This window comes from Ruegeria sp. CG11, assembly GCF_056537245.1.
Map to the genome: position 1 here is coordinate 1 of NZ_JBQFRE010000003.1, position 54055 is coordinate 54055.

Sequence of the window (54055 nt, forward strand, 5' to 3'; positions counted from 1 at the left end):
AGGGCGGCTATGACGGGTTCCGTGCCTTTGTGCTGGAGTTCAATGACTCGCTGGGCATCCCGCGCAAACTGTCCGATCTGGGCGTGACCGAGGCGTCGATCCCCGAACTGGTCAAAGGCGCAATGATCGACCCGTCCTGTGGCGGCAACCCGATCGAATTGACCGAAGACAACCTCACCACGCTGTTCAAGGCTGCCCTGTAACAGGCTTGCCGAACGTATCCCTCACCTCTCATACTGATCTGAGGTGAGGGAGATTTTCATGACCAACGAGATTGTTTTGATCCACGGGGCCTTTGCCGGACCGTGGTGTATGGAAGATTATGCAGGCTTCTTCCGCGATCGCGGGTGGACGGTGCACACCCCGGCGCTGCGCTATCACGGCGGCGATCCCAAGGCCGAGCCCGATCCCGGCCTGACCGACACCAGCGTGATGGACTACGCCAATGACATCGCCGAGTTCGTGCAGGGGCTGGACACCAAACCCGTTCTGCTCGGTCACGCCATCGCGGGGGTGGTGGCGCAGCAGGTGGCCTCACGTGGGCTGGCCAGCGCCATCGTGCTGATCAACCCGAACGCGGCCTGGGGCACTTTGCCCGAAACCGACGACGAACGCGCCATTCCGCGTGCGTTGATGGAGGGTGGTGCGTTCTGGAAACAGCCCATGCGGGTGGAATTCGATCTGATGGCCCCCTTTGCGCTGAACAAGATGCCCGAGGCGCAGCAGCACGCCGTGTTCGACCGCCTCGGCGCCGAAAGCGGGCGGGTGATGTTCGAGATGTTCTTCTGGATGTTCGACGACCACCACGCGATGAAGGTGGATATTGACAAGGTCGACTGCCCGGTGCTGGTCGTCTCGGGCACCGAGGACCGGGCCGTGAACCCCAACACCTGCCGCGCGCTGGCCGATCTGTACGGAGACCGCGCGACCTTCATGCCCGTTGAAGATCACGCGCATTTCCTGTTCATGGAGCCCGGCTGGCAGAAACCCGCCGGACAGATCGCGGACTGGCTGGAGGGGAAGGTCGGCTAGGGCGCCCTCCCTAAGCGGTCAGTTGTTGGTCGAAAATGTGCTCTGCGGCTTCCATTTCAGGGTGCCGTCGCTTTCGCGGTGACAGCGCAGCAGGCGTTCCTGAATCGTGCGGACCGTCTCGGTGACAGTGTTGTCGCCGGTCAGCAGGACAAAGGCGTCCTGCGAATATGCCATGCCTTCGTAATAGCAGAACTTGGTCTCGGCCCCGTCGGGGATTGGGGATGCAAAGCTCAGCGTTTGCTGGGCGCTTGCCTGGCTGGCCAGCAGGGCCAGAGCTGCTCCTAGGGTCAGTGTTTTCATGTCGTCCTCCCGTTCGAATATCTGTTGGTCTTATTTGGTCTTGGACGCCCGGAACCTCAAATGTCGTTCTTGAATGACGGTTTGAGGGTAAGTGTGAACGAGATCAACGGGTTAGGCAAGGGGGTAGTGGGTGCCGGGCTGAAGCCCGGCCTACGGCTTGTGGAGGCACCGTGCATAGCGTCAGCATTGCTTGACACAAAAATTAATGCGCACGTCCGGCCCGTCTTCCTGCGTTGGCGCGAGGGCTCTGAAAAATACAATCTACTTCAGGCCGTAGTATTTCATTGCTGCTTCTGTAAGTACTTTGGTTGCGACAGATAATCCCGCTTGCCAAGTACCATCTGCGGCCCGTCCAATTTTATCTGCGATCCAAGATTTTGCCTTCTTTCCAAATGGCTCACTTGCGCTCTCTGGGTCTTCTGAGGCGATTATTGTCGCAATCTCCTCCGCGTCCGCTGCATCTATACCGTTATCAATGAGTGTCGTAAGAAGCTGTTCTTTGTTACCTTTGTCGATGGAGAGGTAAAGTGCGTTGCCATCGCCTTGACTAGTAATTGATGTGGCATTCCCGTGTATTACATACTGCGTAAGCTGAGTAATCCTATCCAAGTCTTGAGCACCGATCGCAGCGTTTACCTGTCCGAGGTTGATGTCAGCAGCTATCGGAACGTCTTTTTCCAACTGTATCGTTAGCTCGAGTATTCGGGAACGAACTACACTTTGGATTTCTACCATCGAAGCTTTTGAAATTTCACCGGTAACCGCTGCGATATTGTAATTGGGATATATTTTCCCTTGCAGAACCAATGCTAGGTTTGAGGCATTTATTATCAACGTTCCGCCGGCGTCATCCCCATGTAGCAGCGAACCTATCGATGTGACGCTTTGTCTAACCTGATATTCGGTCCAGTCGCTACCAGCATGTTCTTTAACGATAGCAGTCGGTACTGGCGCGTTTCGTACTCCCGACTGTAAAGGGCCAAATGCATCTAACTTATAATTCACACCGACAATTCTGTAGTCAGGTAGTTCTGCGTCGTTGGGATAGCCCTCGGACTCATGTCTGACCCAGTCCTCTAGGATATCCCCGCCTAGTCGAGAAGAAAGGTAACGCAGCTTCAATAAAATTGGACCAATGTCTTGATCTTGCTCCATCAGAGAAGCTTGAATTTCGCGTAGCAGGCTCATCGCAAAAAATAATCCGAAATAATGGGTTGCCGAACTGGCTTAGAAAGGTTGTCAAGGGGTTGGTGATGTTGAGTTACTCAAACATCCAACTCCTCCACAAACCGCGCGTTCTCCTGATTGTACTGGAATCGCAGTTCGGGTTTTTTGCCCATCACACGCTCGATCCATTATGGGTTTTCACGGTGCCGTCTTCCCTCATTGCCGCTGATTATTGATTTGATACAACGCATTATGAAGAGAGGCAAAGGCCTTTCCGCGGTCTGCAGGTGAGGCGTTGAACAGGATGACGACGGTCTCTCCATCAGAAAACCGCAATATGGCGGTGAAGATGCCTCTTAGGCCGCCCCAATGGGTCAGGTGTTGCCCATCTTCTCCCGTCCAAACATGCCATCCTGACGCGTAGAAATCATTGTTTTCACGCTGTGGCGCAATTGACTCAAAATAAGGCCGAGGGAGCGATGCAAAGGACCAGATCGCCTCGGCAGTGCCAATGGCACCCCCTGCGATACCCAACCCAGAAATCCACGCCTTTTCCGCCTCGGTATGCTGCACGCGGTTCCAGCCGTGGCCGTCAAATTCCCAGTTGGACCCGGAAGACCCATCCAGTCGGACATCGGCGACCTGCTGCAGGTCGTCTTCGAGTTCTTTACCCAGCTCGCCGGAAAACAGCCCACTCAACAGGCAGAATCCGGCATTCGAATATTCCGTAGTGGTGCCGGGGGCGTGGTCAAGCGACATAGTCTCCCACATTGTCAAGGCGACTTCGGCGCAACTGGCTGACCAATCGAGACCTAGCCGTTCTGGTGCAAAGATCGGATCAAAGCTGATTGTTTTATCGAGTCCGCCTGTATGCGCCAAAAGTTGCCGGGCTGTAACCTGCGTTGCGCGAGGGTCGTTAGGAGGGGGGAGCTCAGTCAGCTCGGCTATTGGGCGGTCCAGGTCAATCTGACCGCGTTCTTCCGCCTCAATCAAAGCCTGGGCCGCAATGGGTTTGGTAAGCGAGGCCAGCCAGAATTTCTGGTCCGGCGACATTGGCGTTTCCTCAATCGGGTCCGAAACACCGAATGTTACGATATTGGGGGCTTCATCCGGATACCCGTAGGCCAGTACGGCCCCGGGAATTTTGTGAACCTGGCGGAAGTAATCGACGACTTTCTCAACATTGGCAGGCTCGCGCCTTTGGTTGGCGAACACGAAAGTCACGCAGGTAACGGCAAGAATAACTGCCGTCCAGCGTAGCCTCGCCTTGCGTGATTTAACCATTCGGCTCTCGTGGTGATTGGAGATTTACAGTGTTGCCATCTTGATTGATCTTTTCCAGATTTTGAGCATTGCGTTAAGCTGTCTCAAACATCCAACTCCTCCACAAACCGCGCGTTCTCCTGAATGTACTGGAACCGCAGTTCGGGTTTTTTGCCCATCAGGCGCTCGACCAGATCGCCGGTCTCGCCGGGTTCGTCCTCGTCGATGGTGACCCGGATCAATTTCCGGGATTTGGGGTCCATCGTGGTCTCTTTCAGGTCCTTGGCGTCCATTTCGCCCAGACCCTTGAAGCGGGAGACGTCGATCTTGCCCTTGCCGCCCAGACCTTTCTCAAGCCATTCGTCACGCTCGGCCTCGTCCAGGCAATAGACGCGTTTGGCGCCTTGGGTCAGGCGATAGAGGGGCGGGCAGGCCAGATACAGGTGGCCCGCGTCGATCATCGGGCGCATCTGGGTAAAGAAGAACGTCATCAGCAGCGAGGCGATATGCGCCCCGTCCACATCCGCATCGGTCATGATGATGACCTTGTCATAGCGCAGGTCGTCGACGTTGAACTTGGTGCCAAGCCCCACACCCAGCGCCTGCGTCAGGTCGTTGATCTCGGCATTGGTGCCCAGTTTCGAACTGGCCGCACCCAGCACGTTCAGGATCTTGCCGCGCAGGGGCAGCAGCGCCTGCGTTTTGCGGTCACGGCCCATTTTTGCGGACCCGCCCGCAGAATCGCCCTCGACAATGAATAATTCCGTGCCGTCGCGTGTTGAACTAGAACAGTCCACCAACTTGCCGGGAAGACGAAGTTTCTTAGTGGCGGACTTGCGTTGTGTTTCCTTCTCGGCCCGTCGGCGCAGGCGTTCCTCGGCCCTCAGAATGAGGAAATCGAGGATCGCCCCGGCGGATTTCGTATCGGCCGCCAGCCAGTTGTCGAAATGGTCACGGACGGAGTTTTCGACCAGCCGTTGCGCCTCGACCGTTGCCAGACGATCTTTGGTCTGGCCGACGAATTCAGGCTCGCTGATAAAGCACGACACCAGCGCACAGCCTCCAGTGATCAGGTCATCGCGGGTAATCTGGCCGGCTTTCTTGTTGTTGATCAGCTCACCATAGGCCTTGATCCCCTTGAGAACCGCCGCCCAGAAACCGGCCACATGGGTGCCGCCTTCAGGGGTGGGGACGGTGTTACAGTAGGACTGGATGAACCCGTCGCGTGAAGGCGTCCAGTTGATCGCCCATTCGACCTTACCGGGGGTGCCGAACTTCGCCCGAAAGTCCACGGTGCCGGCAAAGGGTTGCTCGGCATAGGTGGACGAGCCGTTCATCGTCTCCTTGAGGTAATCAGACAGGCCGCCGGGAAAGTGAAAGCTGGCCTCGGTCGGGGTCTCGCCGTCGTCGATGGCGGATTTCCAGCGGATTTCAACGCCCGAGAACAGGTAGGCCTTGGAGCGGATGGATTTGAACAGGCGGGCGGGTTTGAAGCGGTGATGGCCGAAGATTTCCTCGTCCGCGTGGAAGGTGACAGTCGTGCCGCGCCGGTTGGGGGCCGCGCCGACCTTTTCCACCGGCCCCAGCGGGATACCGCGTGAGAACCGTTGTTCAAACAGTTGCTTGTCGCGCGCAACCTGCACAACCATGGAATCCGACAGGGCATTCACCACGGACGCACCCACGCCATGCAGACCGCCTGAGGTCTGATAGGCCTTGCCCGAGAATTTGCCGCCCGCGTGCAGGGTGCAGAGGATCACCTCCAGCGCCGATTTATCCGGGAACTTTGGGTGGGGATCGATCGGGATGCCGCGCCCGTTGTCGCGCACGGTCAGCGCGTAATCTGCGTGCAGCTCGACCTCGATCCGGTTGGCGTGGCCCGCGACCGCCTCGTCCATCGAGTTGTCGAGGATTTCGGCGACCATATGGTGCAGCGCGCGCTCATCGGTGCCGCCGATATACATACCGGGGCGTTTTCGGACCGGTTCCAGACCTTCTAGCACCTCGATCGAGGAGGCGTCATAGGTCGCGGTCGCGCTGGGTGTCAACAGATCGTCGGGCATCGGTGCTGCTCTTGTTTTTGGGTTGAGGTCCATTATGGCAGGTGATGTGGTCCGGGGGAAGAGGGGCGCGAGGTGTTGTAGGCGATTGACGGCAAGGATCGCTGAATAGTTTCGGCCCCGCGTTCAGAAAACCGGGGCGAAGTCGAATATCCGCGCGGGGTTATTGAGGTTTTTCAGCGGTCAGGCGCACACCTCCGATGCGGTGTTGCTGCACATCGCTGACGAATTTCGCATACATCTTCAGGAAATCATCCCCCTTGGAGGGGTTGCCCGCGCGTTCCGCCTCGGCATCCAGAGTCTGATACATACTGAGCCGCCGCGCCAGAATATCGCCCCAGGGTCCGGTGATATCGTCGGACGAGAGGATCTCGAACCCGGCTTGCCGAAGCTTGGATTCGTATTCGGGAATGCTCAGCAGAGAGTGGCAGGCAAAGCGTAGGCGGTATTGCTCCATCTCATCGTCGGGCAAAGGTGTGTGCATCACCCAGTCGGTAAAGGCAAAGCGGCCGCCGGGGCGCAGAACGCGAAACACCTCGTGCAGGGCTTTCGGTTTGTCTGGAATGTGCAGGAAGGATTCCTGACTGACGGCGGCGTCGAACTGTTCATCCTCGAAGGGCAGGTCCATCGCACTGGCCAGAATTGGGTGAATTTGGTCCTGAAGTCCGACCAACGTATTCAGCTCATGCGCGCCTTCGACACGGTTGGGGCTGATGTCGACACCAGTCACCTGAACGCCGCGCTCGGATACATACCAGCGCGCGGGTCCGCACAGCCCCGCACAGACATCCAGAACGCTGTCCCCGGCGTTCATATGGGCCTTGTCGGCCAGCCGGGCGTTCGCCTCGAGCCCGTCATAGTGATCCTGGTCATAGGGGTAGAGGTCCTGCGGGGCCAACCCCTCCAGCGACCCACGGAGGTTCTTCAACTTGGTCAGAATATGCGGTGCAGAAATCGGGTGACTGGCATACCAGTCCGCGACAGTTTTTTCCGCCATTTCCATTGGATACTCCCCCTTGCCTTCCGTCACCTTAGCCTGACATGGTTGGCCAATCCAGTTTCGTCTTGTCGATGGCAGAGGCGAAGCAGGAGTGGGGACGGCGCGATATTAGGAAGGGAAGCTGCATGAGCTGGATCAAGACTGTTCCATTCGACCAGGCCAGCGGCAAGCTGCGAAAGCTGTATGAACGGGTCACGGGGCCGGGCGACAACGTCGACAACATTATGATGGCGCATTCGCTGCGGCCGCATTCAATGGAAGGTCACATGGCGCTGTACAAGAACGTCTTGCACCATTCGGCCAACAAGGTGCCGAAGTGGTTTCTTGAGGTCATGGGCGTCTGGGTCAGTTCGCTGAATCAGTGCGGGTATTGTGTTGAGCACCATTTTAGCGGGCTGCAACGCTTGCTGAAAGATCCGGATCGGGGCAACGCCATCCGCGCAGCGATTGAGGCGGAAACGCTGAGCACCGCTCCGTTGGACGAGGCACAGGTCGCAGCGATGACCTATGCGCGCAAGCTGACCGAGTCTCCGGCGCAAATGGTCAAGGCGGATGTTCAGGCCCTGCGGGATGCTGGCTGGGATGACGGTGAAATCCTCGAGATCAATCAGGTTTGCGCTTACTTCGCTTATGCGAACCGGACGGTTCTTGGGTTGGGATGCTCGACCGAGGGCGACATTCTGGGCCTGTCACCGAACAACTCGGACGACCCCGAGGATTGGGGGCATACCTAAGCGGTCAGTCCGCGACCCATTCCAGAATGGCCTGTGCGACGGCCTTGGGTTTTTGGTGGTGTAGCCAGTGGTCGGTGCCGGGGAATTCGATGCGGGTCAAGTCAGATGCGAACTCGTCCAACCCCGTCGTGGCCTCAGGCAGCAGGGCCTTGTCATCTGGTCCCCACAACAGCAGGTGCGGACAACGGACCATCAGGCGCTCCAGCGGCAATTCAGGCAGGTCAGTGCGCGGCCCTCCGGGCTTGGCGACGACCAGAGGGGAGGCGCGGTACCAGTTCAACATCGCCTCAAGCCGGCCGGGGCGGGCCCATTCGGTGCGATAGTCCTGCATACGGTCTTCGGACAACCAGTCGACACCCATGCCAAAGCGAAAGAACTGTTCGAGCCTTGCGAAATTATCGGCCGAGAAGTGTGACGCAGCATCCGGCGCGCGCAGGGCAATGATGTATTGCGACGCCTCGGATTGCGCGCCCCCGGCGGCCATAGCGCGTTGAAATGGCACCGGGTGGACGCCATTTGCGATGATCAGGCGGCTGACCAGTTCAGGGCGGAACATGGCCAGACCATAAGCAACAGACGCGCCCCAGTCGTGCCCCAGCACGCAGATCGGGCCTCCAACCTGTTCGATCAGTGCCGCCATGTCCGAGACCAGCTGAGAGACTGTGTAATTCCCGACGCCCTTCGGGCACCAGCTTTGCCCATAGCCGCGCTGGTCCGGCGCGATGCAATGAAAATGGTTGGCCAGATGCGGGGCCAGATCGCTCCAGGCGCCACCAAACTCAGGGAAGCCGTGCAACATCAGCAGGGGTGGCAGGTCGGGCTTGCCCCAGCGCCGCAAAAAGAAGGACTGGCCGTTCAGGTCGATGATTTCTGTGTGCATTTCGACCTTCCTTCTTACCCTCAAATTGATGGGTTTTTCAGGCATCAAATTGACACCAATCAAAGCGAAAAACTGCGTCTTCTGCTAGCCGTGTCCACGGATAGTGAGAAAAGGAAAAACTGAATGGAAGCTGCGGTAAAAATAGAAGAAAAACAATCCCCCGTCAAAATTGTTCCGACCCCGAAACCCGAGCCTTCTCAGCCCAGCCCCGAAAGAATTCGGCAGGCCTTCGAGAGCGGAAAATACCCCTATGGCCGCAAGATGGCGCGCAGCGCTTACGAGGCGCAAAAGGCCCAGCTGCAGGCGGAATTGCTGAAGGTTCAGCTGTGGGCGCAAGAGACCGGTCAGCGGTTCGTTCTGTTGTTCGAAGGCCGTGATGCCGCAGGCAAGGGTGGCACGATCAAACGGTTCATGGAACACCTGAACCCCCGTCAGGCGCGCGTCGTGGCGTTGAACAAACCGACCTGGGAAGAGAAGGGCCAGTGGTATTACCAGCGCTATGTACAAGAGCTTCCGACGGTTGGGGAAATGGTGTTCTACGACCGGTCGTGGTACAACCGCGCAGGTGTTGAACGGGTCATGGGTTTTTGTTCGCCCAATGAATACCTTGAGTTCATGCGCCAGACGCCCGAACTGGAACGGATGCTGGTCCGCTCGGGCATTCAGCTTTACAAATACTGGTTCTCGGTGACGCAGACCGAACAGCAGCGCCGGTTCAAAAGCCGCGAGACCGACCCGCTGAAACAGTGGAAGTTGTCGCCGATCGACAAAGCCAGCCTCGACAAATGGGACGACTATACCGAGGCGAAAGAAGCGATGTTCTTCTACACCGACACAGCCGACGCGCCCTGGACCATCGTCAAGTCGAACGACAAGAAACGCGCTCGCCTGAACTGTATGCGCCATTTCCTGTCGACGCTGGACTATCCCGACAAGGATCACGATATCGTGGGGCAACCTGATCCTCTGATCGTGGGGCAGGCCCATCACGTGATCCACCGGTCCGAGCATATTCTGGGCAATACCTTGCACCCGGAAACGCAATGACTGGTTAAGCCAGCTGGCCGCATCCGGATAGTCTCAACCTGAAATTCCCTTTATCACCTCTTGTCCCGGCCTCTGGCCGGGCATAAGGCTGATGGGATGAACAAGGTGATGACATATCGCGGCCATTTTCGGGCCATTGCCGTGCTGGGCCTGCCGCTGATCGGCGGGCATCTGGCCCAATTTGCAATTGGGCTGACGGATACCGTCATGCTGGGGTGGTACGGCGTCGAAGCACTGGCCGCTGTGACGTTGGCCAGCAGTTATTTCTTTGTTTTGTTCCTCTTTGGGGCCGGCTTCGGACTGGCCGTCATGCCCATGGTGGCAACCGCTGCGGCCGAAGAGGACGAAACGAGTATTCGTAGATCAACTCGCATGGGGCTGTGGTTGTCGCTTATCTACGCAGCGCTGACGATGCCGATGCTGTGGTGGTCTCACCCCATTCTCATCGCGCTGAAACAGGACCCCCAGGTTGCTGAAACCGCGTCTCAATACCTCCGCGTCGCGGGGTGGGGCCTGTTTCCTGCGCTTTTGGTTATGGTTCTGAAGTCATATCTGGCCGCGTTGGAGCGGACACAGATTGTGCTTTGGATCACCGTCGCGGCTGCAATGGTCAACGCTGTCACCAACTATGCGCTGATTTTCGGCAACTGGGGCGCACCTGAACTGGGTGTGATGGGGGCGGCCATCGCCTCGGTCGTCACTCAGATCGTGTCTTTGGTCTTTGTGGTTATCTATGCCGTTCGCGTACTGCCCGAGCACAGCCTGTTCCAGCGGTTTTGGCGCCCAGACTGGGAGATGTTTTTGAGTGTCTTGCGCCTTGGCGTACCGATTGGCCTGACAACGCTGTCCGAGGTCAGCCTGTTCGCGATGTCTGCGATTATGATGGGCTGGCTGGGGCAAGTTCCATTGGCTGCGCACGGGATTGCGCTGAACCTGGCATCCGCAACATTCATGGTTCACCTGGGGCTGTCGAACGCGGCCACGATCCGGGCTGGGAACGCTCTGGGCCGCAAGGATCGGCCGCACCTTGAAAGGGGGGCGATTGCGGTGACAGGGATGTCGCTGGTGATCTCGGTCATGACGGTCATCCTTTTCCTGACCTGCGCTGAACCGTTGATATCGTTGTTCATGGAACCAGACGATCCGCAGCGTTCGGAGATTCTGGCAATCGGCACCGGCCTCTTGGCGATGGCAGCTTTGTTCCAGTTGGTGGACGGCGCTCAGGTGATCGCGCTGGGGTTGTTGCGTGGTTTGCAGGACGCGAAAATCCCGATGGTCATGGCTGCGCTCAGCTATTGGGGCGTGGGGATCACGTCCTCGTATTACTTTGGCTTCGTGCAAGGCATGGACGGGATCGGTATCTGGCTGGGCCTCGTGCTGGGCCTTGCCTGTGCCGCCGTTCTGTTGATGGCGCGGTTCTGGATGCGTTCGGTTCGCGCCGTCGGAGTACCGGCCGAATAACCGCCCGATCAGCCCTTGGTCACTCGATCCGCCTTTTTGCGCACCAGAACGGTGCGCAGATCGTGCATCGCCAGCAGTAACCGGTCGGTGACATCCTCTAGCTGCTCATCCGTCGCCTTGGATTGCGCCCATTGCGTTGTCAGGTTCATGTAATCGACCGCGCGGTGAATGTCGTCGATATCACGCTGCGCCAGTAGGGCTTTGCGGTCTTCCATCCAACGTGCAATCTCGGTCTGGTCGGCCTCGGTCAGGGTGCGTTGGCCTTGCGGTTTCACTTCGCCGTTACGGATGTTGATGACCGCGATTTGATCCATCTCGATCCGCTGCTGACGGTTTTCGGTGTCGATCCTGAAAACCGCCGCGCCGTTCTCGCGGATACGGAAATAGTACTCGGGAAGTTCTGCGGACATCAGAGGTCTCCGGCTCAGGTCAGGGACGCGCAGAAGCGCTGGATGCGGGTGCAGGCCTCGGACAGGGCCTCGTCCGAGGTCGCGTAGCTGACCCGAAAGTTCGGCGACAGGCCAAAGGCTGCGCCGAAGACGACCGCTACGTCCGCCTCTTCCAGCAGGGCGGTGGCAAATGCCTCATCCGAGTCGATCACTGTGCCCGCCGGGGTGGTCTTGCCGATCAGCCCTGCAATCGAGGGGTAGACATAGAACGCGCCTTCGGGAGTGGGGCAGGTGATGTCGTCGATCTCGTTCAGCATGTTCACTACCAGATCGCGGCGACGTTTGAAGGTTTCGTTGTTCGGGGCTAGAAACGCCTGAGTGCCGTTCAGCGCCTCAACCGCGGCCCATTGGCTGACCGAGCAGGGGTTCGAGGTCGACTGCGATTGGATCTTGCGCATCGCGGCGATGATCTCGACCGGGCCTGCGGCATATCCTATCCGCCAGCCGGTCATGGCATAGGCCTTGGAGACACCATTGCAGGTCAGCGTGCGGTCATAGAGGCCAGGTTCGACTTCGGCGGGAGTACAGAACTCGAACCCGTCATAGGCCAGGTGCTCATACATGTCGTCGGACATGATCCAGACATGCGGGTGACGCATCAGCACATCCGTCAGCGCCTTCAACTCGTCGCGGCTATAGCCCGCTCCGGTCGGGTTCGACGGAGAGTTGAAGATGAACCATTTGGTCTTTGGCGTGATCGCGCACTCAAGCTGATCTGCGGTCAGCTTGAAATTGTTCTCCAGCGTTGTCTCGACAACAACTGGCGTGCCACCTGCCAGCAGCACCATGTCCGGGTAGCTGACCCAGTAGGGCGCGGGGATGATGACCTCATCACCGTCGTTCATCGTCGCCATCAGTGCGTTGTACAGCGTCTGCTTGCCACCGGTCCCCACCGAGATCTGCGCGGGCGTGTAGTCCAGCCCGTGATCGCGTTTCATCTTGGCGCAAGCGGCCTGTTTCAGCTCGGGGATGCCGTCGGGCGCGGTGTATTTTGTCTTGCCAGCCGCGATGGCCGCAACGGCGGCATCCTTGATGTTTTGCGGTGTGTCGAAATCAGGCTCACCCGCGCTCAGACCGATCACGTCGCGACCGGCGGCTTTCAGCTCAGCCGCTTTTGCTGTCATCGCAATGGTCGGAGAGGGTTTTACGCGTGACAGTGTCGCAGACAGGAAACTCATGGTCGACCTCGGTTTGTATGTTCAACCTGACTGTCATAGGGTGCGCCCGAATGACGATCAAGCCGTATGAAAATTTGAATTAGGAGACCCCGATGAGCGACGAAACTGACTGGTATGGAGCAGACGCAGCAACATTCGGGGACAGGCTGGCAGGCGCGCGTGAGGCGGCAGGGATGACACAGTCCCAGCTGGCCCGGCGTCTGGGGGTCAAAAAGGCGACAATTGCGGCTTGGGAAAATGATCTGTCCGAGCCGCGCGCCAACCGGCTGTCGATGATGGCGGGTATGATCAACGTCTCGATCATGTGGCTGCTGACAGGCGAAGGCGAAGGTATGGATGCCCCTGCCGAAGAAGGCGAGAGCGATCTGGAGCTGGCGGACGCGGTTGCGGAGCTGCGTGCCATCCGCGGCGAGATGCGCGCAAGCGCCGAACGGGCCGCGCGCCTTGAAAAGCGGTTGCGGTTGATGTTGGAGCAGGCCCAGTGACGGAAACAAGAGAGGTTCGCATCAAGCGTATGCAGATGCGGTCAATGCGGCGCGGGATCAAAGAGATGGACTTGATCCTGTCTGCCTATGCCGCGCGCAACCTTGAACAGATGGATGCGGCCGGTCTGGATCTGTACGACGCCATGCTGCGGGAAAACGATCAGGACCTCTATCAATGGGTCACTGGTCAGGTTCAACCGCCCGGTGTTTTTGCCGACCTCATCGCGGATATCGCGCAGACCTTTCAAAAATAAAGAAAATCCGGCTTAACCGATTTTTCGGGATTTCGATTCATGCTGCCTGAAACAGCGCGACTGAATCGGAGGATCGGATGAGTATGGAAATGCAGGTCTCCGCGCCGGAAACCAAGGGGTTTATGACCAGCTATCTCGAGGCGCTCGCTTTGGTCGAGCGGCTGCACCGTCTGCTGCTGGACGTTATCAAGGATGAGTTCGAGCGTGTCGGGGTGTTGGAGATCAACGCTGTTCAGGCCCTGCTGCTGTTCAATATCGGCGACCATGAGGTCACTGCCGGAGAGCTGAAAAGCCGCGGCTACTATCAGGGCAGCAATGTCAGCTACAACCTCAAGAAGCTGGTTGAAATGGGCTATATGCACCACCAGCGATGTGAGATCGACAGACGCTCGGTCCGGGTGCGATTGACGCCGCGTGGGCGTGAGGTTCGCGATATCGTATCCACGCTGTTCCTGCGCCATGCTGAAGGGTTACAGACCCGTGGCGTGTTGGGGCTGGAGGGGATTGACGACATCACCACCTCACTGCGCCGGGTCGAGCGGTACTGGACCGACCAAATCCGGTATATCTACTGATCAGGGGCGCGGGGAGTTGGGCACGGCTATGATCGGCTCGCTTGCGGCGGTATCCTGCAGCGCGCCGATTTGCAACCCCGTCAACTCCCGCTCCAGTTTGCGCCGCATCGCACGCTCGAAATCTTCGAACCCCTGCGCGATTTCGAGAAAGGCGCCGGGCCCGTGCAGGACGTTGTTCTGGAAAAAGGGGATCAGGTACAGCTCGCCCTCGAAATCAGCGGCATTGATGACCAGCCCGTTGACCACCGTATTCTGAAAAGGAAAGTGCCGATAGGCCGAAGCAGGTTGGTAACCGTCGTTGTTTGTGCCGTCCCCGGACAGGTCAATGGTCTGAAACAAACAAGGCGGGGCCTGCTGCATTAGGGTTGCACCGAAGGCCAACGCATACCCCATCGCTGTGGCCGAATTGCTGTCGGACCGGACCGACTGCTGCACGGTCGCCGCCGCTGCCAGAAGGTCGGCCTGCGTGTTGATCATCGTCCAGTTCAGAATGACGCGCTGCGTGGATCGACCGCTCCATTCGTATACGGCCAGCGCCACCGGCATGGGCGACGAAAAGAACGCCTCGGTCACCTCGGGCGCGACCAGCGCGGCAGCCAGCCCCTGTCTCTGCAGGGCATCCTCGGTTGCGTCCACCGAGCTTGAGATATCCATGGCCAAAGCCAGGGCCAGACGGCAGGTTTCGGCCCGAAGCGGGCTGGCCAATGCGGCCAGCGCCAATGCCGTCAGCCAGCGGATCACCAGTGGCCTGTGCTTTCCATGCTGGCCCAAGGCTCGGCCGGTTCCAGCGCGTCGCCGTTTTGCAGCAATTCGACCGAGATATTGTCGGGGGACCGAACAAATGCCATGCGGCCATCGCGCGGCGGGCGGTTGATCACGATGCCATTGTCCTGCAGGTGCTGGCAGGTTTCGTAGATGTTATCGACGCCGTATGCCAGATGACCGAAATGGCGGCTGTCGCTGGGCAGTGCATCGTCGCCGTCCCAGTTATAGGTCAACTCGATCGGCCGATCCTCTTGTCCCGGAGGTGCCATGAAGATCAGCGAAAACCTTCCGGATTCGCTGTCATAACGGCGGGTTTCCTTCAGACCCAGCAGCTCATAAAACGCCATCGACTTCTCCAGATCCTTCACGCGGATCATGGTGTGAAGATATCTCAGCCCCATGTGTGGCTTCCTTTCTGTTCAGGTGATGCGCAGCAGCTTAGCGCGCGGGTGAAGCAAGTCGAGGGGCAGCAGGGACACAATTTGGAAATTGCGGAAATGGGCGCATATATCGCGGTTCCGGTCGGAGAGCTGCCGAGATATAGTGGTGGGCGACTCATTGCTGGAAAGGAACTTTCATGCCGCTGTCCTCTGACCAACTGGCCGAGATCGAAGCGCAACGGGCGCAATCGCATCAAACTCGCCGCGTTGTGGCTGCGGGTATGGAAGAGCATCTGTATACCGCGCATCAGGTGCTGGACCACGGCTTTGTCCGTGTGATCGACTATATGGGCGATGACGCGGCAATCTGCCAGGCAGCGCGGGTGTCCTACGGCAAAGGCACCAAGTCGGTGCAGAACGATGAAGGTCTGATCCGCTATCTTATGCGCCACTGGCATTCGACCCCGTTCGAAATGTGCGAGATCAAGCTGCACGTCAAACTGCCCGTATTCGTGGCCCGGCAATGGATTCGCCACCGTACGGCAAATGTGAACGAATACTCCGCACGCTATTCGATCCTGGACCGTGAGTTCTATATCCCCGCGCCCGACCACGTCGCCGCGCAGTCCGAGGTGAACAATCAAGGCCGGGGCGATGCCCTGCAAGGCGAAGAGGCCGCGCGCGTTCTTGAAATGCTCAAGGCCGACAGCGCGCGCTGCTATGACAATTACGAGGCGATGATCAGCCAGGATGGTCAGCAGGGGCTGGCCCGCGAACTGGCGCGGATGAACTTGCCCGCGAACATCTATACGCAGTGGTACTGGAAGGTTGATCTGCACAACCTGTTCCATTTCTTGCGCCTGCGCGCCGATCCGCATGCTCAATACGAAATCCGGGTCTATGCCGACACCATGTGCAAGATCGTCGCTGACTGGGTGCCTTTCGCCTACAAAGCATTCGAGGATTACCGCTTGGGCGCGGTGAACCTGTCGGCGCAGATGGTCGACAGCCTGCGTCGGATGCTGGCGGGTGAGACGGTCACGCAAGAGAACTCGGGCATGACCGCGCGGGAATGGCGCGAGTTCGAGGCCGTCATCCGCGAAGGCTGATCGCGCATAGCGTTTGTCTATACAGTGCGTCATGAAGTTGTTACATTCAATTCATGACGCTTTCTGCCTTAATCCGAACCACTTGCCTGTGCCTTGTGCTGGCACCGGCCGCGCAGGCTAAATCTCCGATTGCCGAGGTGATTTGCGAGCCGACAGACCGGATGCACGAAAAGCTTGAACGTCAGTTCGGCGCGGAACGTGCGGCGACCGGCATTCGCGGGCCAGAGCAACTGATTGAGGTCTGGACCAGCAAATCCGGTGACTGGACGATGGTGGTTACCTATGCGACCGGGACGTCCTGCATCGTTGCGATGGGCGAAAACTGGTACACTCATGCCAAGGTTGACCCGGCGCGAGGGTAAGGTTCTCTAACCTTTGAAAAATGGTCAACGGCCGGTAATTGGCCGTTGGCCTGTTTTGATAACCCGCTGAACGCGGTTGTTTTACAGTGGCTTCAAATCAGCTGCCATTTGGCGGCCGTCGCGTCCGTCTTGCAGCTCGTACGAGACTTTCTGATTGTCAGCGAGCCCGGTCAGACCGGACCGTTCAACGGCCGAGATATGAACAAATACGTCCTTGCCGCCTTCATCGGGGGCAATAAACCCGTAGCCTTTCGTGGTATTAAACCATTTCACGGTGCCAGTTGGCATTTCCCGTGTCTCCTTCTACTTTCACGTTGTCCCACAAAATTGGTGGGGGCAGTGGTTGACGCCGCCGCAACACGTCACTGTATCGCCCACACGATACAGCCCGGATTGCGTGTTTCGTCTTTTTCAACATTGCATGGTGAAGTAAAAAATCAAGAATTACCGAAACAATCAGGCAAAATTGCTGAAATATGAACCAAATACAGGAGACCCCTGCAGATGCACCTCTATGGCCTGAAAACCTGTGATACATGCCGCAAGGCATTGAAATCACTGCCGGATGCCGAATTTATCGACGTTCGGGCCGACGGTGTGCCGGTTTCGGTGCTTGCGCGGGCTTTTGACACCTTCGGCGAGGCTTTGCTCAACACCCGCTCGACAACCTGGCGTGGATTGGATGATGCAGAACGCGCGCGGCCACCGCTGGAGTTGCTCGCGGACAATCCGACTCTGATGAAAAGACCTCTGATCGAGCAAAACGGCACGCTGTATCTGGGCTGGAGTGCAGAAACGAAACAGGGGCTTGGCGTTGCGTGACCGGGTAACTATGTGAATTGACGCAAGTTAGAGGGTTTTGAATGCGCAACGCAGCTATGATTCTGGGCGTCATTGCCGGCCTGATCGGGATGATCGTGGGTTTTGTCGGCTATGGCTATGTCGAACTGATCGACACCTATGGTGAGATCGAGGGTGTGGCCGAACAGGTGGACAACGCGCAGGTCGTACAAATGGCCTCGATCATCGCGCCTTTGCTGGCCATTGCTGGTGGTGCGATGGCCCATGCGCGGGCCCTGGTCGGGGGCGTGTTGCTGCTGATCTCAGCCGCTGGGATGTACTACGCCTTTGGTTTCAATGTATTCACGATGTTCCCGGTGGCGTTTGCAGCCGTGGCAGGCCTGCTTGGGCTGGCCGCGGGTAAACCGGACGAGCCCAAGGCACATTTCTAGATCACTTGATGCGCAGGATGCGGTCCAGCGACAGCGGGCCTGCGCCGTTGATCACGATCACTAGGAACAAGAATGACCACATCACGCGCTGGTCCATTAGCGTGATTGCATTGTCGAACAAACTACCCAGCTTTACGCCGTGGCCGGTGACGTCGGTTGCTGTTTGCACCCAGATGAATCCGATCATCCCGACAGCGGCCAGCCGCGTGAACAGACCTACAAGCAGCAGCGCAGGCAGAACGAATTCGGCAACGGTGCCAAAGAAAATTACGATGCGCTGGAACAAAGTCATTTGCGTCACGTCATACAAAACCGCTTCGGCCGCTTTCGGAAAGATCTGACCAAATGCGCCCGCCGAAGGCGAAAAAATCGAACCGTCGATTTTTGTCATCGCCGAATTCCAGAAGTAAAACAGCAGGACCGCGATAAAAACAACGCGCGCCAATGTTGGCGTCAACCAGCCAGCGGTCAATTCCAACCGTCCCAGGGTGTTGTTGTGCAATGAGATCAGGGCAGTCATGTCGCCAGCCTTTCGATAGTCACAGAAGTTATTGCGCCGCCCTGCAAAAGCAGCGCCAGAGTGGCCCCAAGGTCAAATTCGGGGAATTTGGCCGCTGTTTCTTCAAACGCGTCACCAATGGTTTGCCCGGCCTGCAGGCCCGCGATCCAATGCGCGCCGCCCGAGGGCAGCACACGCGGGATCGGGTCATAGTCGGGCCGGGTGATCAGGACAGCCTCGGGGCCGGGCGCGGGCTTGGGCGCGTCCTCTTCGGTGTTGAAGCGCCAGATCGAGAAAACCGGCCAGTCCGAGGCCAGAACCTGCATCGACGGGGCAAAGCCCAGCCGGGCCCGCATGATATCTTCCGGAGGCACGGCCAGCGCATCCGCAGGAGCGGGCGTGCTGTCCGCCGCATGGTAAGATCGACGCAATGCCAGTTCCAGCCGTGCGACGTCGGGCAAGTAGCCCAGATGGGAAAGCTGCTCCATTCCGGTCAGGAAATCCGGGAACGCTTCGCCATAGAACATCATCATGGGCGAAGAGGGCGGGTGTTTGCGCAGGAATATACCTGCCAAACCATCCATGTTCTGCGGTCCCAAAAGCTTGGTGATCACCGGAAAGGCCTGATGCATCGCCTCGGTCAGGGATACGGCCACGTTGTTGCGGTACACGCTGAACCGGCGCCCGGCGGGTTGTGCGGCGGCGTCCAGCAACCCTTCGGGCATGGTTGCCGACGGGTCTAGCAGCGCAGCGTGGAAGGTTGCTTGCGAGACACTCATGCCGGAATGCGGTCCAGGGCCGCCTGTGCACGCTCTGCCTCGGCCCGCAGAACGGGCCAGTCGGGGACATCCGTGTCCCATTCGATCAGCACCGGTTTCGGGCCCGAGCGTTCCAGAACGTAATCCAGCAAGGTCCAGACCGGATCGACCACTTCGCGGCCGTGGCTGTCGATCAGTAGTGGGTGGCCGTGGTCGTCTTGGTCCTCATCATGTCCGCCGAGGTGAATTTCACCCACCTTGTCCAGCGGATAGGCGTCGATATAGCCCTGCGGTGAGAAATCCAGATTGGTGGCCGAGACAAAGACGTTGTTCACGTCTAGCAGCAGGCCGCAGCCCGTGCGACGCGCAATCTCGCGCAGAAAGTCCGGCTCGGACCATGTGCTTTCCTCGAACGTCAGATAGCTGGAGGGGTTTTCCAGCAGCATCTGCCGCCCAACGGTTTCCTGCACCTGATCGATATGGTCACAGACGCGGGCCAGGGTGGCATCGGTGTAGGGCAGGGGCAGCAGGTCGTTCAGGAAATGGCTGTCATGGGTGGACCAGGCCAGATGTTCGGAAAAGCTGGCAGGGTTGAGCCAGCCGACCAGATGTTTCAGACGGGCCAGATGATCTGCATCCAGTGATCCCTCGCCGCCGATCGACAAGCCGACGCCATGGACGGAAATCGGGAATTGCTCGGACAGGTGGCGCAGCTGTGCAATTGGACGGCCACCGTCACCCATGTAATTCTCGGCGTGAATCTCAAGCCAGGCAACGGGATTTGCGTGATCCAGAATCTGCGCAAAGTGCTGGGGTTTGTAGCCAACGCCCGGTGCCGCGGGTAGCTTGTTCGGTCTGGTCGAATTGTCCAACATGTGCGTGCTCTCCGATCACGAAAAAGAGGCGAGCGATATGGCCCGCCCCTTCGGTTCTTGAAAGCTTGGGCTTATGCCGGCAGGTCACGGTCCAGCGGTTCCAGCGAACCTTTGCGGTTGTCCGGCAGTTCGATATCGGCGCAGGTGCCCGCGTCGACCAGAGTCCAGGCGTTGCCCTGATAATCTACGGTTGAAGTACCCGCGCAGGTGGTGCCGGGGCCTGCGGCACAGTCATTCTGACCGGCCAGCGATACGCCATAGCATTTTTCTTTGGCTTGTGCGGTGGCAGTGGTTGCTGCGCCCGAAACGGCGGCTGCGACTGCGCTTGCGATAACCAGGGTTTTTGCGGTGTTCGACATCTCGGTAATCCCTTTTGATGACTGCGTATGTCTGCTTGTGACAATGACAAAGGTAGTGCTTGCAGGGCTGCAGTTGAATTCACGAGCCCGTGTCTCACAACCCCGTCAGGACAAGTCATGTCCCCTTGCAGGTTAACAAACTGTTTTTGAAATGAAAAAGAGTAATTGTTTCAATCCGGCCCCAAAATCGGGGCCGGATTTCCGGCAATATGGTGCCGAATGTTACAGCAGGTCGGGCGGAGTGGCGGCCTGCGACAGCTCTTTTGTTACAACGTCTAGCGGTTGAACCTGCGTCTGTTTTTCACCCAAGCGACGGACGCTGACGGTGCGCTCTTCCACCTCGCGGTGGCCGACGGCCAGAATGACCGGCACCTTGCCGACCGAATGTTCGCGCACTTTGTAGTTGATCTTCTCGTTACGGATATCGGCCTCGGCCCGGACACCTGCGGCTTTGAGCGTTTCAACCACTTCGTTCACGTAATCATCCGCTTCGGACGTGATCGAGGCCACGACGACCTGACGCGGGGCCAGCCAGAACGGCAGTTTGCCCGCGTGTTCTTCGATCAGGATGCCGATGAACCGTTCGAACGATCCCAAAGTGGCTCGGTGCAGCATGACGGGGCGATGTTTGCCGCCGTCGGCGCCAATATAGGTGGCGTCCAGGCGTTCAGGCAGGACGAAGTCCACCTGGAAGGTGCCGCACTGCCAGTCGCGACCGATGGCATCTGTCAGGACGAACTCCAGCTTTGGACCGTAGAAGGCGCCTTCGCCCGGGTTCAGTTCCGGCTCGATCCCGGCGGCGCGGGTGGCGGACAGCAACGCAGATTCGGCCTTGTCCCAGACCTCGTCCGATCCGGCGCGGGTTTCGGGGCGATCCGAGAATTTCACCGCAAACTTTTCGAACCCCAGATCCTTATAGATCACGCTAAGGAAGCGTATGAATTCAGCGGTTTCGGCTTCGATCTGCTCTTCGGTCGAAAAAATGTGGGCGTCATCTTGCGTAAAGCCGCGCACACGCATGATGCCGTGCAATGCGCCCGAGGGTTCATACCGGTTGCAGGACCCGAATTCGGCCATGCGCAACGGCAGATCGCGATAGGATTTCAGGCCCTGTTTGAAGATTTCAACATGGCAGGGGCAGTTCATCGGCTTGAGCGCGTTAACGGCTTTCTCGCGGGCATGTTCTTCGTCCACTTCGACGATGAACATGTTTTCCTGATACTTGTCCCAGTGGCCGGACCGTTCCCACAGCTTACGGTCTACGACCTGCGGCGTGTTCACCTCGACATACCCGCCCTTGCGCTGCTGTCGGCGCATGTAGTCCTGCAGCAGGGTGTAGATGGTCCAGCCGTTGGGATGCCAGAAGATCTGACCGGGCGCTTCTTCCTGCATGTGGAACAGGTCCATCTCGCGGCCCAGCTTGCGATGGTCGCGTTTGGCGGCCTCTTCCAGCATATGTAAGTAGGCTTTCAGCTTTTCTTTGCCGGTAAAGGCCACGCCGTAGATACGCTGTAGCATCGCGCGATCGCTGTCGCCGCGCCAATAGGCGCCCGCGATGGACATCAGCTTGAACGCATCGCCCGGAACCTGACCGGTGTGCTGCAGGTGCGGGCCACGGCACAGATCCTGCCAGTGGCCGTGCCAGTACATGCGCAGCGGCTCGTCACCCGGAATGGCTTCGATCAACTCGACCTTGTAGGGCTCGTTATTCGCCGTATAGAACTCGATCGCACGCTGGCGGTCCCAGACCTCGGTGGTGACGGGGTCGCGCTTGTTGATGATCTCTTTCATCTTTTTCTCGATGAGGCCGAGATCTTCAGGCGTGAACGGTTCCTCGCGGTCAAAGTCGTAATACCAGCCGTTTTCGATGACGGGGCCGATGGTGACTTTGGTCGCGGGCCAGATTTCCTGCACCGCACGCGCCATGATATGCGCCAGATCGTGGCGGATCAGTTCATTGGCCTGAACCTCGTCCTTCATGGTGTGGATGGCGATGTCGGTATCGGCGTCGATGGGCCACTGCAGGTCCCAGTGCTGGCCGTTTACCGTGGCCGAGATGGCCTTTTTCGCCAGCGAAGTTGAGATATCGGCAGCCACCTGCGCGGGCGTAACGCCTGCGTCATAAGATCGTGCATTGCCATCGGGAAAGGTGAGAGAGACGGATTTTGAATCCAGGGCCATATCGGCTCTCCTCGTCGGTTTGGCGCCCACTGAACGCCCGGTTGCGGGTTATGTGTGTTCGGCTCATCTGGCAGGTGCGACTTTGCCTGTCAAGAGCGGAAGGTCATGACGCTTACGCTGCGGGACAGTTGAATTCGGCAATTGCGACCACCGGGCTAGCGTGCATGATATCCCTCAAACAGAAAGAGGGTTTCATGGCAGCGACGGAATTTCTGGAAACACCGCAGGGACGGCGGTTGGCCTATCACAAAAGCGAAGGCACTGGCCCGACCATAGTTTTCCTGGGCGGCCTCAAGTCGGATATGGAGGGCACCAAGGCCGTACATCTTGAGGCTTGGGCGCAGGAGCGGGGGCAGGCGTTTTTGCGGTTCGATTACTCCGGTCATGGCGAAAGCTCGGGCACGTTCGAAGAAGGGTGCATCGGCGACTGGCATCAGGACACGATGGCCGCGGTTTCAGAACTGACCGAAGGGCCGCTGATTGTTGTCGGCTCCTCGATGGGCGGGTGGCAGGCGCTGTTGCTGGCCAAGGCGATGCCCGAGCGGATTGCCGGGATGGTCACCATAGCGGCCGCGCCGGACTTTACCGAAGACGGCTATTGGGCGTCGTTCAACGATGAACAAAAAGCGGCTTTGGATACCGTCGGCCATGTCGAACTGCCTTCGGATTACATGGAGCCCTACATCATCACCAAACGGATGATCGAAGACGGGCGGCAGCAGTTGGTGTTGCGCGACGCGCTGGAGCTGCCATTTCCCGTGCGATTCCTGCAAGGCACGGCAGATACAGCGGTGACCACCGAAACGGCTGTGCGGTTGCTGGACCACGCCAGCGGCGACGACATGCGCCTGCTGCTGGTCAAGGATGCCGATCATCGCTTCTCGGACGGCCCCTGTCTGGGGTTGATCGAAAACGCGGTGCTTGAGGTGATGGGGATCACCTGATGCAGCGGTTTGGTTGGATACTGGGCCGCCTGCTGCTGGTGCTGATTGTCCTTGGCGGGGTGATCTACTGGTTCGGGCCGCGAGAGGAGGTCGACCTACACCCGCGCTTTGATCCGCGCAAATTCGGCGAGGGGGTTCAGGTCTATTTCGAAAGCACGGAATCCGCCTTTGACGACATCGTTCCGGGTGTCGAGAAACGGGTCATCTGGCAGGATGGTTTCAAGGAACAACGCACGCCGATTTCGGTCCTTTATGTGCACGGCTTTTCAGCCTCGTCCGAGGAAATTCGCCCGGTACCGGATCGGGTGGCCGACGCCCTTGGGGCCAATCTGGTTTACACCCGGTTGCAAGGTCACGGACGGGGCGGCAGTGCGATGGGCGAGGCGACCGCGTCTAGCTGGATGCAGGATATGGCCGAGGGGCTGGCGGCGGCGCGGGCCGTGGGCGACAAGGTTGTGGTCATGTCCACTTCAACCGGCGGAACGCTGGCTGCGGCGGCCGCATTAGATTCAGAGCTCAGCCGGGATGTAGCGGCGATGATTTTTGTCTCGCCCAATTTCGGAGTGAACACGCCCGGCGCTGGGCTGCCCGGTCTGCCCTGGGCGCGACACTGGCTGCCCTTGGTTATGGGAGAAGAGCGGGACGTTTCGGGCCCGGACCCCGAGCTGAACACCTATTGGACATCGGTCTACCCGTGGGAGGCGGTCGTGCCGATGACGGTGCTTGTTGAAACTGTCTATGCGCTGGACTTCTCGGGCGCACAGGTGCCTGCGCTGTTCTGGTTCTCGGACGACGATCAGGTGGTGCGACCGGACCGAACTCATGAGGTCGCAGAAAGTTGGGGCGGTTCTTCGACGGTCAATCTGGTGACGATGGGGCCGGGGGACGATCCCGCATCGCATGTTATTGCGGGGCGGCTGATGTCGCCGGGGCAAACGGATGCAACGGTGACTGGCATTCTGGACTGGCTAAAAGGGATAGGAGTCGAGTAGCGATGCGCAAGCCTGGCAGCATGTGGAGCCTTGAAACGCTTGGCCGCGTGCGCCTATCCCGGTATTTCTTCATGCGGGATTTCCTGTATTCCGAAATCGGAAATTTCCATGAAAAACAAAACCTTCCCGACAATCCCAATCTGGCCATCGAAACCGGCCGCGCGTTTTGCAAGACCCTGATGGACCCGCTTGAGGAGACCTTTGGGCGCATCGCGGTCCGGTCCGGATATCGCTCGCCCTCGCTGAACCAGTTCGGGAATGAAAACCGGCTGAACTGCGCACGAAATGAGCACCCTCTGGAGTGCCACATCTGGGATCGGGGCGAGGGCGATGCGCGGATTGCGGGTGCCTCGATCGTCATTCCGTGGTTCGCTGATCAGTACGATTCCGGGAGGGACTGGCGCGATCTGGCGTGGTGGATGCACGACCATCTGGACTATTCCGAGATCTGGTTCTTTCCCAAGCTCTGCGCCTTCAACCTTGTCTGGAGACCCATACCGCTCCGCCGCATCGACAGCTATATCGCGCCGCGCGGCTGTCTGCTGCGACCGGGGGACGAACCGAGCGAAGACCTGTCGGCGCGACGCCAGAGATACGCGGATTTCCCGGCCTTCCGGGGCATCAACTATCCCTGAAGTTTAACTTGCCCGAAGCCGCAAAACGCCTCATCCTGTTCTCAAAGAGTACAGACCGACAAGGTCGAATGTTACGAGGCCCCGCGTGATTGAGCCGCTGGTTTTATTGCCCGAAATGATGTGCGACGCACGGATTTTTGAACCCCAGATGAACTGTCTTTCGCGTCAGCGTGCTGTGATGGTTGCGCCGGTTTCACTGGGGGAGCGGATTGAAGAGATCGCTTCGGATCTGTTGGACCAGTTGCCGCATCGTTTTGCGCTGGGCGGGCTTGGTCTGGGCGGTGTGGTCGCACTTGAGCTTATTCGCCGCGCGCCGGACCGGGTGTCGCGCCTGTGCCTGATGGCAACGGATGCGCAGGCCGATACGCCGCTGCTGGCGGCCGCGCGTGAGGAACATTTGGTAGGCGCGAAAGCAGGACGGCTGGAGGACGTGATGCGGCGGATCATCGGGTCTGACACGTTGGCCCCCGGGCCTAAACGCATTCCCATTCTGAACGCTCTGATTGAAATGGCGCTGGATCTGGGGCCTGCGGTGTTTGAACGTCAAATCCGCGCCCTGCAGCGGCGCCCGGATCAGCAGAGCGAACTGCGGCGCATCAGGGTGCCGACATTGGTTCTGTGCGGTGCACATGACACGCTGACACCGCAGCGAAAGCAGGCTTTCATGGCGGACCTGATCCCCGGCGCCGAACTGATGGTCGTCGCGGATGCGGGCCACCTGCCGACGATTGAAGCGCCCCGAATTGTAAATGATGCACTGAAGGATTGGCTTGGTGTGCCTACGCGGGCGGCCTATGTGTAGTACTTAGCGCGCTCAGCCTTGCTCAGGATTGTTGGCGCTGCCACAGGATCACCGTTGTCTGTTTTGAAGAACGGCGTGTTTCTCCAACCGCCCGAAGCCCAGGATTTCGCCAGGCGCGTCAGCAATCCGATCGCCGCATAGCGTATTTTTTCGTGCGACTGCGTGCCGTCCGGCTGCGGTACAAAGCCACGAGTGGTGACAGGGCCAAGCGCACCGGGATCGGGGATGCGTTTGACGAGGAAGCCGGCGAAGGGGAACTTGGCGGTTCGCGACGTCGTCGCAATCGGGGCGTCGCAGCAATCCGCGTACCAGCGCAGCATCCCCTTGGGGCTGAGCTGCATCAGCGCAAGGTGTTCGGCGCCGCTGTCGATGCGGATGTCTTCCGGGCTCATTTGCAACACGTCGACAGGGCCGGGGGCCGGGTCTGGTTGTCCGAAATACAGCTGAGCCGCGCGGCAATCATGGCAATAGCAGGAAACATGGGTGCCGGTTCGCACACCGGCAGCCGTGATATGCCCGCTCAGGGTGCCGCAAGTGCAGGAGAAGGGCAGTTCCTCGGCCACTCTCCTGCGCATGAAGATCAGGCCACCTTGTTGCTGTTGGCAGCGCGGCGGGGCGATTTGCGCGAATTGGTGTTCATGAAGTCGATCACCAGCGGTCGGATATTGTCGCGCCAGCTGCGCCCGGCAAAGATGCCATAGTGACCGGCACCGGGTTCAACATGGCTGGCCTTTTTCGAATCCGGCAGGCCAGTGCACAGATCCAGCGCCGCGATGCACTGGCCGGGGGCCGAAATGTCATCATTGGCGCCTTCGACCGTCTTGACCGCTACATCGGTGATCTTGCCGATATCGACCTTGTGACCGGCGACCACGAATTCATTCTTCGCGATTTCACGGTTTTTGAAAATGCGCTCGACCGTGGACAGGTAGAACTCGGCTGTCATGTCCATGACGGCCAGATATTCGTCGTAGAACCGATTATGGGCATCGTGATCTGACGCTTCATCGCGCATCACACGCTGGATCTGGTCCGAGAATGCCTTGGAGTGGCGGTCTGCGTTCATCGACATGAAGGACGCCAGCTGCAGCAGGCCGGGATAGACCATGCGGCCAACGCCTTTGTACTTGAAGCCGACGCGCTGGATCATGGTTTCTTCCAGCTGGCCCATGGTGACACGGCGGCCAAAGTCGGTCACGTCGGTCGGGGTGGCGTCGGGATCGACCGGGCCACCGATCAGGGTCAGGGTGCTGGGCTGCGCCTTGGGCTCGACCTCGGCCAGGTAGGCGGTCGCAGCCAGCGTCAGCGGTACGGGTTGGCAAACGGCCACAACATGGGTGTCCGGGCCAAGCTCTTTCATAAAATCGACAAGATAGAGGGTATAGTCCTCAACATCGAACTTGCCTTCGGACACGGGGATGTCGCGCGCATTATGCCAATCGGTAATGTAAACTTCGCAGTTGACCAGCAGACTTTTCACGGTCGACCGCAGCAGCGTGGCGTAGTGTCCCGACATCGGCGCAACCAGCAGAACCTTGCGGGGCTGTTCCTCGCGACCGTTTACCCGGAAATGGACCAGATCACCAAAGGGGCGTTCAACGACGGTGGTGATGTCGACCAAATGGTCCTTGCCGTCCTCGCAGGTAAATGTGCGAATGCCCCAGTCTGGTTTGACGATCATGCGTTGGAATGTCCGCTCGGTCACCTCACCCCAGGCAGCCATCATGCTGAAGGCGGGGTTGGGAACCATGGCGAACATGGGATAAGATGCAATGGCGCTGGCAGTTGCGCCCATCCACTGGTTGGTGTTGCGCATCGTTTCCATCAAGTCGTAAGTCATCATGTAGCGCATGAAAAAGGGGCCTCCTGCGTGTCAGCCTGTTTTAGTTCGGACCATTCGCCGCTTTGCCCCCCAAGACCCACGACGTTATTCTGCATAGCAGCGAGGTTAGGGGGGAATTGTTAAAATGACAACAAGTGAAGACCAGATGCCAGAATTGACAGAAGAAAACATTGAACGCCTTAAGGAAAATATGGAGAAGGTCGAGGAGCTCTCCAAACGTCTGATCGAAGTCATGTCTTCGAAAAAGTCGCATACCCCTGCTTTGGACGGCCCGAATCAGGAGCTTTTCGCACGAGCAGCAACCGCATATTGGACCGAAGCTTGGCAGAATCCCGCCAAGTTGTTGGAGCAACAGATTGAATACTGGGGCAAATCGGTTCTGAACTTTGCCGAAGCGCAGCGGGCGCTGACCTCCGGCGAGGTTGATGACGACGACCCCAAGCCCAGCGATAAACGGTTTTCCAACCCTCTTTGGGAAACCAACCCTTATTTTCGCCTGATCCGCCAACAATATCAGACCAATTCCGAAGCCATCGCCCAGGCCGTCGCCTCGGTCGAGGATCTGGATGCAAAGGACAAACGGCGCCTGCGGTATTTCTCGCAGCAGATCGTTGACATGATGGCGCCTACGAATTTTCTGGCGACAAACCCGGACGCGTTGGAGAAGGCGGTTGAAACTGAGGGCCAGTCGCTGATCAAGGGACTTGAGAACCTCGTCTCGGATCTTGAAGCCAACGACGGCGAACTGGTTGTGAAACTGGCCGACGAAAGTGCCTTTGAGGTTGGCGGCAACCTGGCAACGACGCCCGGTGACGTTGTGTATCGCAACCGCATGATGGAACTGATCCAGTACAAGCCTGCGACCGAAACGGTCCACGAAACGCCGATCGTCCTGTTCCCGCCCTGGATCAACAAATTCTACATTCTCGACCTCAAGGCACAGAACAGCCTGATCAAATGGGTGACCGAGCAGGGCTATACCCTGTTCGTCGTCAGCTGGGTCAACCCGGATGAAAGTTATGCCGAAACCGGGATGGAGGATTACATTCAGGACGGGTTCCTGACCGCGATCGAAGAGGTCAAGAAGATCTGCAAGGTCAAGCAAGTGAACGCGATCGGATATTGCATCGCGGGTACAACGCTGAGCCTGACGCTGGCGCTGTTGAAACAGCGCGGCGATAAATCGGTCAAGTCGGCCACGCTGTTTACGGCCCTGACAGACTTTTCCGAACAGGGCGAGTTTACGCCTTTCCTGCAAAATGACTTCATCGATGGGATCGAGGAAGAGGTGAACAAAGAGGGCGTGCTGCGCTCGTGGATCATGGCGCGCACCATGTCCTTCCTGCGTTCACGCGATCTGGTTTATGGCCCGGCCATCCGCAGCTATATGCTGGGCGAGGTGCCTCCGGCCTTTGATCTGCTGTTCTGGAATGGCGACGGGGCCAACCTTCCGGCCAAGATGACGGTCGAGTATCTGCGGGGCCTGTGCCAGCGCAACGAATTCGCCACCGACGGGTTTGAGTTGTTTGGTCACAAGCTGAAACTCAGCGACGTGGATGTGCCGTTGATGGCGATCACTTGCGAGACGGATCATATCGCGGCGTGGAAAGACTGTTATCGCGGTGTTCAGAAGATGGGGTCGCGAAACAAGACTTTCGTGGTGTCCGAGTCCGGCCATATCGCGGGCATCATCAATCCGCCCAGCAAGAAGAAATACGGACATTACACCAACCCGGATCTGAAGGCGGATGCCGACACCTGGATGAAAGAGGCCGATTTCCACGAAGGCTCGTGGTGGCCCCTGTGGGAGGCGTGGCTGAAGAAACGTTCAGGCAAGCAGGTCCCGGCCCGTGATACCGGTGATTCGGATCATCCTCGTTTGGCCCCGGCACCTGGCACTTATGTCGTGGCCCATCCAAACGGCTGATTTCACTTTGAAACTTAAAAATTCTGCGCCGCAGCAAGAAAAAACTTGAAATGCTGCGGCGCAGCATTCATATTGTCCTCAAGCTGATGAAAGCCGGGGTGGGCCCGGTTCGGCAATAAGGATTAGGACAATGGCAAAGACTCAAGACTTTACCGCGACCCTGAAAGAAATGATGGGCGCGTTCCCTGTTGACACCACCGCTCTGGAAGGTGCTTTCAAATCGACCGCAACCCTGAACGAAAAACTGTCGGGCGTTGCTCTGGAAGCCGCAGAAAAATCGGCTGAAATCTCGAACAAATGGACCAAGGACACCCTGGCCAAGCTGACCGAGATGTCGAAAGCAAAGACCGAGCCGGCTGACTACGCAAAAGCCGCAACCGATTTCGCAAGCGCTTCGGCTGAAGTTGCTGCTGAAAACATGGCTGCTTTCGCTGAAATCGCGAAAAAACTGCAGACCGAAACCGTCGAGCTGCTGATGGCTGCAGGCAAAGAAGCTGCTGAAGACGCAACCGCTGCCGTCAAGAAAGCCACCAACGACGTAACAGCTGCTGCCAAGAAAGCTGCAACTGCAAAGTAAGTAAGGCCGCGAGGCGCACCCGTTCCTCCCATCTGGTGCAATCGCGTTGGGCAGGTCTTTTGGCCTGCCCTTTCTTTTTGTTCTGCACTCGCATAATCTCTGCTGCAACGCATCATCCTTGGGGAGGGCAAACGGTGCCAGAACAAGAAAAACCACTGTTGATAAAACGCTATGCAAGCCGCCGGCTGTATAACACCGAGACCAGCGACTATGTCACGCTGGAGGATATCGCGACCTTTATCCGCGACGGGCGTGAGGTGCAGATCATCGATCTGAAAACCGGAGACGATCTGACCCGGCAATACCTGCTGCAGATTATTGCCGAACATGAAAGCCGCGGCGAAAACGTACTGCCAGTGAATGTGCTGAATGATCTGGTCCGCAGCTACATGATCCCGGGCGGGGGAATGATGCCGCAATTCCTGCAAAGCTCGTTCGAGATGCTGCGCGAAAGCCAGAACAAGATGATGGAAAACATGAACGCGATGAACCCGATGTCGCAGATGCCGGGGTTCGAGGCGATGCAGGCGCAGCAACAGGCGTTTCTGAAGGCGATGACCGGTGGCCTGTCGGGTAACTGGTCCGGGCCGGACAAGGATGACGAAGACAAGCCGGAATCCAAAGAAGACCTGGACGACATCAAGAAGCAGCTTGCGGAGCTGCAGCAGAAACTCTCCAAGCTGAACTGACCGCGCCAAGGATGCGCTGGCTGATCCTGAGTATCGCACTGCTTTGGATGCAGCCTGCGCTGTCGCAGGGTGTTTATTCGGAAAACTGGTCTTCGGTCTGCAGGCTGGGGACACAGTCCGGGTCTGGGTGTGATGCTATTCGCAACCGCGAGATTTTGGATGCGGGCCAGCCTCCGTGGAGTGCCATTGGTCGGATCAACTTTGCCAGCCGGGATCAGAGGTCCCATTGCACCGGTGTTCTGGTGTCGGATCGGCTGGTCCTGACCGCTGCGCATTGCCTCTACAACACGCCTCGGAAACGGTGGATTCCGCCCTCCAGTATACGGTTTGCCGCCGGATATCAGCGTGGATCAACTGCTGCTGTGTCCGATGTGGCGGGGTATCGGGTGCATTCCGATCAGGGCAAAGACGGTGCGTTTGACGATCGTTCTGATCTGGATTGGGCGGTTCTGGAACTCAGCGAGCCGATTGGTCAGCAGGCCGGGTATTTGCCGCTTGCAAATGCCGAGGATGCGTCGGCTTTTGTAGCAGGGTATCCCGGGGTGCGGCCACATGTACTCAGCCGAACCGAAACCTGTCCTCCGCGTCTATATCAAGGCGGTATTCTGTTGGCGATTTGTCCTGTGATGATGGGGGATTCCGGTGCACCACTGTTGGTGGAAACACCCGCCGGACTGCAGGTGGCAGCAATCCTGTCCGGCGTAGCCGCAACCCCCGAAGGGGTCACGGCGCTGTTTCTATCGACCGAGTTGTTCGACCTCGGCCCGCAATAGCCGTCAGGTGCCGTAGACCGGAACCGGGCCGGTCACTTCGCCGACTGAGGCCAGCAGGATGTCGGCGATGATATCCAGTTCTTCGCGTGTCAGGCGCACTGGCAGGCGGACGTCACAGGCCTTCATCAGCATGTCGCGAGTCTGCGGCAACTCGAACTTCTCGGGCAGGAATTGCCAGTTCCAGAAGGCGCGGGCGTTGTCCTCGCTCAGGCCAAAGACCTGAACCTTGACACCGCGCGATTCAGAGGCGGCGGCGAAGGCGCGGATCTCGGCCTCGTCCATCCCGACCAGGTTGAACTGGATCGAATCCGGCGCACGGCGTTCGGGTGCCAGCGGGGCAGGGACGTCGATGTAATCCGAGGTGTTCAGGCGTTCGGCCACATAGTCGTGGTTCGCCAGCCCGTCTCGCACACGGCGTGCCAGTTCCGGGATCTGCGGGCGGATCACGGCGGCGCTCAGGTTGCTCATGCGCAGGTTGTAAAGCGGCAGTTGGTTCTGCCAGCGGGCAAAGGCCTGTTCCAGCTCGGGCGAGTTGTCGCCGTGCGGGCCTTTGTGTTTTTTCCAGTTGTGCTCATAGGCGCCGGACATGATCACGGCGCGGGCCACCAGATCGGCATCGTCAGTGATCAGGATGCCACCTTCGCCCGCGTTGATCATCTTGTAGGACTGGAACGAGAAACAGCCGACCTTGCCGATGGTGCCAATGTTTTGCCCGTGCCAGGTGGTGCCCAGCGAATGGGCTGCGTCCTCGATCACAGGGATGTCACGCTCGTTGCACAGGGCCATGATCGCGTCCATGTCGGAAGTATGACCGCGCATGTGGCTGATGATCACCGCCTGAACGCTATCCAGCTTGGCGGCGAAATCCTCCATGTCGATGCGATAGTTCTCAGCCACTTCGCACAGCACCGGAATGCAATCCGCGTGGACGATCGACGACGGCACGGCCGCAAAGGTGAAGCCGGGGATCAGAACCCGTGCGTCCCGCGGCAGGCCTAACGCCTTCAGCGACAGGAAAAGGGCGGCCGAGCAGGAAGAAACCGCAAGCGCGTATTTCGTTCCCAGCAGTGCGGCGAATTCAGCCTCAAGCAGAGCGACCGGCGCATCCTGCGGCGCGGTATAGCGGAACAGGTCGCCCGACTGCATCAGGGCGTCGATGGCGTCTTTTGCTGCTGCAGGGATGGGTTCGGCGTCGTGGACATTTGGAGGAAGCGTCATATTTGATTTTCCCAAATTCTATCTTTGGGAAAGATAAAGCTAAACATGGAGCAATAAAACCCCTCAATCGCCTCATGGGCGAAAATTCACCAATCTGTTGCAATTTCTTAAGGTCAGACCCCGAGGCGATCCCGCAGGGCGAACCACGTCATTGCCAGCACCAGCAAGGGGCTGCGGAGGGTGGGGCCTCCAGGAAAGGGCAGGGCGGGAACGCGGGCCATGGTGTCAAACCCTTCGGCCTGTCCCTGAATGGCCAGCGCCATCAGTTGCCCGGCATGGGTCGCCGTGCCAACCCCGTGGCCGGAATAACCCGAAGCGGACAGGATATTGGGCGCAACCCGCGCCAAATAGGGCATCCGCCGCATAGTGATCGCCAGGGTGCCGCCCCAAGCATAGTCGATCTTGACGTCGCGCAGATGCGGGAAAATCTCGGTCATTGGTTTGCGGACCTTGGCGGCGATGTCGGCGGGGAAGCGGTAGCCATAGCTCTCGCCGCCGCCGAACAGCAGCCGGTTGTCGGCGCTGAGGCGGAAGTAGTTCACCACGAATTTTGTGTCGGCGACGGCCACGTCGCGGGTCAGGACGCGGGCGGCGTCTGCGCCCAGAGGCTCGGTCGCGGCGATGAAGTTGTTGATCGGCATGACGCGGGACGCCACCTTGCCATTCAGATCGCCAAGATAGCCGTTACAGGCCAGAATGACGTGATCGGCCGTCACCTTGCCCTGTGCGGTATGCACGGTGGCCGGAGTGCCTTCCTCAATTCCTGTAACCTCGGTGCACTCGTGGATGCGCACGCCGGCCTTTACAGCGGCTTGAGCCAGCCCCAGTGCGAAATTTAGCGGGTGCAGATGCGCGGCGCCCATATCCAGGTAGCCGCCGCGATAGGCGGGCGACGGGCACAGTGCGTGGCCTGCGCCCTCGTTCAGCAACTCCATCTGGTCATAGCCATACCGGTCAGAAAGATGCGCCGCATGGTCATGTAGTTCCTGCTGCTCGCCACTGCTCAGGCCCAGGACCGCCACGCCGGGTTTCAGGTCGCAATCGATCTGGTGCTTGGCAATCAGCGACTTGACCAGATCCTTGGCATCCTCGGCCAGATCCCAGAGCTTTGCTGCGTCGTCATTCCCGACCAGTCGCTCAAGGTCTTCCTGATCCATCCGTTGCGCGCTGCCCAGCTGACCGCCATTGCGGCCCGACGCGCCGAACCCTACCCGGTGCGCTTCGAGCAGCACCACGTCGAGCCCGGCTTCGGCCAGATGCAGCGCGGCAGACAGGCCGGTATAGCCTCCGCCCACCACGCAGACATCTGCTTTCACTTCCCCCGTCAGCGCGGGATACCGGTCGATCGGATTGGCCGTCGCGGCATACAAACTGGCCGGATACTCGGCTTTGCGGTCATTGGAATAAAGCAGGTTCATCGCGCGCCTCAGACGTTCATCAGCAAGTGCTCACGCTCCCACGGAGAGATGACCTGCAGGAATTCCTCATACTCGGCGCGTTTGACGATGCCATAGACGCGGGCAAACTCGGGGCCGAGAACTTCGTGCAGGGCGGTGGCCTCATCGAACAGGTCCAGCGCGTTGCCCATGACCTGCGGGATATCGCCGTCGCCTTCATAGGCGTCGCCATAGAACTGGCGGCGCGGGCGCTCCTGCTGGATCAGACCCAGATACCCGCAGGCCAGCGACAGGGCGATGCCCAGGTAGGGGTTGCAGTCCATTCCGGCGATGCGGTTCTCCACCCGGCGCGCCTCGGGGCCTGACAGAGGAACGCGGATGCCGGTGGTGCGATTGTCACGTGCCCATTCCAGATTGATCGGGGCGGCGTGGTCTTTCACATAGCGGCGATACGAGTTCACATAAGGCGCCATCACCGCAAGACCTGCGGGCAGGTGGTTCTGCAGCCCGGCGATGAAGTGATAGAACGCGTCCGTCTCACCGCCTTGCGGACCCGAGAAGATGTTCTGCCCCGTCTCGATATCGATGATCGAGTGGTGGATGTGCATGGCCGAGCCCGGCTCATCCTCGATCGGCTTCGCCATGAAGGTGGCAAAGCAGTTGTGACGCAGGGCGGCCTCACGGATCAGGCGTTTGAAATAGAACACCTCATCGGCCAGCTTGACCGGGTTGCCGTGGCGCAGGTTGATCTCCAACTGACCGGCGCCGCCTTCCTGGGTGATGCCATCGATCTCGAAGCCCTGATGCTCGGCAAAATCATAGATGTCGTCGATCACAGGGCCGAATTCGTCCACGGCGGTCATTGAATAGGCCTGACGCGCCGCGGCGGGGCGACCCGAGCGGCCCATCATCGGTTTGATCCCCTGCGCCGGGTCTACGTTCGGGGCAACCAGAAAGAACTCCATCTCGGGCGCGACAACCGGCTTCCAGCCCTTGTCGTGGTACAGTTGCACGACGCGTTTCAGCACGTTGCGGGGGCTGAACGGGATTGGGTTGTCGTCCCGGTCATAAGCGTCGTGGATCACCTGCAGCGTCCAGTCGCCAGTCCACGGCGCAGCCGACGCTGTGGTGAAGTCAGGCTTCAGGATCATGTCCCGTTCGATGAACCCGTCCTCGCCCGCGGCTTCGCCCCAATCACCGGTGATGGTCTGGTAAAAGATGCTGTCGGGCAGGTGGAAATATGATTGCTTGGCAAATTTCGACGCAGGCACTGCCTTGCCGCGTGCGATGCCGGGCAGGTCCGAGATGATGCACTCGACCTCATCCAGTCGTTGGCCTTCGATATAGGTCCGGGCTGCTTGTGGCAGCTGATCTTTCCAGTCGGCCATCAGGCCCTCTCTTTCTTCAGAAAATCGGCCATGTGCTGCGCGATCTTCGGATTGTCATCTTTTGTGGGCAAGCGTTTGGCCGCTGCCTTCATCAGGTCATCGGGCACTACGCCCTTGCCGCGGGTTTCCATCAGGCCATTGATAAAGCCGTCGCCGTATTCCGGGTGCGCCTGAACAGTCCAGATCGTGTCGCCATAGGCGACCATGGCGTTGCGGCAGAACGCGTTCGAACCGGTCACTTTCGCCCCTTCGGGCAATTCGACAACTTGGTCCTGATGCCAGGCGTTCAGGGTCACCGTCTGCCCGTCATAGTCATAATCCGTCCGCCCGACGGCCCAGCCGCCCGAGAACTTTTCGACTTTGCCGCCAAGTGCCTGCGCAATGATCTGGTGGCCGAAACACACACCGATCAGGGGCTGACCGTTTTTCCAAACGTCGCGAATGAAGCCCTCCAAGGGGGGAATCCACGCGTGGTCTTCATACGCCCCGTGGCGCGAGCCGGTGATGATCCAACCGTCGGCCTGATCGGCGCTGTCGGGGAACTGATTGTCTACAACCGCATAGCTTTCGAACTCAAAGCCGTTGCCATCCAGCAGAGTGCGAAACATCGCGTCATAGGCACCGAATTGGTCGCGCAATTCGTCAGGCGGGTGGCCGGTTACTAGGATGCCAATTTTCATGGGTCACCAAATTTGATCAAATTTATTCTAGCCCACCGAATCCGGTCGGGCAAGGGGGGTCAAACCGCTTCGAGGTAGCTGAGCCAGTGCTCATCCGGGGGGCGTTCACCAAAGCGCCGGATTTCCTGCTGCTTGGTCATGGCGAAAAAGCGGATCAGGTCGGCGGGAAAGATGCGTGCGACCAGCTGGTCGGTCTCAAAGGCGGCAATTGCCGAGGCCCAGTCACCTGCCAGTTGCGGCAGGCCGTCGATCTCGTAAGCGTTGCCCGAGATCGGAGCAGGCGGTTCAGTCTCGTCCTCGATCCCGTTCATTGCGGCGCCCAGCACTGCCGCCAGCATCAGGTAGGGGTTGATGTCGCCGCCCGCCACGCGATGTTCGATCCGCCGTGCGGCCGGAGCACCCCCGGGGATGCGGATCGCGGCGGTGCGGTTTTCATAGGCCCAGCTTGCACCGGTCGGGGCGTGTGCGCCGGGGACGAGGCGGGTGTATGAATTTCCGTGCGGCGCGAAGATCAGCGTACATCCGGGCATCGCGGCCAGACATCCGGCGACCGCCCAACGCAGCAGATCGGTGCCCTCAGGCCCGCCATCGTCAAACACGTTTCGCCCCTGGTCGTCCACGACCGAGAAATGCACGTGCATCCCGTTGCCCGCATCGTCTGCGTAAGGCTTGGACATGAAGGTGGCGGTGAACCCGTGCTTGCGGGCAAGGCCGCGCGTCAAGGTCTTGAAAAGCCACGTATCATCGGCGCAGCGCATTGCATCCTGATGGTTCAGGTTGATCTCGAACTGGCCAATGCCGCTTTCTGAGATCGCAGTTTGCGCAGGGATGCCCATCGCAGCGCACCCGTCATAAAGCTCGGTGAAGAAGGCATCGAACGCGTCCATCTCCGCCATGGACAGGACGGATTCATCCGCCAGCCTCCGCCCGGTCACCGGGTTGATCGGAGGCTGCGGTTGCGCGCCCGACGCATCCAGCAGAGTGAATTCCAGCTCGGTCGCCGCAATGACGGACCAGCCGCGCTGGGCGTAGCGCTGCAACACCGCGGCCAGAGCATGCCGGGGGTCGCCTGCAAAGGGCGCGCCGGCATCGTCGTGCAGGCACATCGGAACCAGCGCCGTGTCTGCGGCCAGCCACGGCATCGGCACCGGGCCGCGATCCGTCGGCAACAGCATCCCATCCGCGTCGCCTGATTCGAAGACAAGGGGACTGCCGTCGATATCCGCGCCCCACAAGTCCACGTTCAGCGCAGAGAACGGCATCCGCACCGTGCCTTTGTCCAGTTTGTCGGCGTAAGAGGGCGGCACACGCTTGCCACGCATCTGACCATTCAGGTCACAGGCGGCGACGCGAAAACTGTGCAGGGCGCTCAGGTCCATTGGGGTCTCCATCACTCGGGATGTCCGAGATGTAGTCGAGACTGAGCGTCTTGTCACTAAATTTGATCAAATTATTTGCCTGCGTGGTGCAGGCGGGGTGCTCCGCGCCAGAGGGGGATGGCGCGGAGCGAGGAGACGTCAGACGAAGTTGACGCCGTTTTCCGCCATCGGCAGCGCGGTCACCTTGACGCCCGAAAGCGCCCGGATCGCGTTGGCAAGGGCTGGCGCAGACGGGGGCGTGCCGGGCTCACCAACTCCGGTTGGCGCTTCGGCGGACGGAACGATATGGACGTCTATCGCCGCGATATCGCCAATGCGCAGAGGCTCGTAGTCCGGGAAGTTGAACTGGTCCACGGCCCCTCCGGTCAGGGTGATCTGGTCGCGCATGACATGGCCGATGCCGTAACCGATACCGCCCTCCATCTGCGCGCGCACCACGTCTGGGTTCACGGCAATACCGCAATCCACGGCGCAGGTGACCTTTTCGATCTTGATGCCGTTTTCCGGATCACCAGAAACCTCGACAACTTGCGCGGCATAAGACCCAAAGGACTTGTGCACGGCAATGCCCTGCGCCCGACCTGCCTGTACGTTGCCCCATCCCGCCTTTTCAGCGACCAGTTTCAGCACGCCAGCTTTGCGTTGCTGATCCGCGTCGCTGGTGTCGGCCAGATGCGCCAGACGGAACTCGACCGGGTCGCGGCCTGCGGCCTCGGCGACCAGATCCATCATGGTTTCCATCGTATAGCCGGTATGGGTATGACCCACCGAACGCCACCACAGAACCGTTGTGGCCTTGGGGGTGTCGGTCAGGCCAACGGCCATTCCCGGGATTTTGTAAGGGCTGTCGGCAATCCCTTCGATCGAGCTGTGGTCGATCCCGTCATGCACCAGAACTGCTTCGAACGGAGTGCCTTTGATGACTGACTGCCCGGCGACCCGATGCTGCCATCCGACGACATTGCCGTCGGCATCCAGACCAACGCGGACCTTGTGACCGAACGCAGGGCGGTAGTAGCCGCTGCGGATGTCATCCTCGCGGGTCCAGACCAGCTTGACCGGGCGGGACCGGTCGGTGACCACAAAAGCCAGCGCGGCCTCGACCTGATAATCCGCGTCGGGGGTCGCACGACGACCGAACGAGCCACCGGCCAGCATGGTCTTGATGTGAATTTTCTCGGGCGGCAGCTGGAAGATCTGCTGATAGGCCATATGCGGGCCAGTCGGCATCTGCGCGCCGTCATGCAGCACGATGTCGCCTTCGGCGGTCTGTTCGATGGTGCAGTTCAGCGGCTCCATCGGTGCGTGGGCCAGAAGCGGGAAGTAGAAGGTCTTTTCGACAACCTTGTCCGCCCCGTCGATGGCCGCCGACACCGCTGCGACATCCGCCTTGTTCACGTTATACGCAGGCTCGGCATCCAGCGCGGCCATGATCTCGGCCTTGATCTGATCCGAGTCGCGGGTTTCCGCAGCGGACATGTCCCATTCGACTTCAAGCGCGTCGCGCGCCTGGATCGCGGCCCAGGTGTTCTCGGCATAGATCGCGACACCCGCCTGATTGGGCAGAACGGCGGCGTTGATATAGCCTTTGACCTCTTTCGACGCGCTGTCGTCGAAACTGAGCGCGACGCCACCCTTCGATTCCGGACGCTTGATCATGGCAACCATCTGGTTCGGCAGGTGAACGTCCATGGCGTACATTGCCTGACCGTTGCCTTTGATTGCCGAGTCCTTGCGGCGCACGGCTTCGTTGCCGATCAGGCGGAATTCGGACGGGTCCTTTAAGCGCGGTTCGGCCGGGGCTTCCAGCTGAGACGCAGCGGCCACGAATTCGGCAATCGGGGCCGACTTGTCACCCGCCTTGATGATGCCTTCCTCGATGGTGATGCCGGACGCATCCATGCCCCAGCTTTGTGCAGCAGCGTTGATCAGCATCTCACGCGCAGCAGCACCGGCCTGGCGGTATTGCAGCCACGAATTTGCCATCGCGGTCGACCCGCCCGTGCCCTGGAAGGGACCGAACAGTAGGTTGTTGTAGACGTTCGGATCTGAGGGCGCGAATTCGTATTCGATCTGATCCATGGTCAAGCCGATTTCCTCGGCGATCAGCGTCGGCAGGCCGGTCGCTGGCCCCTGACCCTTTTCGAAATGCTTGACGATGGCGGTCACGGTGCCATCAGCATCGATCTTTACGAATGGGTTGAACTGAGCGGTCTCGGTTGATCCGGCAGCCAACACGCCATCGGGACGCGCGCCAACCAACAGGACGGCACCGGCAGCAGCGGCACCTTTCAGAAACCCTCGGCGGGAGGTGTTAATGGTCATGGATCAGGCCTCCAGAATCTCAGACGCGCGCTGAATACCGGCGCGGATGCGTTGATAGGTGGCGCAGCGACAGGCGTTGCCGGACATGTAGCTGTCGATTTCCTCGACGCTGGGTTTCGGGTTTTCGGACAACAGGCCAACCGCCGACATCACCTGACCGGACTGGCAGTAGCCGCACTGGACCACGTCCAGCTCGACCCAAGCCTGCTGGACGGCCGCGCCGATCTTGTCGTCACCCACTGCTTCGATCGTGGTAATCTCGGCATCTTCGACGTCTTCGATAAAAGTCTGGCACGAGCGCACGGGCTCACCGTTAAGGTGCACCGTGCAGGCGCCGCAGGATGCGACACCGCAGCCGAATTTGGTTCCGGTCAGCTTAAGCTCATCCCGGATTACCCACAGCAGGGGGGTGCCGGGTTCGGCGTCGACCGTGTGGGTCTCGCCGTTCAGTTTCAAGGTCAAGGCCATGAGGGGGAACTCTCCATGTTGGGCTGGTTACCTGAATCGGTAAACTGGCGGGTTTACCATAGGCGGCGTTTCCACTCTTGTAAACCCGTGGGTTTACCTAGTGTTTGACCTTGCTCTGTCAATAGGTCTATAGCTTTGAAACATGAGCGATTGCTGCGCACCGAATGCGTCCAAACAGGCCCAGATCATCGAAGCTGCCGTAGCCGAATTCCAGGAAAAGGGATTCGCCGCCGCCAGCATGGACCGCATTTCCACCCGCGCCGAAGTGTCCAAGCGCACGCTGTACAAGTATTTCGAAAGCAAGGAAAACCTGTTTCGTTCGATTGTGATCGAGCTGTCCAATCGATTCGCCGCTGTGCGGGATATCAGGTACAAGCCGGGCCGCGATATCCGCGAGCAACTGACCGAGCTTGCCTGGGCCGAAGGGCGGATTCTGATGATGCCCGAGGTTATCGCCATGGCGCGGATGGTGATCAGCGAAACTTTGCGCAACCCCGAGATGGCAGCGGCGGCGCAGGGCAAGCTGGACAAGACGTCGATCTTTGTCACCATGCTGAAAGATGCCGCAGATGACGGGCAGTTGCAGATCGAAGACCCCGAACGGGCCGGGCAAGAGTTCATCGGCCTGATCAAGGCCAAGGCGTTCTGGCCGATGATGTTCACCGGTGGTGTGCTGAGCAAAGAGGACATGACCGCCACTATCGAAAGCAGCGTCGACCTGATCCTCAGTCGCTATGGCGCACAGGTGTCGGACTAGGTGCGGGGTCGCCGGTCTGGACAGTCCATGTTGCGAAACCGGTCCGCCTCAACGTCAAACGACACATAACCTTGTCGCGGTTTTAAGACGAAGTTTATCCGTCAGCCCCTTTGCTGAACTGCGAGGATGCCGCGCGTATTTCGGCGGTGGGGTTGATGTTGATACGCTATTTTCGGGCGGAACCCGGCACTATGCCCGGGGAAGTGTTTGGCCAACACCACATTCTGCTGATCCAGCGCGAAGCGCTTGAGGATGATGAATTGTTTTTGGCCCAAGGACGTGACGCTGAGCACGTCTCACCTCAATCACCTGTCCAAACCCGCTGTGCGCAAACCCTGTTGATAGCGTCTGCGATCTTCCGGTCGCGCGAAGGGATGCGTGCTTTCTGCCAACTGGAGCGAGGCGCCGGGGTCCAGACGCTTCAAGTCGGAAACGGCTTGCCTAGCCTCATCCATATTGCCGCAAATGGCATTATTCACAGCGATATCCAAGTAAGAGCTGCTACGATTTGGTTGGATGCGGATTGATGCCTCGGCCCACTCGATGGCTTCCTCGTGCCGGCCAGCAATGAAACCGCATAGTGAGCGAATGGAGTACCACAAGGCGATCAAAGGATCTCGCGGGCTGAGCCTGATCGCGGCCTTGATGTTGGCGAGGGCCTCTTTGCTGTCGCCCAGATAGACTTGTGACCTGGCAAGCAAAGCATAGGCATGGGGGTCATTGGGGTTGAGGGCTATGGCATCCTGCAACTTCCGCACTGCGTCTTTAGGATGACCTGAAAACAGATCCGCCGCACCAAGCAGGGCCATCGCATACGCGTCGCGGCCGTTCATCGAAACCGCAAGCTGCGCCAGGCGTACCGCTTCGGCGCTCGACGCGTCCGGATCGCCACTCCAGCCGTTCACGCACTGCATCAGATGCGTGAATGATAAGTCTGCCAATCCGAATGAGCTTTGTGGGTTCAGGTCGACAGCTTTCAGCAATAGATTCTGGGCTTCGGCGATGTCGGCTTGTGTGAATTGCGAGATATGCCAATGGGCGCGTGCGGTCAGTTCCCAGGCGTCCATGCTTGGCACCACCTTGCGCCGTGCGCGTTGCATTTCTGCAGATAGATATTCAGGTGCGACTGCGCCCACAATTTTTCCCGTGATCTCGTCCTGCAGATCGAAGATGTCCTCAATCACACCGTCATATCGCTCGGTCCAGACGTAATGGTTTGCAACGGCGTCGATCAGTTTTGCCGAGACGCGAACCCGGTTGCCGACCCTTCGAACGCTGCCCTCCAGAATGTACTGCACGCCCAAATCCCGGGCGATTTGCTCTGTACCGACGGCGCGACCTTGGTAGGAAAAGCTCGAGTCTCGAGAGATCACGAAGAACCAGTGAAACTTTGACAGCGCAGAAATGACATCGTCGGCCATGCCTTCGGCAAAAAAGGTCTGATCTGCGTCGTCCGACAAATTGTCGAAGGCTAAAACCGCGATCGACGGTCGCTCCGGCAACTCGAAAAGGTGCCTCTGGATGGCGGACGCTGACAATCCCCAACCATAAACGACCAAAGGCTCTGCGATGTTCTTGAGGTTCTGGGAACCAAGGCAGGTGAAGTGATCCGAATGCTTGGCATCAAGGCTGCGCCGCGCCGTTTCGGAAATCACGAGCGATCCGGGTTCGGCCAGGTTCTGAAGACGTGCGGCCACGTTTACCCCGTCGCCAAAAACGTCTTCATCGGCAAAGCTGACATCGCCGCTGTGCAATCCCATCCTCAACGCGATCCGAGGGGTGTCGATCAGTGCGTTTTGGAGATCCATTGCGCACTCGATACCACTGACAACGCTGGGAAATTCAACCAGCCAGCCGTCTCCCATGCTTTTTATAACCCTGCCGTCATACTTACCAACGATCGGAACAAGACCGTCGTCGCGAAAACGGCGCAGCGCGGCCAATGTGGCGGCTTCATCCTCTCCCATGAGTTTGGAATAGTTCGCCACATCCGCAGCCAGAATAGCGGCCAGCCTTCGTTCCGAGACGTTTGACATGGACGAAGCATAGCCGACGGCAGGTGGATAAGAAACTTCGGTGTCCGCGCGGCGAGATGCCGCCAGTTGTAGGCTTGACGCTGATGGGCGTTGAGAACATCATCAGCCCGGCAAGAGAGTTGAAACGAGAAATCGGGATAAACTGAACGGTGCCCTTGGACGGTCGCAGATGGATCGGGCTGATGCTCGTCGCGGTTGGCGTGTTTGCCGCCGCTCTGCTTTTGTTCGGCGGTGCAGCTCAGGCACACGGAAAACACGAGCTTGCCGTAGTTTCCGCCGAGGTTCAAACGCACGGTGAACATGCCGCAAAGGACCTTCAGGGTCATTGTCATAGTGGCGCGTTTTGCAGTGGTCCTGCGATCATCCAGCAATCGATTCTGACGGCAGAGTTGTTGGGGTGCAACGAACGGTATCGTCTGCCGCGCGAGACGAACGGCATTCCGGTGGTTTCGAGTTTCGATCCACCGCCGCCCAAAACCCTGATCTGATCTTTATCTGCAGACACCGTTTGGTGTAAAAAGATAACTTAGGCTGGGAAATCCAATGAAAACTGAAAATCTGTTGTTGGGCGCGGTCGTTGCGTCCGGTCTGGCTGTGGCAAGCCAATCGGTGTTTGCGCATGGCGGAGCTACCGGCGTTGTCAAGGAACGCATGGACGGCATGGGCGTGATGAAAGAGGCGATGAAAGTGCTGACGCCGATGATGCGGGGGCAGGTCGATTATGACGCCGCCGTTGTGCGAGAACGCGCGGAGGATATCAGCCAACATGCCGGTGAAGCCCTGACCAGACTGTTCCCCGAAGGCAGCCTTGATGCGCCAAGCGAGGCGAAGCCAGAGATCTGGCAGGACTGGGCTGCGTTTTCGGCCATGGCCGATCAGCTGCGTGTGATGGCGGACGGATTGGCGGACGCTTCCGAAAACGGGTTGATGATGGCGGGTGAAACAAATGCTGCCGGCGGTATGATGGGCGGTGACATGATGGGCACCGGAGCAGGCGGTGGCATGATGGACCTTGCTCAGATGCCGGCCGATGGGGTTTTCACCATGATGGGGCAGGTCTGTTCGGCCTGCCATACACGCTTTCGGGTCGAGAAATAGGCCGGGACGATGCGCAAGCTCTATCGTATTGGGCTGGCAGGCGCGGTTGTCGCTTCGGTCAGTCTTGCCGGCCTGATGGCCTGGCCGATTGGCCAGCCTCTTGTTCACATTCCTCTCACGGGGGATGTCAATCGCGGCGCCTATCTGGCCCGCGCGTCCGGCTGCATTTCATGCCATACCAATTTCGCGAAAGGCGGAGCACCCTTGGCGGGTGGAGTGGTTTTGGAAACCCCGTTCGGCACGTTGTATTCGCCGAACCTGACCACCGACCCGGATCACGGGATCGGAGGCTGGACGCAGGCGCAATTCGCCCGCGCCGTCCGCGAAGGGGTCTCGCCCGAGGGGCACGCCTATTACCCGGCGTTTCCCTATCCGTTCTATGCCAATTTCTCGGATCAGGAGATCGCCGATCTTTGGGCTGCCTTCCAAACCGTGCCAGCGGTTCCTGACCGATCGCAGTCGCCTGAGATGGACTTTCCATTCAACCAGCGCTGGGGATTGAAACTCTGGCGCGCGGCTTTTCTGGAACCTCCCAGAACAGAGCCTGCGGCAGATAAGGACGAGATATGGAACCGGGGTCGCGAACTGGTCGAGGGAGCCGCTCATTGCGCGGCCTGCCATACGCCGCGCAACCTCGTTGGCGCGCGCAAGTCGGACACGGAGCACTTCAGGGGCAGCGATGCGCTGCCAGGCGGTGAGAAAGCACCAGCCATCGATCACCTGACATTGGCTGACAAGGGATGGGACGTGGCCAGCCTGGCCTACGCCCTGCGCACCGGCATTACTCCCGAAGGGGACGCCTTTGGCGGATCGATGGGCGAGGTCGTGCTCTACGGCACCAGTTTCCTGACCGAGGCCGACCGAGTGGCCATCGCGACCTATCTGATGGACGAACATGAAGGGGGATGAGGCAATGAAAACCAGAACGATCTTTGCATTTGTCTTGGCCGGGATTGTCGTGGCCGGCGCTGCAGTCACCTGGCTGTCGCCGTCAAAAACACAGGCGGGACCAATGCAGCAACCCAAAGGTTCTGATGTCGAGGAGGGGGCGGTGCTGTACGCCGAGTTCTGCGCGTCCTGCCACGGCACCAATCTTGAGGGGCAGCCCAACTGGCGCGCCCCGAATGACAACGGAACGCTGCCAGCCCCGCCTCATGATGAGACCGGCCATACATGGCACCACGGCGACGCGCTGCTGTTCGACTACACCAAGCAGGGCGGCGCGGCGGCTCTGGAAGTGCGCGGCGTGTCCGACTTTGCCAGCGGTATGCCGGGATTTGGCGATAGCCTGAGCGACCAGCAGATCTGGGACATTCTGGCCTATATCAAATCCACCTGGCCCGAGCGCATCCGTGAGATGCAGGCGGTGCGCACCGAAAGCGAACAGAAACCGGGCGGCTAAGGACCGCCCGCTTGACACAAATCATGACACTTGCTTGCGGTCTCGATTACAAAACTCGTCGTCGTACTGCGGGCGCTAAAACGGAAAGGAAATGACATGACCAACCCGATACTCGACCGCCGCCTGTTTCTGGCTGGCTTCGGCGCCTCCGGCGTCGCCTTGGCCACACCGGCCTTTGCTTCCGCCAATCCTCTGGTAGAGGTCCTCAAGGACCCGAACTGCGGGTGCTGCGGCGCATGGATCGACATCATGCAACGCGAAGGCTTCAAGATGGTGGTGCAGAATGCCTCGTGGGAGACTTTGTCGCAATATAAAACCACCAAGGGGGTCCCGGAGGAGATGGCGTCCTGCCACACCGGTCTGGTCGAGGGTTACGTCATCGAAGGCCATGTGCCGCCAAACGATATCCGGCGCTTGTTGGCCGAACGCCCTGATGCGGTCGGGCTGACCGTACCAGGTATGCCCTTCGGCTCACCCGGCATGGGACCGGAGAGCGAGCGGGAGGCCTATTCAGTTTTCCTGATCCGTAACGATGGCAGCACAGAGGTCTTCAACCACTACGAGGCAGCATGACCGGATAGATCTTCTGGGCGGGGCGTCTGCTCCGCCCTTCAGATCCTAGGGAAACATTTAACCTGTTGCGGCTCAATCCATCCGCGCTTCAGAACCCTTGGAAAAACCACCTGCTTTCACTTGAGCGAGTTCGCAAGCAGACTGCTAGCGATCTTGTACGGTCCGTAGTTGAGAGAGCATTGGGCAGGATAGATTTCCGCTGTCACAGTTGGCCGTGAGTTCAGTCAGCGCGGCTTCCAGACGTCGAAGTTCGGCTATTTTTTCGCGCACGTTGCAAATATGGAGTTCTGCCACTTCCTTTACGGCCTGACAGTCTTCATCACCTCCTTCAGACAGACCAAGGAGTGTCTTTGCATCTGCGAGCGGGAAACCTAAATCGCGGCACTTCTTTAGAAAACGCAGCCTACCAACGTCATGTGCTGAGTACATGCGCCGATTGTTCGGCGCCCGTTCGGGCTTTGGCACAATTCCTTCGCGCTCATAGTAGCGGATCGTTTCAATTCCGACGCCGCTTAGCCGTTAAGCATTTCCGATCGCAAACATGTGAAACTATCCTTCTTGATCCTGTAGCGACTACAGAAATTATACAGGCCATGGTTACGACCACAACGCCGCCCGTGCCCACCATTGGAGAAACGGAATGCAGAGACACCTTGGCCTTAGCTACATAGCATCGTTGTCAGCGCTGGGTGTGGCGACCTGCTGTGTCTTGCCTATGGTTATGATGCTACTGGGGTTGGGGGGCAGTTGGCTGGCCGTTTTCGGTGACATTGCAGCGGCAAGTTTCTACGTGCTCGCAATATCAACAACTTTGGCCGCGGTGTCTTGGCTGGTCACTTATCGACGCGGGTCGATTGCGCGGTTGAAATGGTGGCTAGTCGGAAGCACGGCAATGACAGCACTGGCATGGGCAATCGCGCTCAACGAAGCCCGGATCAACGATTATTTAATCCTACAGATGTGAGACAATGACAGAGCAAACCGTAGTGTTGGAAAGCACATTAACGTGTCCGGAATGTGGGCACGCCGAAACTGAGAAAATGCCAGTTGACGCCTGTCAGTGGTTTTACGAATGCAAATCATGCAAGACAGTTCTGAGGCCGCTTGACGGCGACTGCTGTGTTTACTGCTCTTATGCCACCGTACCGTGCCCGCCCATTCAACGGGGCGAAGCCTGTTGTGATTAAATCGAAAGGCATTGGAAGCAGAGCGGTCGTAAACGAGAATACAGGATATCTTGGACCCTGCTGGCGGGGTGTCACATGCAAAGGGCATCGGACTCCCGGCGTTCGAGGGCCTTCTGAGCGATAGCGGGTTGGCGAGCATTCCGATCGGAAACGGCCGCGAGAAGGCACTGTGTGGTGCCGTCGAATTTGTTCTGGAAAACACTCCAACTTGGTTTCTGTAATGGGCGACGGCTCGGACACCCAAAAGTTCTTGGGGTTTGTTAGCCGATTTTCGGAGGGTAAAGGAACGATGGAAAAGGGGGACGGATCAGGAGACAGCAGCATTCGGGCCGCTGTCTGTGTTCGCTGGATGTGCTACACCGCAGCACGCTCGAATCGTAAAACCCTGTAAATACCGCGAAATCCAATGAAATCGCGCTACACGACACTTAGAGGCACGCGGAGTTAACGCTTTGAAAAATAACGCACAAAAGGCAGCGCGTTTAAGCGTGGCGCCCATGATGGACTGGACCGACCGGCACTGCCGCTATGTGCACAGGCTGCTGTGCGGGCAAGCCTTGCTCTACACCGAAATGGTGACGGCTCCGGCGTTGGTGCGGGGTGGCGCGATGCACCTGCTGGACTACAATCCGCAAGAGCATCCGATTGCGCTGCAACTCGGCGGCTCTGATCCGGGAGAGCTGGCGCAGGCGGCCCGGTTCGGGGCGGATGCGGGCTATGACGAAATCAACCTGAACTGCGGTTGCCCCTCGGATCGGGTGCAATCCGGCACGTTTGGGGCTGTGCTGATGAAAGACCCGGGCCGGGTGGCCGAATGCGTCTCCGCAATGCGGGAAACGGTGGATGTCGACGTTACCGTGAAATGCCGCATCGGCGTGGATGAACAGAACCCCGAAGAGGTGCTGCCCGCGTTTCTGGAACAGATCCGGGCTGCGGGGTGCCAGCGGGTGACGATCCACGCGCGTAAGGCATGGCTGCAGGGGCTGAGCCCGAAGGAAAACCGGGATATTCCGCCGCTGGACTATAATCTGGTGTACCGGATGAAGGCGGCGTTTCCCGATATGCATGTCTCGATCAACGGTGGCATTGCTTCGCTGGATGAGGCGCGCACGCATCTTGAGGCCGGGCTGGACGGCGTCATGATCGGGCGCGCGGCCTATCACCAGCCAACAGATATTCTGGCCGCGGCTGACCCGGTGATTTTTGGAACCGGGCAGGTGATCGACCCGATTGAAGTTGTTCAAAAAATGGTGCCCTATGTCGAACGTCACCTTGCCGAAGGGGGACGCTTGCACCAAATCACCCGTCATATGCTGGGCCTGTTCGCCGGGCGTCCCGGTGCGCGGGCGTGGCGGCGGGCCTTGTCCGAAGGTGCGGTACATGAGGGTGCAGGCCCCGAGGTAATGCTGCAAGCGCTAGAGCGCGTGGCGCCTCTGGCCGAGGTCTGAACGAACGAAGATCGGTAAGGGGGGATGATGCCCGAGACGTTGTTGCTGGCCCAGATGCTGGGCCTTTTGCTTGTGATCGGGGCGCTGGCCGGAGTGCTGGCCGGACTGCTGGGCGTTGGTGGGGGCATCGTGCTGGTGCCTGCGTTTTTCTATGCGTTCCAGACCCTTGGCTATGGCGGCCCTCAGCTGATGCAGCTGTGTCTGGCAACCTCACTGGCGACGATTATCGTGACATCGTTGCGATCTGTGATGGCGCATAACAAGAAGGGCGCGGTGGATTGGGATATCCTGCGCAGTTGGGGACCGGGCATTGCCGTGGGCGCGATCATCGGCGTAACGGTCGCTTCGGCATTGCGGACCGAGGCATTGCAAGCGCTGTTTGGCCTGCTGGGGATGGTCATCGGGGCCTATCTTGGGTTGGGCAAGTCCGAATGGCGGCTGGGGGATGCCATGCCCAAGGGTATGCGCCGTGCGGTGCTGTCCCCATCCGTGGGGTTTCTGTCGGTGCTGATGGGGATCGGAGGCGGCAGTTTCGGCGTGCCGCTGATGAGCCTGTTCAACACGCCCATCCACCGCGCCGTTGCCACCGCAGCCGGGTTCGGCGTGATCATTGCGGTTCCTTCCGTTCTGGGCTTTCTATTTCTGGATATCGCACCGGAACACCGCCCGCCGCTGACCATCGGCGCGGTCAATCTGGTCGCCTTTACCATTGTCGTCGCCATGACCATGATCACCGCGCCCTGGGGCGTGAAGCTGGCCCATGCGATGGATCCGAAGCCGCTCAAGCGCGTCTTTGCGGTGTTCCTGACACTGGTCGCCCTAAACATGCTGCGCAAGGCGCTTGGACTATGAATGATTTTCACGAAAAGGGTTGGGTCAAGTTCCCCTTCGATCCAGTGCTGGCGGACTGGGTCGGGCATGCCTTGCCTGCCGCTCGGGCGTCGGTTACCGACCCGGCCCACGCCGAATGGATGGATTGCGAAGGGACGTGGTTCATCGGCGTGGACGCCCTGAACAATGACCCGCAAGGCCGGGTCGGGCAGTCAGGTGCCCTGTCTGGTCTGGCGATGGATTTTGTCATCCAACAGTACGGAGAGCTTCCGTTGCACAAGGGGCAGGTGTCGGTGATCTATCCCGGATATCCGCGTCCGCGGCGCGGCGAAAGCGAAAGCGCGGGGCGGTATCGCCTGAAACGCGACGCGGCCCATGTGGACGGGCTGCGTCCCATGGGGCCGGATCGGCGACGGCGGGTTGATGAGCCTCATGCATGGATACTGGGCATCCCCCTGACAGACGCCAGTACGGACGCCGCGCCGATGGTGTTGTGGGAGGGCAGCCACAAAATTTTGCGTGCGGCGTTTGCCAGCGCTTTGGACGGGCATCCCAGAGACGCCCTTCATCAGGTCGACATCACTGACATCTATCAAGCCGCCCGCCGCGAAGTGTTTGAAGCCTGCCCGCGCATTGAACTGCCCGCCAAACCGGGCGAGGCCTATCTGCTGCACCGCCACTGCCTGCACGGCGTCGCGCCGTGGGGCGAGGGGGCCTCGGCCGGCCCGGATGGACGGATGATCGCCTATTTCCGCCCCGAATGCGCCGGGGGAGTAGCCGAATGGATCGAAACCGCCTAACGTCCTGCCATTATTAAGGTTTGGAGGTTTTGTCAGATGATTACGGTCCACACGAATTCCGACGGAGCGCTGCTCGAAGTTGAGCTGTCCGGCGAGGTGACCAGCAAAGACTATAATGAGGTTCTGGTCCCCGCGATCGAAGCTGCGCTCGCCGAACATGACGCGGTGCGTTTGTTGGCCGTGGTGCAACCGGAGTTCAAAGGCTACGATCTGGGCGCGGCCTGGGCGGACACCAAGCTGGGCCTCAGCCATTGGCGCGGGTTCGACCGCATCGCCGTGGCTGCGGGTCAGAGCTGGGTGCAGACCGGTATCCGGTTGGCCTCACCGATCCTGCCATGCCCGGTTCAGGTTTTCGAGCTGTCCGAACTGGAGGCCGCGCGCCGCTGGATGCGCGAATCTCTGGGCGCCATCCATGTGATCGACCTGGGCAGCCCTTGCGTTCAGGTCAGCCTGTTGGGAAAATTGGACCCTGTGGAGTATACGCGGGCCGAACTGGAACTGGACAACCTTCTGGCGGGCAAAAGCGGGTTCCGGCTGTTGGTTGATCTGCGCGAATTTGATGGCTGGCAGGGGCTTACGGCGCTGGCGTCGCACTTCCAACTGGTGCGAAAACACGCCGGGTTGCTGAATCGCGCGGCCATCGTGGGGGACAAAACCTGGCAGCATATCGCACAGAGAGCGGCCAGTCATATCTTGGGGACACGCACCCAGTTCTTTCCAACGGAAGAGATCGAAAACGCCAAGTCCTGGCTTGCCGCTGGGTGAGACCGTAAAGAACGGCTCACGTTTACGTAAGGGTAAGTTTCGTTATTCTTGATTGATTGGTCAAAAAAAGGTTACACAGGTCGTGTTCTTCTACCATACCACTGCGGAAGGACACATATTCTGAAGCGCGCCGCTGTGGACTGCCACTCACTCACCACAAGTGTCCGAACTTGACCCCCTCGAAGTTCACACCAGCCTGCAGCGGCGCTGGTTCAGTCCACGCTGATCTGCGGGAAAATGTTACGCGTTACTCACACGCGCAGAACGGCCGCCACGGCGCTTGGCCAGACGGGGTTTGCGCGACGGTAGCTCGTCCATGATCCCCGCACGTTCGGTGGCGTCCATTTTGGACCAGCGCGAAATCTCATCAATCGTTCGGTAGCAGCCGGTGCAGATGCGTTCCGTCGGGTGTACGACACAGATCTGGACGCAAGGACTTTCGACCTCGTTCCTTTTCCAAACCATGTTTGTCATCGGCGTACTCCGTCCGCTACAGAAAGCGCAGCCTGTCCAGCGCTCCTTGCAGGATATAGCCTGCAGCGACGTGATCGATAACCTGTCCGCGACGTTTTCGTGTCGTATCCGCCTCTAAAAGTGCCTTTTCGGCCGCAACCGTGCTGAGTCGCTCGTCCCAGAAGCCGATCGAAACCTCGGTCAGGCGGGATAGGTTGCGGGCAAAGGCGCGGGTCGACTGACAGCGGGGGCCTTCGGTTCCGTCCATGTTTTTCGGCAGGCCAAGGATGATGCCGCCGATCTCGCGGTCTGCGATAATCTCAATCAGACGGGCGGAATCCAGCGAGAATTTTTTGCGCCGCACGGTTTCCAGAGGGCTGGCCACGCCGCGCATCCGGTCCGAGACCGCCACGCCGATGGTTTTTTCACCCAAATCCAGCCCCATCAATGCGGTCATCGGTGGCAGAGAAGCAGCGAAGTCCTCGAACGCGTCGTGGATCATTGCGCGATCCCGGCCTGCAATGCGGCGGCATCGATCAGTTCAATCGCCTCGGCATTCCCTGCAAAGACTTCCATCGCCTCGTTTTTGATATCGATGGCGCGTTGACCCTCGCCCAAAACACCAAGCGCTGCGATCAGGCGAGCCCATTCTTCGGGCGAGCCACCTTCGCTGGCAAGGCGTTCAGACAGTTGGTTGACCATGCCCTTAATCATCTCTTGCCGCTCTTCCGGCGTTAGCGCGGCGGCGGCGTCCATTTCTTCCTGACTTGGGCCGGAAGTGGCAGGGGCGGGGATGTCAGGTGCGTTGAACACACCCGCGCGGAAGGCCAGCTCGTCCAGTTGCACGCGGATGGCATCCGCCCACGGGGCGCCTGCAGGGGCATCGCGAAGGGCATCCACCCAGATGCGGTATCCGACGTCGGGGCGTCCGATCTGAACCATCATCTGCCCCAGATAATACTGCGCAGGACCATGGCGCGGGTCGCGCTGCAGGGCTTGTTTCAAAGCCTCTTCCGCCTCGGGCGAGACATAACCACCCGCAGACAGGATCAGCATTTCGGCCAGATGCGAATAGGCATCGGCCGGGGCCGCGTCGCCAGAAAGCTCGATCACGCGTTTCTGGGCCTTGTAAGCGGCCGGAAAGTTGCCTGCATTCGCTTCGTGCTGAGCCAGCAGGATATGGCCCTGCAGATCATCCGGGCGTTCTGCAACAGTGTCGCGCAACTGCCCCAAAAGATTGGCATAACTTTCATCCAACTGCGGCAACTCGGCAGGTTGCGCAGCAGCTTCGGCCTCGGCCTGACTGGGGCGGTCGGCGCGCAGGGCTTCGGCCTGCTCCTTACGCAGGGACAGAGGCTGATCCGGCAGCCCGGCGGCCCCCATCTGGCGGTACATTTCAATACCACCACCAATCACGACCGCAGCAATGACGACAAAGGCTGCAATGGTGGCCCACAGCGGTGCCCCGGCCTGTTTGGTCCCGGCCTGCATCTGTGCGTCGGCGGCCAGAATGCGACGTGAGATTTCCGTCCGCACCCGCTCGGCGTCGGCCTTGCCGATCACGCCTCGGGCCAGATCCCGATCTACGCCGGCCAATTGCTCGCGGTAAACACGCAGGTCATAGGCTGCGGCAGGCTCGCGCGTTTTGCGACCGCGCAGCAACGATAGGCCCAGGATCAGCGCCGTCAGCAGCGCGGTTAGAATTGTCACGACCAGGAACGACATGGTTTCTCCGATTTGGCTGCCCTGACTTAGACCTCTCGGCGGGGCGACAAAAGGGGCAAATGGCCGCGCGAGGACTTCATGTCGCAATAATAGGCCGGATGTCGCAATAGTTCGATATTGTGGCGTTGCGTGGCAGGGCTAAACTGTCGGCACACGGCATATCTGCGCCAATCACCGAACCGGATGGATTCGCTCATGAAACACTACTCAGCCTTTGCTGTGGCGCGGGAGGCCCTGCGCTATCACACCGGGTGGGAGCGCGCGTGGCGCTCGCCCGAACCCAAGAAACGCTATGACGTCATCATCGTCGGCGCTGGCGGACATGGTCTGGCGACCGCCTATTACCTTGGCAAGAATTACGGCATCCAGAACGTCGCCGTCATCGAAAAGGGCTGGCTGGGCGGCGGTAACACCGGCCGGAACACGACCATCATCCGGTCGAACTATCTGCAGGACCCGTCGGCGGCAATCTATGAAAAGGCCCGCAGCCTTTATGAAGATCTGAGCCAGGACCTGAACTATAACGTCATGTTCAGCC

61 protein-coding genes and 2 pseudogenes (1 of these 63 cut by a window edge) are annotated in these 54055 nt (G+C 59.2%); 33 read left to right on the forward strand and 30 right to left on the reverse strand.

What is annotated here, in order from left to right:
• Together ACR0KW_RS09285 and ACR0KW_RS09290 are read left to right on the forward strand one after the other, a co-directional pair.
• Positions 1–203 (forward strand): annotated as a pseudogene (locus ACR0KW_RS09285) (iron-containing alcohol dehydrogenase); the annotation flags it as partial.
• 58 nt (positions 204–261) lie between these two features.
• On the forward strand, positions 262–1032 hold the full coding sequence (locus tag ACR0KW_RS09290) for an alpha/beta hydrolase (RefSeq protein WP_480804730.1): 771 nt from the start codon (positions 262–264) through the stop codon (positions 1030–1032).
• A gap of 18 nt (positions 1033–1050) precedes the next feature.
• Here ACR0KW_RS09290 and ACR0KW_RS09295 read toward each other — a convergent pair whose 3' ends face one another.
• From ACR0KW_RS09295 to ACR0KW_RS09315, 5 genes are all read right to left on the reverse strand, one after another.
• Positions 1051–1332 carry a hypothetical protein gene (locus ACR0KW_RS09295; RefSeq protein ID WP_480804731.1) on the reverse strand — a complete coding sequence of 94 codons (282 nt, stop codon included), beginning with the start codon at positions 1330–1332 and terminating at the stop codon, positions 1051–1053.
• Between the two features lie 261 nt (positions 1333–1593).
• Entirely contained in the window at positions 1594–2520 is a 927-nt protein-coding gene (locus tag ACR0KW_RS09300; protein WP_480804732.1) for an AbiTii domain-containing protein, read from the reverse strand.
• 195 nt (positions 2521–2715) lie between these two features.
• Positions 2716–3783: a serine hydrolase domain-containing protein gene (locus ACR0KW_RS09305; RefSeq protein ID WP_480804733.1), complete on the reverse strand. Its 1068-nt coding sequence runs from the start codon at positions 3781–3783 to the stop codon at positions 2716–2718.
• An 83-nt stretch (positions 3784–3866) separates the two neighbouring features.
• A complete protein-coding gene (gene parE, locus ACR0KW_RS09310) occupies positions 3867–5825 on the reverse strand; it encodes a DNA topoisomerase IV subunit B (RefSeq protein WP_480804734.1) in 1959 nt (652 codons plus the stop codon).
• Between the two features lie 160 nt (positions 5826–5985).
• Entirely contained in the window at positions 5986–6825 is an 840-nt protein-coding gene (locus tag ACR0KW_RS09315; protein WP_480804735.1) for a class I SAM-dependent methyltransferase, read from the reverse strand.
• Positions 6826–6947: 122 nt separating this feature from the next.
• Here ACR0KW_RS09315 and ACR0KW_RS09320 point away from each other — a divergent pair, with 122 nt between their 5' ends.
• On the forward strand, positions 6948–7556 hold the full coding sequence (locus tag ACR0KW_RS09320; protein WP_480804736.1) for a carboxymuconolactone decarboxylase family protein: 609 nt from the start codon (positions 6948–6950) through the stop codon (positions 7554–7556).
• Positions 7557–7560: 4 nt separating this feature from the next.
• On the opposite strand, the gene ACR0KW_RS09325 is transcribed toward ACR0KW_RS09320, so the two are convergent.
• Positions 7561–8436, reverse strand: a complete 876-nt coding sequence (locus tag ACR0KW_RS09325) for an alpha/beta fold hydrolase (protein ID WP_480804737.1) — start codon at positions 8434–8436, stop codon at positions 7561–7563.
• Between the two features lie 123 nt (positions 8437–8559).
• Here ACR0KW_RS09325 and ppk2 point away from each other — a divergent pair, with 123 nt between their 5' ends.
• Both ppk2 and ACR0KW_RS09335 read left to right on the forward strand, forming a co-directional pair.
• Positions 8560–9483, forward strand: a complete 924-nt coding sequence (gene ppk2, locus ACR0KW_RS09330; RefSeq protein ID WP_480804738.1) for a polyphosphate kinase 2 — start codon at positions 8560–8562, stop codon at positions 9481–9483.
• A 96-nt stretch (positions 9484–9579) separates the two neighbouring features.
• Positions 9580–10944 (forward strand): MATE family efflux transporter, encoded by a 1365-nt coding sequence (locus tag ACR0KW_RS09335; protein WP_480804739.1) that lies wholly within the window; start codon positions 9580–9582, stop codon positions 10942–10944.
• Positions 10945–10952: 8 nt separating this feature from the next.
• Here the strand turns inward: ACR0KW_RS09335 and ACR0KW_RS09340 are convergent, their stop codons facing one another.
• Both ACR0KW_RS09340 and ACR0KW_RS09345 read right to left on the reverse strand, forming a co-directional pair.
• Positions 10953–11354 (reverse strand): hypothetical protein, encoded by a 402-nt coding sequence (locus tag ACR0KW_RS09340; RefSeq protein ID WP_480804740.1) that lies wholly within the window; start codon positions 11352–11354, stop codon positions 10953–10955.
• A 14-nt stretch (positions 11355–11368) separates the two neighbouring features.
• Positions 11369–12571, reverse strand: a complete 1203-nt coding sequence (locus ACR0KW_RS09345; protein WP_480804741.1) for a pyridoxal phosphate-dependent aminotransferase — start codon at positions 12569–12571, stop codon at positions 11369–11371.
• 92 nt (positions 12572–12663) lie between these two features.
• On the opposite strand from ACR0KW_RS09345, the gene ACR0KW_RS09350 reads away from it, so the two are divergent.
• The 3 genes from ACR0KW_RS09350 (at position 12664) to ACR0KW_RS09360 (ending at position 13885) form a co-directional block, all read left to right on the forward strand.
• Complete coding sequence (locus ACR0KW_RS09350; RefSeq protein ID WP_480804742.1) at positions 12664–13056, forward strand: helix-turn-helix domain-containing protein; 393 nt, start codon at positions 12664–12666, stop codon at positions 13054–13056.
• Positions 13053–13310, forward strand: coding sequence for a succinate dehydrogenase assembly factor 2 (locus ACR0KW_RS09355; RefSeq protein WP_480804743.1), 258 nt, complete (start codon positions 13053–13055; stop codon positions 13308–13310). Before ACR0KW_RS09350 ends, ACR0KW_RS09355 begins: the two co-directional genes overlap by 4 nt.
• 77 nt (positions 13311–13387) lie before the next feature.
• Positions 13388–13885 (forward strand): MarR family winged helix-turn-helix transcriptional regulator, encoded by a 498-nt coding sequence (locus tag ACR0KW_RS09360; RefSeq protein WP_480804744.1) that lies wholly within the window; start codon positions 13388–13390, stop codon positions 13883–13885.
• Here ACR0KW_RS09360 and ACR0KW_RS09365 read toward each other — a convergent pair whose 3' ends face one another.
• Both ACR0KW_RS09365 and ACR0KW_RS09370 read right to left on the reverse strand, forming a co-directional pair.
• A complete protein-coding gene (locus ACR0KW_RS09365) occupies positions 13886–14626 on the reverse strand; it encodes a DUF1194 domain-containing protein (RefSeq protein ID WP_480804745.1) in 741 nt (246 codons plus the stop codon).
• Positions 14623–15051: a VOC family protein gene (locus ACR0KW_RS09370; protein WP_480804746.1), complete on the reverse strand. Its 429-nt coding sequence runs from the start codon at positions 15049–15051 to the stop codon at positions 14623–14625. The genes ACR0KW_RS09365 and ACR0KW_RS09370 overlap by 4 nt, the downstream gene beginning before the upstream one ends.
• A gap of 176 nt (positions 15052–15227) precedes the next feature.
• On the opposite strand from ACR0KW_RS09370, the gene thyX reads away from it, so the two are divergent.
• On the forward strand, positions 15228–16139 hold the full coding sequence (gene thyX, locus ACR0KW_RS09375; RefSeq protein ID WP_480557312.1) for an FAD-dependent thymidylate synthase: 912 nt from the start codon (positions 15228–15230) through the stop codon (positions 16137–16139).
• 53 nt (positions 16140–16192) lie between these two features.
• Entirely contained in the window at positions 16193–16501 is a 309-nt protein-coding gene (locus ACR0KW_RS09380) for a hypothetical protein (RefSeq protein ID WP_480804747.1), read from the forward strand.
• Between the two features lie 81 nt (positions 16502–16582).
• Here ACR0KW_RS09380 and ACR0KW_RS09385 read toward each other — a convergent pair whose 3' ends face one another.
• Positions 16583–16789 (reverse strand): cold-shock protein, encoded by a 207-nt coding sequence (locus ACR0KW_RS09385; RefSeq protein WP_008758035.1) that lies wholly within the window; start codon positions 16787–16789, stop codon positions 16583–16585.
• A 216-nt stretch (positions 16790–17005) separates the two neighbouring features.
• On the opposite strand from ACR0KW_RS09385, the gene ACR0KW_RS09390 reads away from it, so the two are divergent.
• Both ACR0KW_RS09390 and ACR0KW_RS09395 read left to right on the forward strand, forming a co-directional pair.
• The gene (locus tag ACR0KW_RS09390) at positions 17006–17323 is read left to right on the forward strand and encodes an ArsC/Spx/MgsR family protein (RefSeq protein ID WP_480804748.1); all 318 of its coding nucleotides are present in this window, start codon (positions 17006–17008) and stop codon (positions 17321–17323) included.
• Positions 17324–17364: 41 nt separating this feature from the next.
• Positions 17365–17733 (forward strand): hypothetical protein, encoded by a 369-nt coding sequence (locus ACR0KW_RS09395; protein ID WP_480804749.1) that lies wholly within the window; start codon positions 17365–17367, stop codon positions 17731–17733.
• Between the two features lies 1 nt (position 17734).
• On the opposite strand, the gene ACR0KW_RS09400 is transcribed toward ACR0KW_RS09395, so the two are convergent.
• From ACR0KW_RS09400 to thrS, 5 genes are all read right to left on the reverse strand, one after another.
• A complete protein-coding gene (locus ACR0KW_RS09400) occupies positions 17735–18253 on the reverse strand; it encodes a DoxX family protein (RefSeq protein WP_480804750.1) in 519 nt (172 codons plus the stop codon).
• The gene (locus ACR0KW_RS09405) at positions 18250–19011 is read right to left on the reverse strand and encodes an HvfC/BufC N-terminal domain-containing protein (RefSeq protein ID WP_480804751.1); all 762 of its coding nucleotides are present in this window, start codon (positions 19009–19011) and stop codon (positions 18250–18252) included. Before ACR0KW_RS09405 ends, ACR0KW_RS09400 begins: the two co-directional genes overlap by 4 nt.
• Positions 19008–19865, reverse strand: coding sequence for an MNIO family bufferin maturase (gene bufB / locus ACR0KW_RS09410; protein ID WP_480804752.1), 858 nt, complete (start codon positions 19863–19865; stop codon positions 19008–19010). The genes ACR0KW_RS09405 and bufB overlap by 4 nt, the downstream gene beginning before the upstream one ends.
• Before the next feature lie 71 nt (positions 19866–19936).
• The gene (locus tag ACR0KW_RS09415; RefSeq protein WP_170325388.1) at positions 19937–20224 is read right to left on the reverse strand and encodes a BufA1 family periplasmic bufferin-type metallophore; all 288 of its coding nucleotides are present in this window, start codon (positions 20222–20224) and stop codon (positions 19937–19939) included.
• A gap of 222 nt (positions 20225–20446) precedes the next feature.
• Positions 20447–22405: a threonine--tRNA ligase gene (gene thrS, locus ACR0KW_RS09420; RefSeq protein WP_480804753.1), complete on the reverse strand. Its 1959-nt coding sequence runs from the start codon at positions 22403–22405 to the stop codon at positions 20447–20449.
• Between the two features lie 194 nt (positions 22406–22599).
• Here thrS and ACR0KW_RS09425 point away from each other — a divergent pair, with 194 nt between their 5' ends.
• From ACR0KW_RS09425 to ACR0KW_RS09440, 4 genes are all read left to right on the forward strand, one after another.
• Positions 22600–23349 carry an alpha/beta fold hydrolase gene (locus ACR0KW_RS09425; protein ID WP_480804754.1) on the forward strand — a complete coding sequence of 250 codons (750 nt, stop codon included), beginning with the start codon at positions 22600–22602 and terminating at the stop codon, positions 23347–23349.
• Positions 23349–24341 carry an alpha/beta hydrolase gene (locus ACR0KW_RS09430; RefSeq protein ID WP_480804755.1) on the forward strand — a complete coding sequence of 331 codons (993 nt, stop codon included), beginning with the start codon at positions 23349–23351 and terminating at the stop codon, positions 24339–24341. Before ACR0KW_RS09425 ends, ACR0KW_RS09430 begins: the two co-directional genes overlap by 1 nt.
• A gap of 20 nt (positions 24342–24361) precedes the next feature.
• Positions 24362–24976, forward strand: coding sequence for a hypothetical protein (locus ACR0KW_RS09435; protein WP_480805056.1), 615 nt, complete (start codon positions 24362–24364; stop codon positions 24974–24976).
• An 85-nt stretch (positions 24977–25061) separates the two neighbouring features.
• Positions 25062–25778, forward strand: a complete 717-nt coding sequence (locus ACR0KW_RS09440) for an alpha/beta fold hydrolase (protein WP_480804756.1) — start codon at positions 25062–25064, stop codon at positions 25776–25778.
• On the opposite strand, the gene ACR0KW_RS09445 is transcribed toward ACR0KW_RS09440, so the two are convergent.
• A complete protein-coding gene (locus ACR0KW_RS09445; protein ID WP_480804757.1) occupies positions 25769–26353 on the reverse strand; it encodes a DUF6151 family protein in 585 nt (194 codons plus the stop codon). The two genes, ACR0KW_RS09440 and ACR0KW_RS09445, sit on opposite strands and share 10 nt — an antisense overlap.
• Positions 26354–26358: 5 nt before the next feature.
• Positions 26359–27630, reverse strand: coding sequence for a polyhydroxyalkanoate depolymerase (gene phaZ / locus ACR0KW_RS09450; protein WP_480804758.1), 1272 nt, complete (start codon positions 27628–27630; stop codon positions 26359–26361).
• 115 nt (positions 27631–27745) lie between these two features.
• Here phaZ and ACR0KW_RS09455 point away from each other — a divergent pair, with 115 nt between their 5' ends.
• From ACR0KW_RS09455 to ACR0KW_RS09470, 4 genes are all read left to right on the forward strand, one after another.
• Positions 27746–29548: a PHA/PHB synthase family protein gene (locus ACR0KW_RS09455; RefSeq protein WP_480804759.1), complete on the forward strand. Its 1803-nt coding sequence runs from the start codon at positions 27746–27748 to the stop codon at positions 29546–29548.
• A 130-nt stretch (positions 29549–29678) separates the two neighbouring features.
• Complete coding sequence (locus ACR0KW_RS09460; protein ID WP_480804760.1) at positions 29679–30125, forward strand: phasin family protein; 447 nt, start codon at positions 29679–29681, stop codon at positions 30123–30125.
• Between the two features lie 134 nt (positions 30126–30259).
• Complete coding sequence (gene phaR, locus ACR0KW_RS09465) at positions 30260–30814, forward strand: polyhydroxyalkanoate synthesis repressor PhaR (RefSeq protein ID WP_480804761.1); 555 nt, start codon at positions 30260–30262, stop codon at positions 30812–30814.
• Positions 30815–30825: 11 nt separating this feature from the next.
• Positions 30826–31587 (forward strand): trypsin-like serine peptidase, encoded by a 762-nt coding sequence (locus ACR0KW_RS09470; RefSeq protein WP_480804762.1) that lies wholly within the window; start codon positions 30826–30828, stop codon positions 31585–31587.
• A 3-nt stretch (positions 31588–31590) separates the two neighbouring features.
• Here ACR0KW_RS09470 and ACR0KW_RS09475 read toward each other — a convergent pair whose 3' ends face one another.
• The 7 genes from ACR0KW_RS09475 to ACR0KW_RS09505 all read right to left on the reverse strand — a co-directional run bounded on the left by ACR0KW_RS09475 (position 31591) and on the right by ACR0KW_RS09505 (position 40442).
• Positions 31591–32805, reverse strand: coding sequence for a DegT/DnrJ/EryC1/StrS family aminotransferase (locus tag ACR0KW_RS09475; RefSeq protein ID WP_480804763.1), 1215 nt, complete (start codon positions 32803–32805; stop codon positions 31591–31593).
• Between the two features lie 113 nt (positions 32806–32918).
• Positions 32919–34223 (reverse strand): NAD(P)/FAD-dependent oxidoreductase, encoded by a 1305-nt coding sequence (locus ACR0KW_RS09480; RefSeq protein ID WP_480804764.1) that lies wholly within the window; start codon positions 34221–34223, stop codon positions 32919–32921.
• Between the two features lie 8 nt (positions 34224–34231).
• On the reverse strand, positions 34232–35590 hold the full coding sequence (locus tag ACR0KW_RS09485) for a glutamine synthetase family protein (protein ID WP_480767918.1): 1359 nt from the start codon (positions 35588–35590) through the stop codon (positions 34232–34234).
• Complete coding sequence (locus ACR0KW_RS09490) at positions 35590–36270, reverse strand: type 1 glutamine amidotransferase (RefSeq protein ID WP_480804765.1); 681 nt, start codon at positions 36268–36270, stop codon at positions 35590–35592. Before ACR0KW_RS09490 ends, ACR0KW_RS09485 begins: the two co-directional genes overlap by 1 nt.
• Positions 36271–36329: 59 nt before the next feature.
• The gene (locus ACR0KW_RS09495) at positions 36330–37649 is read right to left on the reverse strand and encodes a glutamine synthetase family protein (RefSeq protein WP_480804766.1); all 1320 of its coding nucleotides are present in this window, start codon (positions 37647–37649) and stop codon (positions 36330–36332) included.
• Positions 37650–37787: 138 nt separating this feature from the next.
• Positions 37788–39974, reverse strand: coding sequence for a xanthine dehydrogenase family protein molybdopterin-binding subunit (locus ACR0KW_RS09500; RefSeq protein ID WP_480804767.1), 2187 nt, complete (start codon positions 39972–39974; stop codon positions 37788–37790).
• A 3-nt stretch (positions 39975–39977) separates the two neighbouring features.
• Positions 39978–40442 (reverse strand): (2Fe-2S)-binding protein, encoded by a 465-nt coding sequence (locus tag ACR0KW_RS09505; protein ID WP_170325372.1) that lies wholly within the window; start codon positions 40440–40442, stop codon positions 39978–39980.
• A gap of 142 nt (positions 40443–40584) precedes the next feature.
• Here ACR0KW_RS09505 and ACR0KW_RS09510 point away from each other — a divergent pair, with 142 nt between their 5' ends.
• Positions 40585–41199 (forward strand): TetR/AcrR family transcriptional regulator, encoded by a 615-nt coding sequence (locus ACR0KW_RS09510; RefSeq protein WP_480804768.1) that lies wholly within the window; start codon positions 40585–40587, stop codon positions 41197–41199.
• A 305-nt stretch (positions 41200–41504) separates the two neighbouring features.
• Here ACR0KW_RS09510 and ACR0KW_RS09515 read toward each other — a convergent pair whose 3' ends face one another.
• Positions 41505–43235 (reverse strand): tetratricopeptide repeat protein, encoded by a 1731-nt coding sequence (locus ACR0KW_RS09515; RefSeq protein ID WP_480804769.1) that lies wholly within the window; start codon positions 43233–43235, stop codon positions 41505–41507.
• A gap of 182 nt (positions 43236–43417) precedes the next feature.
• Between ACR0KW_RS09515 and ACR0KW_RS09520 the strand changes: the two genes are divergently transcribed.
• The 5 genes from ACR0KW_RS09520 to ACR0KW_RS09540 all read left to right on the forward strand — a co-directional run bounded on the left by ACR0KW_RS09520 (position 43418) and on the right by ACR0KW_RS09540 (position 46308).
• Positions 43418–43723, forward strand: coding sequence for a hypothetical protein (locus ACR0KW_RS09520; protein ID WP_480804770.1), 306 nt, complete (start codon positions 43418–43420; stop codon positions 43721–43723).
• Positions 43724–43778: 55 nt separating this feature from the next.
• Positions 43779–44333 carry a c-type cytochrome gene (locus ACR0KW_RS09525; RefSeq protein ID WP_480804771.1) on the forward strand — a complete coding sequence of 185 codons (555 nt, stop codon included), beginning with the start codon at positions 43779–43781 and terminating at the stop codon, positions 44331–44333.
• 9 nt (positions 44334–44342) lie between these two features.
• Positions 44343–45242, forward strand: coding sequence for a c-type cytochrome (locus tag ACR0KW_RS09530; RefSeq protein ID WP_480804772.1), 900 nt, complete (start codon positions 44343–44345; stop codon positions 45240–45242).
• Positions 45243–45246: 4 nt separating this feature from the next.
• On the forward strand, positions 45247–45735 hold the full coding sequence (locus ACR0KW_RS09535; protein ID WP_480804773.1) for a c-type cytochrome: 489 nt from the start codon (positions 45247–45249) through the stop codon (positions 45733–45735).
• A gap of 96 nt (positions 45736–45831) precedes the next feature.
• Complete coding sequence (locus tag ACR0KW_RS09540) at positions 45832–46308, forward strand: DUF411 domain-containing protein (RefSeq protein ID WP_480804774.1); 477 nt, start codon at positions 45832–45834, stop codon at positions 46306–46308.
• Between the two features lie 144 nt (positions 46309–46452).
• On the opposite strand, the pseudogene ACR0KW_RS09545 reads toward ACR0KW_RS09540, so the two are convergent.
• Positions 46453–46815: pseudogene (locus tag ACR0KW_RS09545) on the reverse strand (MerR family DNA-binding protein); the annotation flags it as partial.
• Positions 46816–46948: 133 nt separating this feature from the next.
• On the opposite strand from ACR0KW_RS09545, the gene ACR0KW_RS09550 reads away from it, so the two are divergent.
• The 6 genes from ACR0KW_RS09550 to ACR0KW_RS09575 all read left to right on the forward strand — a co-directional run bounded on the left by ACR0KW_RS09550 (position 46949) and on the right by ACR0KW_RS09575 (position 51339).
• A complete protein-coding gene (locus ACR0KW_RS09550; RefSeq protein ID WP_480804775.1) occupies positions 46949–47272 on the forward strand; it encodes a hypothetical protein in 324 nt (107 codons plus the stop codon).
• 4 nt (positions 47273–47276) lie between these two features.
• Complete coding sequence (locus ACR0KW_RS09555; RefSeq protein ID WP_480804776.1) at positions 47277–47495, forward strand: GDCCVxC domain-containing (seleno)protein; 219 nt, start codon at positions 47277–47279, stop codon at positions 47493–47495.
• Positions 47496–47947: 452 nt separating this feature from the next.
• Positions 47948–48943 (forward strand): tRNA dihydrouridine(20/20a) synthase DusA, encoded by a 996-nt coding sequence (gene dusA, locus ACR0KW_RS09560; RefSeq protein ID WP_480804777.1) that lies wholly within the window; start codon positions 47948–47950, stop codon positions 48941–48943.
• 27 nt (positions 48944–48970) lie between these two features.
• The gene (locus ACR0KW_RS09565; protein WP_480804778.1) at positions 48971–49795 is read left to right on the forward strand and encodes a sulfite exporter TauE/SafE family protein; all 825 of its coding nucleotides are present in this window, start codon (positions 48971–48973) and stop codon (positions 49793–49795) included.
• Positions 49792–50574, forward strand: a complete 783-nt coding sequence (locus ACR0KW_RS09570) for a hypothetical protein (protein ID WP_480804779.1) — start codon at positions 49792–49794, stop codon at positions 50572–50574. The genes ACR0KW_RS09565 and ACR0KW_RS09570 overlap by 4 nt, the downstream gene beginning before the upstream one ends.
• Before the next feature lie 36 nt (positions 50575–50610).
• On the forward strand, positions 50611–51339 hold the full coding sequence (locus ACR0KW_RS09575; protein ID WP_480804780.1) for a SpoIIAA family protein: 729 nt from the start codon (positions 50611–50613) through the stop codon (positions 51337–51339).
• A gap of 240 nt (positions 51340–51579) precedes the next feature.
• Here ACR0KW_RS09575 and ACR0KW_RS09580 read toward each other — a convergent pair whose 3' ends face one another.
• The 3 genes from ACR0KW_RS09580 to ccmI are packed head-to-tail and all read right to left on the reverse strand — an operon-like array spanning position 51580 to position 53517.
• On the reverse strand, positions 51580–51813 hold the full coding sequence (locus ACR0KW_RS09580) for a DUF1289 domain-containing protein (RefSeq protein ID WP_170325358.1): 234 nt from the start codon (positions 51811–51813) through the stop codon (positions 51580–51582).
• 16 nt (positions 51814–51829) lie between these two features.
• Entirely contained in the window at positions 51830–52294 is a 465-nt protein-coding gene (ruvX, locus tag ACR0KW_RS09585; RefSeq protein ID WP_170325357.1) for a Holliday junction resolvase RuvX, read from the reverse strand.
• Positions 52291–53517, reverse strand: coding sequence for a c-type cytochrome biogenesis protein CcmI (ccmI, locus tag ACR0KW_RS09590; protein WP_480804781.1), 1227 nt, complete (start codon positions 53515–53517; stop codon positions 52291–52293). Before ccmI ends, ruvX begins: the two co-directional genes overlap by 4 nt.
• 195 nt (positions 53518–53712) lie before the next feature.
• Here ccmI and ACR0KW_RS09595 point away from each other — a divergent pair, with 195 nt between their 5' ends.
• Positions 53713–54055 carry the start of a sarcosine oxidase subunit beta family protein gene (locus tag ACR0KW_RS09595; RefSeq protein ID WP_480804782.1) on the forward strand. The gene runs 902 nt beyond the window's last position, so only the first 343 of its 1245 coding nucleotides appear in the window; the start codon lies at positions 53713–53715; its stop codon lies beyond the right edge, outside the window.

Excerpts from the sequence above, each read along its gene's own strand:
- ACR0KW_RS09290 (WP_480804730.1), top strand. The coding sequence starts at position 262 with ATGACCAACGAGATTGTTTTGATCCACGGGGCCTTTGCCGGACCGTGG.
- ACR0KW_RS09295 (WP_480804731.1), bottom strand. The coding sequence starts at position 1,332 with ATGAAAACACTGACCCTAGGAGCAGCTCTGGCCCTGCTGGCCAGCCAG.
- ACR0KW_RS09300 (WP_480804732.1), bottom strand. The coding sequence starts at position 2,520 with ATGAGCCTGCTACGCGAAATTCAAGCTTCTCTGATGGAGCAAGATCAA.
- ACR0KW_RS09305 (WP_480804733.1), bottom strand. The coding sequence starts at position 3,783 with ATGGTTAAATCACGCAAGGCGAGGCTACGCTGGACGGCAGTTATTCTT.
- parE (WP_480804734.1), bottom strand. The coding sequence starts at position 5,825 with ATGCCCGACGATCTGTTGACACCCAGCGCGACCGCGACCTATGACGCC.
- ACR0KW_RS09315 (WP_480804735.1), bottom strand. The coding sequence starts at position 6,825 with ATGGAAATGGCGGAAAAAACTGTCGCGGACTGGTATGCCAGTCACCCG.
- ACR0KW_RS09320 (WP_480804736.1), top strand. The coding sequence starts at position 6,948 with ATGAGCTGGATCAAGACTGTTCCATTCGACCAGGCCAGCGGCAAGCTG.
- ACR0KW_RS09325 (WP_480804737.1), bottom strand. The coding sequence starts at position 8,436 with ATGCACACAGAAATCATCGACCTGAACGGCCAGTCCTTCTTTTTGCGG.
- ppk2 (WP_480804738.1), top strand. The coding sequence starts at position 8,560 with ATGGAAGCTGCGGTAAAAATAGAAGAAAAACAATCCCCCGTCAAAATT.
- ACR0KW_RS09335 (WP_480804739.1), top strand. The coding sequence starts at position 9,580 with ATGAACAAGGTGATGACATATCGCGGCCATTTTCGGGCCATTGCCGTG.
- ACR0KW_RS09340 (WP_480804740.1), bottom strand. The coding sequence starts at position 11,354 with ATGTCCGCAGAACTTCCCGAGTACTATTTCCGTATCCGCGAGAACGGC.
- ACR0KW_RS09345 (WP_480804741.1), bottom strand. The coding sequence starts at position 12,571 with ATGAGTTTCCTGTCTGCGACACTGTCACGCGTAAAACCCTCTCCGACC.
- ACR0KW_RS09350 (WP_480804742.1), top strand. The coding sequence starts at position 12,664 with ATGAGCGACGAAACTGACTGGTATGGAGCAGACGCAGCAACATTCGGG.
- ACR0KW_RS09360 (WP_480804744.1), top strand. The coding sequence starts at position 13,388 with ATGAGTATGGAAATGCAGGTCTCCGCGCCGGAAACCAAGGGGTTTATG.
- ACR0KW_RS09370 (WP_480804746.1), bottom strand. The coding sequence starts at position 15,051 with ATGGGGCTGAGATATCTTCACACCATGATCCGCGTGAAGGATCTGGAG.
- thyX (WP_480557312.1), top strand. The coding sequence starts at position 15,228 with ATGCCGCTGTCCTCTGACCAACTGGCCGAGATCGAAGCGCAACGGGCG.
- ACR0KW_RS09380 (WP_480804747.1), top strand. The coding sequence starts at position 16,193 with ATGACGCTTTCTGCCTTAATCCGAACCACTTGCCTGTGCCTTGTGCTG.
- ACR0KW_RS09385 (WP_008758035.1), bottom strand. The coding sequence starts at position 16,789 with ATGCCAACTGGCACCGTGAAATGGTTTAATACCACGAAAGGCTACGGG.
- ACR0KW_RS09390 (WP_480804748.1), top strand. The coding sequence starts at position 17,006 with ATGCACCTCTATGGCCTGAAAACCTGTGATACATGCCGCAAGGCATTG.
- ACR0KW_RS09395 (WP_480804749.1), top strand. The coding sequence starts at position 17,365 with ATGCGCAACGCAGCTATGATTCTGGGCGTCATTGCCGGCCTGATCGGG.
- ACR0KW_RS09400 (WP_480804750.1), bottom strand. The coding sequence starts at position 18,253 with ATGACTGCCCTGATCTCATTGCACAACAACACCCTGGGACGGTTGGAA.
- ACR0KW_RS09405 (WP_480804751.1), bottom strand. The coding sequence starts at position 19,011 with ATGAGTGTCTCGCAAGCAACCTTCCACGCTGCGCTGCTAGACCCGTCG.
- bufB (WP_480804752.1), bottom strand. The coding sequence starts at position 19,865 with ATGTTGGACAATTCGACCAGACCGAACAAGCTACCCGCGGCACCGGGC.
- ACR0KW_RS09415 (WP_170325388.1), bottom strand. The coding sequence starts at position 20,224 with ATGTCGAACACCGCAAAAACCCTGGTTATCGCAAGCGCAGTCGCAGCC.
- thrS (WP_480804753.1), bottom strand. The coding sequence starts at position 22,405 with ATGGCCCTGGATTCAAAATCCGTCTCTCTCACCTTTCCCGATGGCAAT.
- ACR0KW_RS09425 (WP_480804754.1), top strand. The coding sequence starts at position 22,600 with ATGGCAGCGACGGAATTTCTGGAAACACCGCAGGGACGGCGGTTGGCC.
- ACR0KW_RS09430 (WP_480804755.1), top strand. The coding sequence starts at position 23,349 with ATGCAGCGGTTTGGTTGGATACTGGGCCGCCTGCTGCTGGTGCTGATT.
- ACR0KW_RS09435 (WP_480805056.1), top strand. The coding sequence starts at position 24,362 with ATGTGGAGCCTTGAAACGCTTGGCCGCGTGCGCCTATCCCGGTATTTC.
- ACR0KW_RS09445 (WP_480804757.1), bottom strand. The coding sequence starts at position 26,353 with ATGCGCAGGAGAGTGGCCGAGGAACTGCCCTTCTCCTGCACTTGCGGC.
- phaZ (WP_480804758.1), bottom strand. The coding sequence starts at position 27,630 with ATGCGCTACATGATGACTTACGACTTGATGGAAACGATGCGCAACACC.
- ACR0KW_RS09455 (WP_480804759.1), top strand. The coding sequence starts at position 27,746 with ATGACAACAAGTGAAGACCAGATGCCAGAATTGACAGAAGAAAACATT.
- ACR0KW_RS09460 (WP_480804760.1), top strand. The coding sequence starts at position 29,679 with ATGGCAAAGACTCAAGACTTTACCGCGACCCTGAAAGAAATGATGGGC.
- ACR0KW_RS09470 (WP_480804762.1), top strand. The coding sequence starts at position 30,826 with ATGCGCTGGCTGATCCTGAGTATCGCACTGCTTTGGATGCAGCCTGCG.
- ACR0KW_RS09475 (WP_480804763.1), bottom strand. The coding sequence starts at position 32,805 with ATGACGCTTCCTCCAAATGTCCACGACGCCGAACCCATCCCTGCAGCA.
- ACR0KW_RS09480 (WP_480804764.1), bottom strand. The coding sequence starts at position 34,223 with ATGAACCTGCTTTATTCCAATGACCGCAAAGCCGAGTATCCGGCCAGT.
- ACR0KW_RS09485 (WP_480767918.1), bottom strand. The coding sequence starts at position 35,590 with ATGGCCGACTGGAAAGATCAGCTGCCACAAGCAGCCCGGACCTATATC.
- ACR0KW_RS09490 (WP_480804765.1), bottom strand. The coding sequence starts at position 36,270 with ATGAAAATTGGCATCCTAGTAACCGGCCACCCGCCTGACGAATTGCGC.
- ACR0KW_RS09495 (WP_480804766.1), bottom strand. The coding sequence starts at position 37,649 with ATGGACCTGAGCGCCCTGCACAGTTTTCGCGTCGCCGCCTGTGACCTG.
- ACR0KW_RS09500 (WP_480804767.1), bottom strand. The coding sequence starts at position 39,974 with ATGACCATTAACACCTCCCGCCGAGGGTTTCTGAAAGGTGCCGCTGCT.
- ACR0KW_RS09505 (WP_170325372.1), bottom strand. The coding sequence starts at position 40,442 with ATGGCCTTGACCTTGAAACTGAACGGCGAGACCCACACGGTCGACGCC.
- ACR0KW_RS09510 (WP_480804768.1), top strand. The coding sequence starts at position 40,585 with ATGAGCGATTGCTGCGCACCGAATGCGTCCAAACAGGCCCAGATCATC.
- ACR0KW_RS09515 (WP_480804769.1), bottom strand. The coding sequence starts at position 43,235 with ATGTCAAACGTCTCGGAACGAAGGCTGGCCGCTATTCTGGCTGCGGAT.
- ACR0KW_RS09520 (WP_480804770.1), top strand. The coding sequence starts at position 43,418 with ATGCTCGTCGCGGTTGGCGTGTTTGCCGCCGCTCTGCTTTTGTTCGGC.
- ACR0KW_RS09525 (WP_480804771.1), top strand. The coding sequence starts at position 43,779 with ATGAAAACTGAAAATCTGTTGTTGGGCGCGGTCGTTGCGTCCGGTCTG.
- ACR0KW_RS09530 (WP_480804772.1), top strand. The coding sequence starts at position 44,343 with ATGCGCAAGCTCTATCGTATTGGGCTGGCAGGCGCGGTTGTCGCTTCG.
- ACR0KW_RS09535 (WP_480804773.1), top strand. The coding sequence starts at position 45,247 with ATGAAAACCAGAACGATCTTTGCATTTGTCTTGGCCGGGATTGTCGTG.
- ACR0KW_RS09540 (WP_480804774.1), top strand. The coding sequence starts at position 45,832 with ATGACCAACCCGATACTCGACCGCCGCCTGTTTCTGGCTGGCTTCGGC.
- ACR0KW_RS09550 (WP_480804775.1), top strand. The coding sequence starts at position 46,949 with ATGCAGAGACACCTTGGCCTTAGCTACATAGCATCGTTGTCAGCGCTG.
- ACR0KW_RS09555 (WP_480804776.1), top strand. The coding sequence starts at position 47,277 with ATGACAGAGCAAACCGTAGTGTTGGAAAGCACATTAACGTGTCCGGAA.
- ACR0KW_RS09565 (WP_480804778.1), top strand. The coding sequence starts at position 48,971 with ATGCCCGAGACGTTGTTGCTGGCCCAGATGCTGGGCCTTTTGCTTGTG.
- ACR0KW_RS09570 (WP_480804779.1), top strand. The coding sequence starts at position 49,792 with ATGAATGATTTTCACGAAAAGGGTTGGGTCAAGTTCCCCTTCGATCCA.
- ACR0KW_RS09575 (WP_480804780.1), top strand. The coding sequence starts at position 50,611 with ATGATTACGGTCCACACGAATTCCGACGGAGCGCTGCTCGAAGTTGAG.
- ACR0KW_RS09580 (WP_170325358.1), bottom strand. The coding sequence starts at position 51,813 with ATGACAAACATGGTTTGGAAAAGGAACGAGGTCGAAAGTCCTTGCGTC.
- ruvX (WP_170325357.1), bottom strand. The coding sequence starts at position 52,294 with ATGATCCACGACGCGTTCGAGGACTTCGCTGCTTCTCTGCCACCGATG.
- ccmI (WP_480804781.1), bottom strand. The coding sequence starts at position 53,517 with ATGTCGTTCCTGGTCGTGACAATTCTAACCGCGCTGCTGACGGCGCTG.